Source organism: Blastococcus sp. SYSU D01042 (assembly GCF_054050515.1).
The window spans coordinates 279666-337336 of record NZ_JBJGZM010000001.1 but is presented as its reverse complement, the minus strand read 5'-3'; the positions used below and the strand labels follow the sequence as shown (position 1 = coordinate 337336).

Sequence of the window (57671 nt, the reverse complement as noted above, 5' to 3'; positions counted from 1 at the left end):
TGCGCCATCTCCCCGGCGTGCTCGACGTCGCGGTGCACGATCGCCGAGGCGCCCTCCGGCGGGAGCGGCCCCAGCCAGCCGTTGGCCGCCGCGAGCACCCGGTCGGCGGGCACCAGCGCCAGCGCACCACCCCCGGTGCCCTGGCCCAGCAGCACCGCGAGCGTCGGGGCCTGCAGCATCACCAGGTCCTGCAGGCAGCGGGCGATCTCGCCGGCCAGCCCGCCCTCCTCGGCCTCCCGGGACAGCGCCGCGCCGGGGGTGTCGATGAGCGTCACCAGCGGCAACCGGAGCTCCTGCGCGAGGTGCATGCCGCGGCGTGCCTCGCGCAGCGCGGCCGGGCCGAGCGGTGCCGCCGTCGACTGCCCGCGCCGGTCCTGGCCGAGGACGACGCACGGCGCGCCGCCGAAGCGGGCCAGGGCCAGCAGCAGGCCGGGGTCCTTCTCCCCGGCACCGGTGCCGGACAGCCCCACGACGTCGGTGGCCGCGGTGCGCAGCAGCCGCCGCACGCCCGGCCGGTCGGTCCGCCGCGACGCGGTCACCACGTCCCACGCGGTGCGGTGGTCCTCCGGGTCGTCGGCGTCGGTGCCGTCCTCCGGGCCGGGCCGGTCGGCGCGTGCGACGTCGACGTGCCACGTCTGCCGGGCGGCGAGCACCCGCAGCGCGCGGTCGGCGACCTCGGCGATCTCGTCGTGCGGGACGACGGCGTCGATCAGCCCGTGCTCGGCCATGTGCTCGGCGTTCTGCACGCCCTCGGGGAACGGCTCGCCGTACAGCGCCTCGAACACCCGCGGCCCGAGGAAGCCGATCGAGGCGCCCGGCTCGGCGATGGTCACGTGGCCGAGCGAGCCCCAGGAGGCCAGCACCCCGCCGAAGGTGGGGTTGCGCAGGTAGACGAGGTAGGGGAGCCCCGCCTGCTTGTGGCGGGCGATGGCCGCGGTGATGCCGATCATCTGCAGGAAGGCCACCGTCCCCTCCTGCATGCGGGTGCCACCGGAGACCGGCGCGGCCAGCAGCGGCAGCCCCTCGTCGGTCGCCCGCTCGACGGCGGAGATCAGCCGGTCGGCCGCGGCCACGCCGATGGAGCCCGCGAGGAAGCCGAACTCCCCGGCGACGACGGCGACGCGGCGGCCGCGCAGCAGCCCCTCCCCGGTGATGATCGACTCGTCCTGCCGGGTCCTCTCCGCCGCCGCGGTCAGCTCGCGGGCGTAGTCCTCGCCGACCTCGCGCGGCGGGACGGGGGAGTCCCACGAGCGCCACGAGCCCGGGTCGAGCACCAGGTCGCGCAGCGCGCGGGCGTCCAGCCGCGAGGGCCGGTGGGGGGCGGCTGTCACGGGTGCTCCGATCGAGGGGGCGGGGTGCGGGCGCCGCCGATGATCTCCCAGCCGCCCGACGGGGTGACGACCGCGGTGACCCGGTGGTCGTGCGGTTCGGCGGGCAGCGCGTCGAGCAGCTCGTCGTCGAACACCACCGCGACGAGGACGGCGTCCGGGCGGGCGTGCCGCAGCGCGCGGTCGTACCAGCCCCCGCCGCGCCCCAGCCGCACCCCGTCGCGCGACACCGCCAGCGCCGGGACGACGACCACCTCGGCCGCCGCCAGCGCCGCCGGGCCCAGGCGGGGGCCGGTCGGCTCGAGCAGCCCGTACCGGCCGGGGGTCAGCCTGCCCGCGTCCACCGCCCAGCCGAGCTCCCGCCCCTGCACCGGGACCACCGGCAGCAGCACGCGGGCGCCGCTGCTCCCGAGCGCCTCGCGCAGCCGGCCGTGCCCCGGCTCGACGTCGTCCGGGACGTGCCCGGCGACGGTGGCCGCCGCGGCGAGCCCGGCCGCCAGGGCATCGGCCACCGCCGCCGCGGCGGCCGCGCGCTGCGGAGCCGTGCGGGCCCGGCGGGCGGCCAGCAGGGGAGCGCGCAGCGCGGCCTTCGCCGCGACCGGATCGCCACCGGGAGCCATGCCGGGAGGCTAGCTAGGCTGCGCGCATGACCAGCCCGGGCACCCGACCTGCACGCAAGGCCGTCATCCCCGTGGCGGGGATGGGGACGCGCTTCCTGCCGGCCACCAAGGCCGTGCCCAAGGAGCTGCTGCCGGTCGTCGACCGCCCCGCGCTGCAGTACATCGTCGAGGAGGCCGCCCGCGCCGGGCTGCCCGAGGTGCTCATGGTCACCGGCCGCGGCAAGGGCGCGATCGAGGACTTCTTCGACAGCACCCCGGAGCTCGAGACCGCGCTGGAGAAGAAGGGCGATGCCGGCCGGCTGGACGCCGTCCGGGCCTCCACCGAGGTCGCGCAGGTGCACTTCGTCCGGCAGGGCGAGGCCAAGGGCCTGGGCCACGCGGTCCTCCAGGCCGCGGCCTTCGTCGGCGACGAGCCCTTCGCCGTCCTGCTCGGCGACGACCTCATCGACGCGCGCGACCACCTGCTCGAGCAGATGCTCGCCGTCCAGGCCGAGCACGGCGGCTCGGTCGTCGCGCTGCTCGACGTCGGCATGGAGAACATCGACAAGTACGGCGCGGTGGCCGTCGAGCCGGGGTCGCAGCCGGTCCTGGACGGCGACGAGGTCGTCACCGTCACCGGGCTCGTGGAGAAGCCCCCGGCCGACGAGGCACCCAGCAGCCTCGCGATCATCGGCCGCTACGTGCTTGCGCCCGAGGTCTTCGAGGTGCTGCGGGCGACCGAGCCGGGCCGGGGCGGGGAGATCCAGCTGACCGACGCGCTGGCCACCCTCGTCGCGCGCGGCGAGCCGGTGCACGGCGTCGTCTTCAGCGGCCGCCGGTACGACACCGGCGACAAGCTGGACTACCTCAAGGCGGTCATCCGGCTGGCCGTCGAGCGGGACGACCTGGGGCCCGCGCTGCGTCCCTGGCTGCACGAGTTCGTCAGCGAGCTGCCCGCCGAGGGCGCGTCGCCCGCCTGACCGGGCCCGGCAGAGGGCACCATCGGACGGCGGCGTACCGCGTCGGCCCCCGATCGGGGTCCGCGGGCTGCCCAGGCCGGTGCCGCCGAACGGCGGACGGCACGGCGGACGTGTGGTGGTGGTGGGGATGACCGGCAGGATCGACAGCGCGGACGGAACGGGCGGGGGGTACCGCGACACGCAGTTCGTCGACGGTCCGCCGTCCCCTCCGGCCGGAGGGGAGCTGCCCCCGCTGCCGACGCCGCGACCGGTCGTCGAGGGCCCGATCCCGCTCCCGCCGGCCGAGTCCGTGCCGCTGTCGGTGATCTGCACCGTCGAGCGGCACCTGGACGAGATCCTCGCCAGCGTGCCCCAGCCCGACCCGATCGAGCTGGCCGTGCTCGACGCCCAGGGCCTGCTCTGCGCCGAGGAGGTCGTCAGCCAGCGCGCGCTGCCGGCCTTCGACCAGGCGGCCCTGGACGGGTACGCCGTCCGCGCCGAGGACGTCGCCGGCGCACGGCTGTCCGCCCCGGTCCCGCTGGCGGTCGTGGGGGAGAGCGTCGCGGGTGCGAGCAGCCCGGCGTCCATCGGGCCGGGGCTGGCCTTCAAGGTGTCCGCCGGCGCGATGCTGCCGGTCGGTGCCGACGTCGTCGTCCCGGCGGTGTGGACCGACCAGGGCGCGGTGCGCGTCGAGGTGCTGGCCGGCCCGCCGGCCGGCGGCTACGTGCGCCGCACCGGGGACGACGTCGCCCCCGGCGACCCCGCCGTCCAGGTCGGCACCCCGATCGGCCCGGCCCAGATCAGCCTGCTGGCCGCCGTCGGCCGGGAGCGGGTGCTGGTCCGGCCGCGGCCGCGGATCGCCGTCCTCTGCGCCGGCAGTGAACTGGTCGACGTCGGTACGACGCCGGCGCCCGGCCAGGTCGTCGACGTCAACAGCTACGCGCTGGCCGCCGCCGCCCGGGACGCCGGCGCCGAGGCCTACCGCTCCGGCATCCTGCCGACCGACCGACGCCGGCTGACCGAGGTGCTCGAGAGCCAGCTGCTGCGCAGCGACCTCGTGCTCATCGCCGGCACCTTCGCCCCCGGCGGGTTCGACATGGTCCAGGAGGTGCTCGCCGAGCTGGGCGAGATGCAGTTCCGCCAGGTGACGATGCACCCCGGACCGGTGCAGGGGTTCGGCCGGCTGGGCCGCGACCGGGTGCCGGTCATCTGCATCCCCGGCGAGCCGGTCGCCGCGCTGGTGGCCTTCGAGGTGTTCGTCCGCCCGGCGATCCGGCTGATGCTGGGCAAGCGCCAGCTGTTCCGCCGCACGGTGCAGGCCGTCGCCGGGCAGGCGCTGGTCTCGCCGCTGGGCTACCGCCAGTACCTGCACGGCACGGTCATGCGCCACCCCGACGGCGGCTACGTCGTCGAACCGGTGGGTGACGGCACCGACGCGCTGCTGGCCCGGATGGCGCGGGCCAACTGCCTGATCGTCGTCGACGAGGACGTCACCGACGTGGCCGCGGGAGGCCTGGTCACCGTCATGCCCCTGCTGCTCGGGGGCTGAGCTGGACGCCGCGCTGCACCCCGGCTGGCCCGCCCGCCTGGGCTGGGGCCCGGTGGAGCTGCAGCCGCTGCGCCGCCGCGACGCCGGGGAGTGGAGCCGGCTGCGGTCGGCCAACGAGGACTGGCTGCGCCCCTGGGAGCCGACCTCCACCCAGCCGTGGGCGGTGCGGCACAGCCCGGCTGCCTACCGCGCGATGCGGCGGGCGCTGGCGCGGCGGGCGCGCACCGGCGTCACGGTGCCCTTCGGCATCCGGGTGGAAGGCCGGCTCGTCGGCCAGGTGACCGTGGACAACGTCGTGCGCGGCGCGCTCCGCTCGGGCTGGCTGGGGTACTGGATCGACCGCGAGGTGGCCGGCCGTGGCCTGGCGTCGCTGGCCGTCGCGCTGGTCTGCGACCACGCGTTCGGCCCCATGGGGCTGCACCGGCTGCAGGCCGACATCCGCCCGGAGAACACGCCCAGCCGCCGCCTCGTGCAGGGCCTGGGCTTTCGCCAGGAGGGCGAGCTGCGCCGCTACCTCGACATCGACGGCGCGTGGCGCGACCACCTGGCGTACGCCCTGCTCGCCGACGACCTGCCCGGCACCGTGCTGCAGCGCTGGCAGGGGCGCACCGGCCGGGACGCGGGGCGCTAGCACGGTCGCCGGCCGGTCACCGGCCGCCCCGTGTCGACACGCCGACCGCTCGTCACACCAGTCACACGACCGTTCAGCGACACGCCGCGCGCCTCCCTCGTCCGGGGGGCTGATCTGCATAACCTCGCCCTCGCGAGTGACTCATGTGACAGGTGGTGTTCGAAATGGGATCAGGCGTGCTGCTGGCTGCTCTGGTCGTGCTCTGGTTCGTCGTGCTGGTGCCCATGGTGGTGACCCGCGGCGACGCGCAGGACGACCGGACCGGGCGTGCGGACTCCGGTCGGACGCTGCAGCGGCGCCGGGCGGCCAACCCCGTCGTCCACGCCGAGACCGAGCGGGTGCAGATCGACCGCGAGGCGCTGCTGACCTCCGGTGAGCTGAAGGTGGACGTGCACGCGCTGCGCCGTCGCACCCTCGGTGGCCTGGTCGCGCTCGCCGTCGTCGCCCTCGTCGGCGCGGTGGCCTACAGCTCCTGGCTGTGGATCGCCCAGCTGGTCCTCGACCTCGCCGTCGTCGGGTACGTGCTGGTGCTGCGCAAGGTCGCCCGCCGCGAGCGGCTCGCCGCCCGTCGCGCCGCCCGTGCCGCGGCCCGCGCCGCCCTGCGCACCCCGGCCCGCCCGGCCGCCGCGCCGGCACCGCGCACCGCTCCCGAGGTGCACGAGACCGTCGCCGCCGAGGCGCTGCCGAAGCTGCCGCACCCGAGCGTCCCGCTCGCGCCGGTGGCGCAGTTCCGCGGCCGCGTCGTCGCCGCCCGCACGCCGGCTCCGGTCGGCTGGCAGAACAGCGCCGTCGTCGGGCTGGACGACGACGACATCGGCTTCGCCGACATCGACGAGTACCAGCCGCGCCGCGTCGCCGGCATGTAGTCCCTCGCCGTCCCGGCTCGCCGGGTGCCGCCCCCGGTGGTGGCGCCGGGCGGCCGGGACGGTACGCTGGCACCACGTCAGGGGCTGTGGCGCAGTCCGGTAGCGCACCTCGTTCGCATCGAGGGGGTCAGGGGTTCAACTCCCCTCAGCTCCACCCTGCACGTCACGAACGCCGTCGGGCCTCCGCCCGGCGGCGTTCGGCGTTCCCGGCCCCGTGCGTCAGAACCAGGACGGGAACCACATGCGCCGCACCCACTCCGCCTGGTCCAGCGGCGCGCCGGTGAGCACCGGCAGGAAGAAGACGAACGAAGCGGCGACGACGGCCACGTAGAGGCAGACCGCGGCCAGGCCGAGCGTGCGCCGGGGCCCGGGCCCGGGGGGCCCGAGGACGTCCTGGAGCAGCAGCGTCACCGCCAGCACGAGGAACGGCACGGTCGGCGCCAGGTAGAAGATGAACATCGTCCGGTCGGTGCTGAGCAGCCAGGTCGCCCAGCCGGCCGCGATCGCGGTGAGCGCCACCCCGGCGGCCGGGTCGCGGCGGGCCAGCCCGCGCCAGACGAGCCACACCATCGCCGGGATGAACAGGAACCACAGCGTCGGCGTGCCCACCATCAGGATGTAGCGGATGACCGGGTCGCCGTCGGCGTCGGTGAGGTCCTGCGGGTTCCACAGCAGGATCGGGCGGCCGTTGACCAGCCACGACCACGGGCCGGACTCCCAGGGGTGCGGCGTCGACAGGCCGCTGTGGAAGCGCAGCCACTCCGCGTGCTGGTGCCACAGCGAACGCAGCGCGTCCGGGACGAACGCGAACGCGGTGTCGGGGTTCTGCTGCGCCCACGCCTTGCCCTGCGAGGTCTCCCCGAGGAACCACCCGGTGAAGCTGGCCAGGTAGGCGAGCACCGGCACCGCGCCCAGCGCCCACACCGCGCCCGGCAGGCCGTAGCGGGCGGCGCGGCGGGTGGGCCGCGCGGCGCCGGCGTCCCGCCACGCCGCGCGCTCCCACAGCAGGGAGGCGACGGCGAAGAACGCCAGGAACCAGACGCCGCTCCACTTCACCGCGCAGGCGCAGCCGAAGAGGAACCCCGCGGCGATCCGCCAGCCGCGCGGGCCCAGCCGGAACCCGTCGGCCGCGCGGTCCCCGGCGTCGCGGATGCGGGCCCGCACGCGGTCGCGGTCGACCACCAGGCAGGCCACGGCGGAGACGACGAACACCTGCAGGAAGACGTCGAGCAGGCCGATCCGCGACAGCGAGAAGGAGAAGCCGTCCAGGGCCAGCAGCAGCCCGGCGACCAGGCCGAGCAGCGTCGAGCCGGTCAGCCGCCGCGCCAGCCGCACCAGGACGACGACGGCGATACTGCCGGCCACCGCGCTGGGGAACCGCCAGCCCAGCGCGTTGTCGCCGAACACCGCCTCCCCGGCGGCGATCAGCCACTTCCCGAGCGGCGGGTGGACGATGAAGGTGTAGCCGCGGTTGTACTCGTGGCCCCACCGCAGGAGCTCCGCGGCCTCGGGCGGGTAGTACGCCTCGTCGAACAGCAGCTGGCGCGGGTAGGTGATGCCCGCCAGCCGGCTGACCAGGGTGAGCACGCCGAGCACCGCGGTGAGCAGCCAGGACAGCCGCGCGTCGGCGGGCAGCGGCGGCGTCCGGTCGCGTCGCGGGCGGGGCAGCGACCGGCGGCGGGCGGGCGCCGCGGTCGGCGGGCCCGGCTCCCGCTCGTCCCGCTCGGGTGCCAGCACCGCCATGCGGCCAGCGTAGTGAGAGCGGCGGCGTGACAGGCTCGGTGCCGTGAGCGGACGGCTGGTGCTGGGTGGGGCGCCCCTGGGGCAGCCGGGTGACGTGGGCCCGCGGCTGCGGTCGGTGATGGAGACCGCCGACGTGCTGGCCGTCGAGGACACCCGGCGCCTGCACCGGCTGGCCGCGGACCTCGGCGTCACCTTCACCGGGCGGGTCGTCACGTTCCACGAGTCGGTGGAGCAGGCGCGGCTGCCCGGGCTGCTGGCGGCGCTGGCCGAGGGCGCCACCGTGCTGCTGCTCACCGACGCCGGCATGCCCTCGGTGTCCGACCCCGGCTACACGCTGGTGCGGGCCGCGATCGACGCGGGGATCGACGTGACGTCGGTGCCCGGCCCGTCGGCGGTGACGACGGCGCTGGCCGTGTCGGGGCTGCCGGTCGACCGGTTCTGCTTCGAGGGCTTCCTGCCGCGCAAGGCCGGCGAGCGGCGGTCGCGGTTCGCGGGGCTGGCCGGCGAGCCGCGGACGATGGTGTTCTTCGAGTCACCGCACCGGCTGGCCGACGCGCTGGCCGACGCGGCCGCCGCGCTGGGGGAGGACCGCCCCGCCGCCGTCTGCCGCGAGCTGACCAAGACCTACGAGGAGATCCGCCGCGGCCCGCTGGGCGAGCTGGCCACGTGGGCGGCCGAGGGCGTCAAGGGCGAGATCACGCTGGTCGTGGGCGGGGCCTCCGCGCGGGCGGTGTCGCTGACCCCTGCGGAGCTCGCCGCCGAGGTGGCCGCCGAGGAAGCCGCCGGCGCCACCCGCAAGGACGCGATCCGCGCCGTCGTCGAGCGGACCGGCACCCCGCGCCGCGTCGTCTACGACGCCGTCGTCGCCAGCAAGAGCCCCTGACCCCCGCCCTTTGCGCACCTTCCGACCTATCGAGCGCCTTCGAGACGTCGGGAAGTGCGCACGAGGCGGGGGTGCCTGTGGACGGGGCGCACGCGAGGGGGCGTGGACCGGCACGGTGCTCCGGTGCCCGTCCACCCGCACGTGCCCGCTCAGCTCCGCGGTCGACCGTTCCTGGGGTCGACCGCCGTGGCCGCGGGTCTGCTGACGGAGCGGCAGCTCCGGGGCAGTTCCTGGCGTCGCCTGCTCCAGGGCGTCTACGTGCACCGCGACGTGCCGGTCACCCACGCGCTCCGAGCGGAGGCGGCGACCGTCCTGCCGGGCGCGGTCGTCACCGGACGCAGCGCCGCCGTCCTGTGGGGTGTCGACCTGGCGGGCCCGGGGGACGACGTCGAGGTCACCCTGCCACCGGGCTCCCACATGGTGCGCGTGCTCGGGCTCTGCAGCCGCCGGGCTGCACTCCTCGCCGGCGACGTACGCCGCCGTCGGGGCCTGCTGGTCACGTCCCCTGCGGCCACCGCCCTGCGGGTCGCCGGCGTGCTCGGCCAGGACGCGGCGGTCGCGGCTGTCGACCAGCTGATCGCGGCCGGCGTGGTGGACCTGGACGATGTGCGGCGGCGCGCGGCTGTCGCGCGCGGTCCGGGCTCAGCTCGCGGACGACGGGTGGCGGCCCTCGCCGACGGGCTGGCCGAATCGCCCCCGGAGACCCGGGTCCGGCTGCTCATCGGCCGGAGCCCGCTGCCCGAACCCGTCGCCCAGTACCGGGTGCTGCACGCCGGGCGCTTCGTGGCGCGGGTGGACTTCGCCTGGCCGGAGCTCAAGGTCGCCCTGGAGTACGACGGGCTGTGGCATGCAAGGAACGGTCAGTTCGCCCGGGACCGGCGTCGGCTCAACGCCCTGCGGGAGGCCGGTTGGAGCGTCGTCTTCGTGACGGCGGCCGACCTGCGGGACCCGGCCGCCCTGGTCGCCCGGATAGCTCGTGCGCTCAACGGCATTGCGCGCTGATCGACGTCTCGGAGGGGGTTGAGGGGGCGGTGAGGGCGCAATGGCAGAGGTTCAGAGCCAGCCGTTGCGCTTGAAGCCGCGGTACAGCAGCACGCAGGCGCTCAGGATGACCAGCAGCACGACCGGGTAGCCGTAGCGCGTGCCCAGCTCGGGCATGTGCTGGAAGTTCATCCCGTAGATGCCGGCGATCGCGGTGGGGACGGCGATGATGCCGGCCCACGCCGAGATGCGGCGCATGTCCTCGTTGTCAGCCATCTGGGTCCGGGCCAGGGAGGCCTGCAGGATCGAGGTGAGCAGCTCGTCGAGGCCGGCTACCTGGTCGCGCACCCGGATGGCGTGGTCGAGCACGTCGCGGAAGTAGGACCGCATGGGCGCCGGGACGACGTCGATCTCCCGCTCGGCCAGCTTCTGCAGCGGCACCTCCAGGGGGGACACCGCCCTGCGCAGCGACATCAGCTCCCGCTTGAGCTGGTAGAGCCGGCCGACGTCGTCGGTGCGCTCGGGACTGAACACCGAGGCCTCGAGCTCGTCGACGTCGTCCTCCACGGCGCCGGCCACGTCGACGAAGGTGTCCACCACCAGGTCCGCGACGGAGTAGAGGACCGCGGCGGGCCCCAGGCACAGCAGCTCCCGCTGCTCCTCGAGCCGGTGCCGCAGGTCGCCCAGCTCCCCGTGGTGCCCGTGCCGCACCGTGATCACGTAGTGCGGCCCGAGGAAGACCATGACCTCGCCGGTGTCGACCACCTCGCTCGTCGCGGTGAGCTCCTCGTGCTCCACGTAGGTCGCGGTCTTGAGCACCATGAACAGCGCGTCGTCGTAGCGCTCCAGCTTGGGCCGCTGGTGGGCGTAGACGGCGTCCTCGACGGCCAGCGGGTGCAGGCCGTAGTGCTCGGCGAGCGCACCGAGCTCGTCCTCGGACGGCTCGTAGAGCCCGAGCCACACGAAGCCGCCGGCCTCGCGAGCGACCCGGAGCGCCTGCTCCGGCGGGACCGGCGCCTGGCGCCGGCCGTCCACGTACACCGCGCAGTCGACGACGACGTCCGCGCCCGGCGGGCGGGTGGGGGAGCGGGCCTCCCGCCCGGCGGGGCGCGGCCGCGGGTCCGGGCGGTCGGTCGGGGCGGCCCGGTCCGGCAGCGGCGGGGTCGGCGGGGTGGACGACGTGTCGGCGCTGCTCATCGGGCATCTCCTCGGGACCGGGCCTGAGCAGCGTAGGCACGCCGGTCCGACGCCGGCCGAGGACTCGATCCGCGACACCGGCTCACCCCGACGGGTGAGCCGCGGCCGGGAGCCCTCCAGCGCCGCCCCGCGCGCGACGAGCAGAGCGGGGACAGCACGGTCCGGGTCAGGGGGAACTCCAGTGGCGATCAGCGTCCACGACGTCCGCGGCACCACCGCGTGGCCCGGTCTCGTGCTGCCCGCGGCGCAGGGGACGGCGCGCAGTCGTCCGCCGGTCGCCGTCGTGCTCGCCGGCCTGCTGGCCGTCGTGGAGTCGATCGCCCTGCTGGCCGTCGCCCTGAACGGCCTGGACGGGTTGCTCACCGGCCCGTCGCGTCCCGCGGCCCCGGTCGCCGCGCTCGTGCTGCTCGGGCTGGCCGCCTGGATCGTCCTGGCCGCGGGGAGCGGCGCCATGGTCGTCGACGGCTCCAGCCGCGGGCTGCTGGTCGGCGTCGCGGTCGGCGAGCTCTTCCTGGTCGCGCTGCTCGGCCTGCTCGCGGTCGTCGACCCGATCGCCGCGCCCGCCGGGTCGTCGCTGCCCCTCCTCCTGCTCGTCGCCGTCGCGGTGCCCATCGGCAAGCTGCTGCTGGCCGGGTCCCCGTCGACCGAGGCCTGGCTGGTCGCCGGCCCCCGCCCGGTCGAGCCCCGCCCCGACCCGGCGACGACGCACCGCGCGCTGGCCACGGCCACGCTCGGCGTGATCGGCCTGGCGCTCGGCGCGGTCGCCCTCCTGGGCCCGGCCGACGAGCCGCTGCGCACCGGCGAGACCGCCTCCACCGCGGTCTACCAGCCCTGACGCGGCGTCCCGGGCAACCGGGTGGACGGGCCTCCGTACTGTTGACCCGTGAGTGATCGGCACATCCTGACCGCGCCCGCCTGGCCCTACGCCAACGGCCCGCGGCACCTCGGCCACGTCTCCGGCTTCGCCGTCCCCGCCGACGTCTTCAGCCGCTACCAGCGGATGGCGGGCAACAAGGTGCTGATGGTCAGCGGCACCGACGAGCACGGCACGCCGATCACCGTCGCGGCCGACGCGGAGGGTGTCTCCCCCCGCGAGATCGCCGATCGCAACAACCGGATCATCACCGGCGACCTGCAGTCGCTCGGCCTCAGCTACGACCTCTTCACGCGGACGACGACGGCCAACCACGCGGCGGTCAGCCAGGAGATCTTCCTGGGGCTGCTGAAGAACGGGTACGTCTTCCCGCAGACCACGCTGGGTGCGATCAGCCCGTCGACCGGGCGCACGCTGCCCGACCGCTACATCGAGGGCACCTGCCCGATCTGCGGCTACGACGGCGCGCGCGGCGACCAGTGCGACAACTGCGGCAACCAGCTCGACCCGACCGACCTGATCAACCCGGTCAGCAAGATCAACGGCGAGACGCCGAAGTTCGTCGAGAGCGAGCACTACTTCCTCGACCTGCCCGCCTTCACCCGTGCGCTCGGCGACTGGCTGGGCACGCGGAAGAACTGGCGCTCGAACGTCCTCAACTTCAGCGTCAACCTGCTCGAGGACCTCAAGCCGCGCAGCTACACCCGCGACATCGACTGGGGCGTCGCGGTGCCGCTGGAGGGCTGGCGGGACCGGCCCGACAAGCGCATCTACGTGTGGTTCGACGCCGTCGTCGGCTACCTGTCGGCGTCGATCGAGTGGGCCCGCCGCTCCGGTGACCCCGAGGCGTGGCGCTCGTGGTGGCAGTCGCCGGACTCCGAGGCCTACTACTTCATGGGCAAGGACAACATCGTCTTCCACTCCGAGATCTGGCCCGCCCAGCTGCTCGGCTACAACGGCGAGGGCGACAAGGGCGGCACCCCCGGCTCGCTGGGCCGGCTGAACCTGCCCACCGAGGTGGTCTCCAGCGAGTTCCTCACCATGGAGGGGCGCAAGTTCTCCTCCTCGCGGAACGTCGTGATCTACGTGCGCGACTTCCTGGCCCGGTACGACGCCGACGCGCTGCGCTACTTCATCGCCGTCGCCGGGCCGGAGAACCAGGACACCGACTTCACCTGGGAGCAGTTCCGCCGCCGCAACAACGAGGAGCTCGTCGCCGGCTGGGGCAACCTGGTCAACCGCTCGGTGTCGATGGCGGCCAAGAACGTCGGCGCCGTGCCGACGCCCGGTGAGCTGACCGACGCCGACCGGGCGCTGCTGGCCACCACCTCGGGTGCGTTCGGGGCGGTCGGCGAGCTCCTGGCGCGCAACCGGCAGAAGGCCGCGATCGGCGAGGCGATGCGGGTGGTGTCCGAGGCCAACAAGTACCTCTCGGACCAGGCGCCGTGGAAGCTCAAGGAGGACCCGGCCCGCCGGGACACCGTGCTGCACACCGCGCTGCAGGCGATCAAGGACTGCAACGCGCTGCTGACGCCGTTCCTCCCGCACTCCGCGCAGAAGGTGCACGAGCTGCTCGGGGGCGAGGGCGCCTGGTCGGTCGCGCCGGAGGTGCACGAGGTCACCGACCTCGACGACGGCTCGCCGTACCCGATCATCACCGGTCCGTACGACCGTGGGCAGGCGGTCTGGGGCTCGACGCCGCTGGCCGCCCCGGGGACGCCGCTGGCGGCGCCGACGCCGATCTTCACCAAGCTGGACGAGTCGATCGTCGCCGAGGAGCTGGCCCGGCTGGAGGAGAAGGCGCAGTGAGCCGCTCGGCCTCCGCCCGGGCGAACCGGCGGGGGGAGCCGCCGGCGTCCCCGGAGCCGCTGCCGGCCCCGGCGCTGGACAGCCACACCCACCTCGACATCGTCCTGGGGGAGCGGCCGGCCGACGACGAGCACGGCGAGTGGGCCTCCGACGCCGCCGTGGACGCCGAGATCGCCGCGGCCGCGGCGGTCAACGTGACCCGGCTGGTGCAGGTCGGCGTCGACGTCGCCTCGTCGCGCTGGTCGGCGGCGCTGGCCGCCCGGCACCCGTCGGTGCTGGCCGCGGTCGCGCTGCACCCCAACGAGGCCGGCGCCGGGAAGGCGACCGACGAGGCGCTGGCCGAGATCGACCGGCTGGCCTCGCTGCCCCGCGTGCGGGCCGTGGGGGAGACGGGGCTGGACCGCTTCCGGACCGGGCCCGACGGGTGGGCCGCGCAGGAGGAGTCGTTCCGGGCGCACATCCGGATCGCGGAGGAGCACGGCATCGCCCTGGTCATCCACGACCGGGACGCGCACGAGGAGATCCTGCGCGTGCTCGACGACGAGGGCGCTCCCGAGCACGTCGTCCTCCACTGCTTCTCGGGCGACGCGGTCTTCGCGAAGGCCTGCGTCGAGCGCGGCTTCGTCCTCTCCTTCGCCGGCACCCTGACCTTCGGCAACGCCGGCTACCTGCGCGAGGCCGCGGCGCTCACGCCGCTGGACCAGCTGCTGGTGGAGACCGACTCGCCGTTCCTGACCCCGGTGCCGCACCGCGGCCGCCCCAACGCCTCCCGCCTGGTGCCGCACACCGTCCGGGCGCTCGCGGAGGTCACCGGCACCGACCTGGCGGAGCTGTGCACCGCCCTCACGGCGAACGCCGAGCGCGTCTTCGGGAGCTGGGAGGACTAGGCGGCGGGCGCATCCACGCACGCCCCGCCTGCGGCGAGGCACACTGGCAGCGTGGGACGCCTCATCGCTGTGCTGCTGTTCATCGCCGTCCTGGTACCCGGTGTCCTGCTGGCCCGCGCGTGGGCCCGGGCAGCGGACCGGCGCGCGGTGGCGGGCGGTTCCGTCGCCTTCGCCGAGCCGACGCCGGAGGGGACGGCGACGCTGGCCGCCCAGGCGCAGCACGGCCGGCGCTGGCGGCGGCTGGGCTGGGTGCTCGGCATCGCCGGGATCGTGGGCTGCGTGCTCCTGTGGGGCGAGTCGTCGGTCTTCCTGTGGGTGCCGGCCCTGGCGCTCGGCCTGCTCGCCGGCGTGCTGCTCGCCGAGGTCACCCGGCCCCGGCCGCGCTGGGCGCCGGCCGAGCCCTACCGCCGGCCGCGCCAGGCCGAGCTGGTCTCGGGCTGGCTGATCTGGACCACCCGCCTGGTGGTGGTGGCCGAGCTCGCCGCGGCCGTCGCGTTGTGGTCGGCCGGCGAGGTGAGCGACGCCGTCGGCTGGACCGCGGTCGTCGTCCCCGCCGTCGCCTGGGTGGTGGCGGAGCTGGCGCTGCTGCGCGCCGTGCTGCGGCCGCTGCCGGCCGCGGGCGCCGACGTCCCGGTCGACGAGGCGCTGCGCACGTGGACCGCGCACCTCGTGGCGGCCGCCGCGAGCGTGCTGGCGCTGCTGCCGCTGGGCGCGCTCTCGCTCACCGCGGGCATCGAGCGGGGCGACCGGGTGACCGAGCACTTCGACCTGCTGCCGGTGGCCCTGGTGGCCGCTGGTTTCTCGGCCCTGGCAGCCGGCGTCGCGGTCGCGGTGTTCCTGCTGACCTGGCTGCGGCCGGTGCGCGCCGGCACGCCCGCCCTCGCCGGCTGAAGCGGCCGCGCTGCCCGTTAGGGCCCTGATCCACGCTGTGTCCTTGCTCACCGGGGTCTGCACGGGCTGAGCGGGGATCCACTCGCCGAGCTCGGCATGGCTGTCACGGACGGTGTCGGCGCGTCCACTTAGCGACATGGCGACCGTCTGGTTCACTCAACGCGCACCGTTGCACCACACACCGTGCTCGTTATCGTGTCGTGATCAGCCGGGGTGGAGGACGCGCCGGGCCGTCGGCCTGGCGCGTGCTGCAACGGGCCTGCCGTCCACCGCGGCGCGCCCGTTCCCTCCTGCCCGGGTTCCGTGACCCCTGGATGTGCCGTGCGCCGCTCGCTCCGTCTCAGCCTCTTCGCCCTGGTCCTGCTCGGACTCGTGGGCGGGACGCTCGCCTTCTTCGTCGCCCAGAAGTCCGTGACGCTCACCGTCGACGGGCAGGCCCAGCAGGTCGGCACCTACGCCGACACCGTGGCCGAGGTGCTGGACGAGGAGGGGCTGCAGCCGGCGGCCCACGACGTCCTGCTGCCGGCCGCCTCCGAGCCGCTGGCCGACGGCGACACGGTCGTGCTCACCCGCGCACGTCCCCTGCAGCTCAGCGTCGACGGCGTCGAGCAGGAGATCTACGTGACCGCCCTGTCGGTGGACGAGGCGCTCGAGCAGCTCGGCCTGCGCGGCGACGGGCTGGTCCTGTCCGCGAGCCGCAGCGAGCGGCTGCCGCTGGACGGCATGAGCCTCACGGTGATCACGCCCAAGGACGTCGTCCTCGTCGTCGACGGCCAGGAGCGGGTGGTCACCTCGACCGCGGCCACCGCCGCCGACCTGCTCGCCGAGCAGGGGATCGCGCTGAGCGGGACCGACCGCGCCAGCGTCGACCTCGCCCAGCCGCTGGCCGACCAGATGCGCGTGCAGGTGTTCCGCGTCGAGGTCAGCGAGGTCACCGAGATCGTCACCGTCCCGCACGAGCGCGTGGAGACGCCGAACCCCGAGGCGTTCGTCGGCGAGAAGACCGTCACCGTCAAGGGCGTCGACGGCCGGCAGACCGTCACCTACCGGGTCACCGTCACCGACGGCGTCGAGACCGCCCGCGAGGCGCTGGGCACCAGCGTCGACCAGGCACCGGTCACCGAGCAGGTCACCGTCGGCACCAAGGCCCGGCCGACCAACCGCCCCGCGGCCGACGGCCTGAACTGGGCCGCGCTCGCGGCCTGCGAGTCCGGCGGCCGCCCCAACGCGGTCAGCAGCACCGGGAAGTACCACGGGCTCTACCAGTTCTCGGTCGCCACGTGGCAGGCCGTCGGCGGCACCGGCCTGCCCTCCCAGGCCTCGGCCGACGAGCAGACCTACCGGGCCCAGCTGCTCTACAACCGCTCCGGTGCCGGCCAGTGGCCGCACTGCGGCAAGAACCTGTGAGCGGTCGCCGCTGAGCACCGTCCCCGAGCAGGGCGACGGGCTCCTCGGACCGGCCGCCATCCGCGAGCTGGCCGCGGAGCTCGCGCTGCGCCCGACCAAGTCGCTGGGCCAGAACTTCCTGCACGACGCGAACACCATCCGGCGGATCGTCCGCACCGCCGAGGTGCGGCCCGACGACGTCGTGCTGGAGGTCGGTCCCGGCCTGGGCTCGCTGACCCTCGGCCTGCTGCCCGCCGCGGCCGCGGTCACCGCCGTGGAGATCGACCCGCGGATGGCCGCCCGGCTGCCCCGGACGGTCGCCGAGCGCCGGCCCGATCTCGCCGACCGCCTGACCGTGGTCGAGGCCGACGCGCTGCGGGTCGCGGAGCTGCCCGGTCCGGCCCCGACGGCGCTGGTGGCGAACCTGCCATACAACGTCGCGGTGCCCGTGCTCCTGCACCTGCTCGAGCTGCTGCCGAGCCTCGACCGGGCGCTGATCCTGGTGCAGGCGGAGGTGGCGGAGCGGCTGGCGGCGGCACCCGGCGCCGCGGCGTACGGCGTGCCATCGGTCAAGGCCGCCTGGTACGGGGAGGTCCGCCGGGCGGGGAACGTCGGGCGCCGCGTGTTCTGGCCCGAGCCGAACGTCGACTCCGGCCTGGTCGCCCTCGTCCGCCGCCCACCGCCGGAGGGCGACCGGGCCGCGACCTTCGCCGTCGTCGACGCCGCGTTCGGCATGCGGCGCAAGAGCCTGCGCGCGGCCCTGGCGCGGTGGGCCGGCGGCCCCGCGGCGGCCGAGACCCGGTTGCGGGCGGCCGGCATCGACCCCGCCACCCGCGGCGAGCAGCTCTCGGTCACCGACTTCGCCCGGCTGGCGGCGACCGACCCGGTGCGGCCGTGACGGCGGGGGACGGCGTCAGCGCGAGCGCGCCGGCGAAGGTCAACGCGCACCTCGCGGTCGGGCCGCTGCGGCCCGACGGCTTCCACGAGCTGCGCACGGTCTACCTCGCCGTGTCGCTGCTCGACACGGTCACCGCGCGGCCCGGGGACGGGCTGAGCCTCACCGTGAGCGGCGAAGGGGCCGGGCCGGCCTCCGGCGCGGACGCGGTGCCCACCGACCGGCGCAACCTCGTCTGGCGCGCCGCCGAGCTGCTCGCCGAGCACGCGGGCGTCCCGGCGGACGCCCGGCTGGCCATCACCAAGTCCATCCCCGCCGCTGCGGGCCTGGCCGGGGGCAGCGCCGACGCGGCCGCCGCCCTGGTCGCCCTCGACGCGCTGTGGGGCACCCGGGCCGGCCGCGACGACCTGCTCGGCCTGGCCGCGCGGCTGGGCAGCGACGTCCCCTTCAGCCTGCTCGGCGGCGTCGCCCTGGGCACCGGGCGGGGCGAGCGGCTGGCCCCCGTGCCGGCCGCGCGCTCGTTCCACTGGGTGCTCGGCATCGCCGGTGCGGGCCTGTCCACGCCGGCGGTCTACGGCGAGCTGGACCGGCTCCGGGCCGACGGCCGGGTACCCGACGGTGCGCAGCTGCAGCCGGCCGAGCCGGTGCTCGCCGCCCTGCGCGGCGGATCACCGGAGGCGCTGGCCGCGGCGCTGGACAACGACCTGCAGGCGCCCGCGCTCGCGCTGCGGCCCGAGCTGCGCCGGGCGCTCGACGCGGCGACCGGCGCGGGAGCGCTGGGGGCCCTGGTGAGCGGTTCCGGGCCGACCGTCGCCGCGCTGGCGCGGGACGAGGACGCCGCGGTGCGGCTGGCGGCGTCCCTGGCCGGGGAGGGCGTGTTCCGCGCGCTGCGCGTGGTCACCGGCCCGGTACCGGGCGCCCGGCTGGTCTGACGGGTCAGTCCTCGCCGACCAGCCCCGGATGGGTGTCGAGGTGGGACAGGCCGTTGTAGGCCAGGTTCACCAGGTGCGCGGCCACCACCCGCTTGTCCGGGGTGCGGGTGTCCAGCCACCACTGCCCGACCAGCGCGACCATGCCGACCAGCGCCTGGCTGTACAGCTCGGCCAGCCGCGGGTCGTAGCCGCGGGCGTCGAAGTGGCCGCCCAGGATGTGCTCGACCTTGCGGGCCACCTCGCCGATGAGCGAGGAGTAGCCGCCCACGCCGCTGGTGACCGGTGCGTCCCGGGTGAGCACGAGGAAGCCGTCGGTGTCGGACTCGATGTACTCCAGCAGCACGAGCGCGGCGCGCTGCAGCAGGTCCCGGGGGTGGCCCGGGTCGGACAGCGCCGCGGTGAACCGGCCCAGCAGCAGCTGCATCTCGCGGTCGACGACGACGGCGTGGATGCCCTCCTTGCCGCCGAAGTGCTCGTAGACCACGGGCTTGCTCACCTGCGCGTGCGCCGCGATCTCCTCGATGGAGGTGGCGGTGAAGCCGCGCCGGCCGAACAGCTCGCGGGCGACGTCGAGCAGCTGCTGGCGGCGCTGCGCGCCGGTCATGCGCACGCGGGGCCGGGCGCCGCCCGGAGCGGGCGGCGCCTCGGGGTCGGTTCCGCTCAGGACGTGGCCGGGGCCTCGACGCGGCGCTTGGCGGCCAGCCGCACCGGGTCGGGCCACTTGACGTTCGAGGCCCAGCCCAGCTTCTCGAAGACCCAGATGACGCGGGCGCTGATGTCGATCTGACCGCGCAGCACGCCGTGCCGGGCGCAGGTCGGGTCGGCGTGGTGCAGGTTGTGCCAGGACTCGCCGCCGCTGAGGATCGCCAGCGGCCAGAAGTTGGTCGCCCGGTCGCGGGAGGCGAAGGGCCGGTTGCCGACGACGTGGCAGACCGAGTTGATCGACCAGGTCACGTGGTGCAGCAGGGCGGCGCGGACGAGGCCGGCCCAGAAGAACGCCGACCAGGCGCCGGCCCAGGTGCCCGTGATCAGGCCGCCGAGCACCGCCGGCATCGCCAGGCTGAGGAACGCCCAGACGACGAAGGTCTTCGAGATCAGGACCAGGCCGCGGTCCTTGAGCAGGTCGGGGGCGTAGCGCGCCTGGTTGGTCTTGCGGCGGTCGAACAGCCAGCCCAGGTGGGCGTGGAACATGCCCTTGAGCAGCGAGCGGAGGTCGGTGCCGTAGCGCCAGGGGGAGTGCGGGTCGCCCGCGCGGTCGGCGAAGGCGTGGTGCCGGCGGTGGTCGGCCACCCACTGGTTGACCGGGCCCTGGATCGCCATGGAACCGGCGACGGCCAGCCCGAGGCGCAGCGGGCGCCGGCTCTTGAACGAGGCGTGCGTGAAGTGCCGGTGGTAGCCCACGGTCACGCCCAGCAGCGAGAGGTAGTAGAAGCCGACGGCGAGGCCGACGTCGAGCCAGGACAGGCCCCAGCCCCACACCGCGGGGACGACGGCGGCCAGCGCGACGAAGGGCACGAGCACGATCACGTAGAGCGTGACGATCTCGAGCGTGCTCTTGCGCCGCCCGATCGCGTTGGCCGGCAACCCGTCGTAGGGCTCTGCGCGCGGCGGAGCCGTCGGCCGGGTGAGGGCGGGAGCGGACAAGGAAACTCCTGGCTGTTCGGATTCGGCCTCGGGCGCGGTCTCGGCCAGCGAGCCTCGGGCTGCGTTCGGAGAAAGCTACGACAGCGTAGGCGGATCCGCGAACCGGCCGGTGGCGGTCGCGGGCACGCCCGGCCGCTCCGCCGGTGCCCGCCCTCGGGGCCCCCGGCCGTAGGCTCGCCCCCGGGTGCCGGTCCACGCGGGTACCTGTGCGACGCCGGCCGCCGGCGCCGCGCGTGGGGGATGGGGTAATCGGCAGCCCGCCGGCCTTTGGAGCCGTGCAGTCTCGGTTCGAGTCCGAGTCCCCCAGCAGCAGCCGTCACCGTCGGAGGAGACCCGTGGCCCCGCAGGAACCGTCGTCGTCCCGTCCCGCAGGGGCTCCGCCCGTCGCCGCCGTGGTCGTCCTGGCTGCGGGCCAGGGGACGCGCATGCGCTCGTCGACCCCCAAGGTGCTGCACGCCCTCGGCGGGCGCAGCCTGCTGGGTCACGTGCTGGCCGCGGCCGCCCCGCTGGCGGCGGGCACCACCGTCGTCGTCGTCGGCTCCGGCCGGGAGCAGGTGGCCGCGCACCTCGCCGAGATCGCCCCCGGGGCGCTGGCGGTCGTGCAGGAGCAGCAGCTGGGCTCGGGTCACGCGGCCGAGGTCGCGCTGGCCGCGGTGCCCGACGTCGAGGGGGCGGTGCTGGTGCTCAACGGCGACTCGCCGCTGCTGACCACCGGCACGCTGGAGGCGCTCGTGCACGCCCACGACGCGGCGGGCAGCGTCTTCACCGTCCTGACCGCGGAGGTGGACGACCCGACCGGGCTCGGCCGCATCGTCCGCGGTGCCGACGGCGCCCCGCGGGCCATCGTCGAGGAGCGCGACGCCACCGACGAGCAGCGCGCCATCCGCGAGGTGAACGCGGGGGTGTACGTCGCGAACGCCGGCACGCTGCGCCGGGTGCTGGCCGGCATCGGGTCGGCCAACGCGCAGGGCGAGCAGTACCTGACCGACGCGCTCGCGCCGCTGGTCGAGGGCGGCGCCCCGACCGCCGCCGTCCGCGCCGGGGACCCCGACGACGTCCTCGGGTGCAACGACCGCCGGGAGCTGGCCGAGCGGCGGCGCACGCTGAACGACCGCGTGCTCGACGAGCTGATGCGCGCGGGCGTCACCGTCGTCGACCCGCAGACCACCTGGGTCGACGTCACCGTCGAGGTGGGGAACGACACGGTGCTCGAGCCCGGCACCCAGCTGCGGGGGGCGACGACGATCGCCTCCGGGGCGGTGGTGGGCCCCGACACGACGCTGGTCGACTGCACCGTCGCGAGCGGCGCCAGCGTGGTCCGGTCGCACTGCCTCGGGGCGGAGATCGGGCCGGAGGCCACCGTCGGCCCGTTCAGCTACCTGCGCCCGGGCACGCGGCTGGCACGCGGCACCAAGGTCGGCGCCTTCGTCGAGACGAAGAACGCCGAGGTGGGGGAGGGGTCGAAGGTCCCGCACCTGTCCTACGTGGGCGACGCGACCATCGGCCGCGGCGCCAACATCGGCGCCGCCACGGTCTTCGTCAACTACGACGGCGTGGCCAAGCACCGCACGACGATCGGCGACCACGTCCGCGTGGGGTCGGACACGATGCTCGTGGCACCGGTCACCATCGGCGACGGCGCCTACACCGCCGCGGGCTCGGTCATCACCCAGGACGTCCCCCCGGGGGCGATGGGCGTGGCGCGGGGGCCCCAGCGAAATGTGGCAGGCTGGGTGCGACGCCGCCGGCCGGGCAGCCCCGCCGCGGAGGCCGCCGAAGCCGCCGAGCGGCGGGCGGACGCCCCCGAGCACCCCGGGGCGCACCACGACGACGAGGGACAGCAGAGCCGATGAGCGCCATCCGGCAGACCACCAACAAGAGCCTCATGCTCTTCTCCGGCCGGGCCTACCCCGACCTCGCCGGCGAGATCGCCGGGCACCTCGGCGTCACCCCGACCCCGACGGCGTCCTACGAGTTCGCCAACGGCGAGCTGTTCGTGCGGTTCGAGGAGTCGGTGCGCGGCTGCGACGCCTTCGTCGTCCAGAGCCACACCGCGCCGATCAACACCTGGCTCATGGAGCAGCTGATCATGGTGGACGCGCTCAAGCGCGCGTCGGCCAAGCGGATCACCGTCGTCGCCCCGTTCTTCCCCTACGCCCGGCAGGACAAGAAGCACCGCGGCCGCGAGCCGATCTCGGCCCGCCTGGTCGCCGACCTGTTCAAGACCGCCGGGGCCGACCGGCTCATGACCGTCGACCTGCACACCGCGCAGATCCAGGGCTTCTTCGACGGCCCGGTCGACCACCTCTTCGCGCTCGACCTGCTCATCGAGCACGTCAAAGAGCGCTGGGGCGACCGCGACATCACCGTCGTCTCGCCCGACTCCGGCCGGGTGCGGGTCTCCGAGCGCTGGAGCGACAAGCTCGGCGGCACCCCGCTGGCCTTCATCCACAAGACCCGCGACCCGCTGGTCGCCAACGAGGTCGTCGCCAACCGCGTCGTCGGCGAGGTCGAGGGCCGCGTCTGCATCCTGGTCGACGACATGATCGACACCGGCGGCACGATCGTGAAGGCCGCCGAGACGCTCTTCGACGCCGGCGCGGCCGACGTCATCGTCGCCGCCACCCACGGCGTGCTGTCCGGCCCGGCCGTCGAGCGGCTGTCCAACAGCAAGGTCAGCGAGGTCATCATCACCAACACGCTGCCCATCGAGGACGAGCGCCGCTTCGACAAGCTCACCGTCCTGTCGATCGCCCCGCTGCTCGCCCGGGCGATCAAGGAGGTCTTCGAGGACGGCTCGGTGACGAGCCTCTTCGACGGCGCCTCGTGACATCGCGATCCTCCGGATCGCACCGCGGCCACGGGCCGTCCCCTGCTGCGACGAGCGCGTTCCCGTCCTGACTCGGGGGACCCTCCGGGCCCCCGCTCTTCAGGACCCGCTCCGCGGCGTTGCTCGCCCGTCCGCCCTCGGGGGACCCTCCGGGCCCCCGCTCGGGCGGACCCTCGGTTGCGTCGCGTAGTCTGGTTGCGTTGCCCGGCGAGGGAGCCTCCGCTCCGTGATCGACGTGCGTGTGCCTCCTGAGGTGTGCTGCGTCGGCGCCGGCCCGCAGACCGATCCACCTCCCGAGGAGCACATCACCGTGGCTGACTTCCGGCTCGAAGCCGAGACCCGCACCGAGTTCGGCAAGGGCAGCGCCCGCCGTACCCGTCGCGCCGGCCGCGTCCCCGCCGTCCTGTACGGGCACGGCCAGGACGTCGTCCACCTGTCGCTGCCGGCCCGCGAGTTCGCCGCGGCCCTGCGCAACGGCGGCACCAACGCCCTGCTGACCATCGTCCTGGACGGCAAGGAGCAGCTGGCCCTCACCAAGGCCGTGCAGCGCGACCCGCTGACCCGCCAGCACGAGCACGCCGACCTGCTGCTCGTCCGCCGCGGTGAGAAGACCACGGTCGACGTCCCGATCGTCGTCGTCGGCGAGCCTGCCCCCGACTCGATCCCGAACCACCAGCTCAACACCGTCTCGATCGAGGCCGACGCCACCAAGCTGCCGGAGAGCATCGAGGTGGACATCACCGGCCGCGAGGCCGGCCAGAACATCGCCGCCGGCGACCTCGTGCTGCCCTCGGGCGCCACGCTGATCACCGACGCCGAGGCCCTGGTCATCGGCTTCCTCGGTGCGCCCACCGCCGAGGCCCTCGAGGCCGAGCTCGCCGAGGCCGAGGCCGAGGCCGGCATCGAGCGCGAGGAGTCCGATGCCGACGGCGACGTCGTCCCGGAGCCGCAGGACGAGGGCAGCGGCGAGTCGATGGACTCGGCCGAGAAGTCCGCGGACAGCTGAGGCCTCCGCTGACCGACAGCACGACCCGCGGGGGCGCCGGCACTGCCGGCGCCCCCGCGGCGTCCGCACCCTCCGAGGGGCCGTTCCTCGTCGTGGGCCTGGGCAACCCCGGGCCCGGGTACGCCGGCAACCGGCACAACGTCGGCGCGATGGTGCTCGACCTGCTCGCCGACCGCGCCGGCATCCGGCTCTCGCCCGGCAAGGGTGCCCGGTCGCGCGCGGTCAGCGGCGAGGGGCGGCTGGCCGGCCGGCGGGTCGTCCTCGCCCGGCCGCTGACCTACATGAACGAGTCCGGCGGCCCCGTGCGCGGGCTGCTCGACTACCACAAGCTGCCCGCCACCGACCTCGTCGTCGTGCACGACGAGCTCGACATCGACTTCGCGGTCGTGCGGCTCAAGCGCGGCGGCGGCGAGGGCGGGCACAACGGGTTGCGCTCGATCACCCGCTCCACCGGCACCAAGGACTACCTGCGGACCCGCGTGGGCATCGGTCGCCCCCCGGGCCGCCAGGACCCGGCCGACTACGTGCTCAAGGACTTCTCCGCCACGGAGCGCAAGGAGCTCGACCTGCTCCTGGTCGAGGCCGCCGACGCCGTCGAGGTGCTGCTGGCCCGCGGCCTGGAGGCCGCCCAGAACGAGGTGCACGCCCGCAGCTAGCGGTGGCGCAGCGTGATCGGGGGACGCCCCGGCCCCCGGAAGGGTGAAGGCAGCCCGTTCGTGTTGACCCCGGCGGTGACGGACTGTGAGTGTTCTCCCGGCATCGAGGACTTCACCCGGGGGAGAACGTCCTGTTCGGTGGCCTACCGGCCGTACCCCTCGCGTGTCGACCCGATAACACCGCGTAACGGGGGAGCACACGTGTTGGTGGACAAGGAAGCGCTGGCCAGCGGCCTGGACCGGATCCCGGCCCCGCGCCGGGACACCTCACCGGCACCTGTGCGTGCGCTGGGCCGCAGGCCCTCGGCTCCCTGGGTGCGCCGCTACGCGCTCGGCCTCGCGGTGGTCGAGGCGCTCGCCGCGGCGGCCATCGGCGCGGGCGTCGTCCTCACCCGGCCGGAGGGGCTGCCGCCGGCGCCCTCGCTGTTCTGGGCCGCCGTGGCGCTCGTGCCCGCCTGGCCGCTGCTGCTGTGGGCCTGCGGTGCGCACGACGAGCGCGTCTTCGGCACCGGCAGCGACGAGTACCGCACCGTCGGCCGGGCCGGCCTCGTCGCGCTGGCCGTCGCCGGCTTCGTCTCCTACGCCGCCGATCTCGACCTCAGCCGCGCGCTGGTGGTCATCGGCGTCCCCGCCCTCACCGTCGCCACGCTGGCCTGGCGCTACGCCGCGCGCTGCAACCTCCGCCGGCTGCGCGCCCGCGGCCGCTGCACCAAGCGGGTCATCGTCGTCGGCCGTGGCGGCGCGGTCCTCGAGCTCGCCGACCGGCTGCGGCGCGAGCACTACGCCGGTCTGGACGTCGTCGGCTTCTGCGTGACCCCCGCCGACCGGTCCCGCGTGGCCGGCCTCGCCGACGTGCCGGTCGAGGGCCTGGACGACGTCGTCGCCATGGCCGCCCGCCTCGGCGCGGACACCATCGCCGTCACCTCCGCCAGCGAGACCGCCGCCCAGTACCTGCGCCAGCTCTCCTGGCGCCTCGAGGGCAGCGGCGTCGAGCTGCTGGTCGCCCCCGGGCTGATCGAGGTGGCCGGCCCCCGGCTGCACATCCGCCCGTTCGAGGGCCTGCCGCTGCTCTCGGTCGAGCAGCCCCGCTTCGAGGGCTGGCCGCGCATGGTCAAGGGCGCCGTCGACCGCTCCGCCGCCGCCGTGGCGCTGCTGGTCCTCGCCCCGGTGCTCCTGGGCATCGCGCTGGCCGTGCGCCTGACCAGCTCCGGACCGGTCCTCTTCCGGCAGGAGCGCATCGGCATCAACGGGCGGTCGTTCACCATGCTCAAGTTCCGCAGCATGGTCGTCGACGCCGACCAGCGGCTGGCCGAGATCCAGGCCGGCAACATCTCCGACGGGCTGCTGTTCAAGATGCGCGAGGACCCGCGGGTCACCCCCGTGGGCCGCTGGCTGCGCCGGTTCTCGCTGGACGAGCTGCCCCAGCTCCTCAACGTCCTCGGCGGCTCCATGGCGCTGGTGGGCCCGCGCCCGCCGCTGCCGGGCGAGGTGGCCCGCTACGACTCCTCGGTGAGCCGGCGGCTGCTGGTGAAGCCGGGCCTGACCGGCCTCTGGCAGGTCTCGGGCCGCAGCGACCTGCCGTGGGAGGAGGCGGTCCGTCTGGACCTCCGCTACGTCGAGAACTGGTCCCTGGCGCTGGACATGCTGATCCTCTGGAAGACCGCCAGGGCCGTCCTCAGCTCCTCCGGCGCGTACTGAACCACCCCCTCCGGGGGTCACCCCGAGGGGTCACGGCGTCCCCCGGACCGGGTTCAGCGCGCTCCCGCTCGCCGATCCTTGGTCCGCGACGCGTACGCACGCGCCGGAGCGGCCGGTCGGGTCGCTGACCAGCGAACGGACGGATTCCCGATGCACATCGCCATGCTGGGCACGCGAGGTGTCCCCGCCCGGTACGGCGGCTTCGAGACCGCCGTCGAGGAGGTCGGCCGGCGGCTGGCCGACCGCGGCCACCGCGTCGTCGTCTACTGCCGCACGTCGGCCGGGGACGGCACCCGTCCCGCCCGGCACCTCGGCATGGAGCTGGTCCACCTGCCCGCGGCGCGCAAGCGCTCGCTGGAGACGCTGAGCCACTCGGCGCTGTCCGTGGGCCACCTGCTCGGTCACCGGGCCGATGCCGCCTTCGTCTTCAACGCGGCCAACGCACCGCTGCTCCCGTTGCTGCGCGCCGCGCGCATCCCGGTCGCCACGCACGTGGACGGCCTCGAGTGGAAGCGCGCCAAGTGGGGCCCGCTGGGTCAGCGCTACTACCGCGCCGCCGAGGCCATGGCGGTGCGCTGGTCCGACGCCCTGATCGCCGACGCCGTCGGCATCGCCGACTACTACCGGCACGAGTTCGCCGCCCCGACCACGCTGCTCACCTACGGCGCCCCGCTCATCGAGCCCGGCACGGAACGGCTGGCCGAGCTCGGGCTGACCCCGGGCGGCTACCACCTCGTGGTGGCCCGCTTCGAGCCCGAGAACCACGTCGACGTCATCGTCGAGGGCTACACGCGCAGCGCGGCGACCAAGCCGCTCGTCGTGGTCGGTTCGGCGCCCTACTCCGACGCCTACACCGCGCGGGTGCACGCCGCGGCCGACGACCGCGTCCGGTTCCTGGGCGGCGTCTGGGACCAGGTCCAGCTCGACCAGCTGTACGCCAACGCCTACACCTACCTGCACGGCCACTCGGTCGGCGGGACCAACCCCTCGCTGCTGCGCGCCATCGGCGCCGGCGCCGCCGTGCTCGCCTACGACGTCGACTTCAACCGCGAGGTCGCGGCCGAGGCCGGCCGGTACTTCGTGGGTCCCGCGGACCTCGCCGCGCTGGTCGACGCCGCCGAGGCCGAGCCCCGCCGGGTCCGGGCCGCCGGCCGCCGTGCCCGCGAGCTGGCCGGCTCCTACGACTGGGACGCCGTCGCCCACGGCTACGAGGAGCTGGCGCGGGTGCTCGCCGGCCGGGGCTTCCCGCGCCACCGCCCCAGCGGGCGGCGCACTCCGGAGGACACAAGCCCGGCGAGGGACGTGGCGCCGCTGCCGGACAACGTCCGGCGGCTGCCCACCCAGGCCGAGCCGTCCCCGCACGAGCACCTCCCGGCGGCGCAGCAGTGAGCCGCGGGCCCGGGACCGACCGCGAACAGGAGCTCCGCACGGAGCGCGAAGGGGGAGACGCCGTGGGAGGCGAACTGGAGCCGGGAACCGGTCCGGGCACGGGAGGGGGCGCCGGGCGCCGACGCCTGCTGATCGCCGGGACGGCGCTGGCGCTTGCCGCGCTCGTGGCGCTGGTGCTGGTGCTCGGCACCCGCGGCGGCGGTGAGGACGGCGGCACCGAGGCCGCGGTCGAGCCCACGCAGACGGCCGCGCCCAGCGACGAGCCGACGATCGAGGGTCCCGCGATCCCGCCGCCCCCGGTCGCGAGCGGCCCCGCCGGGCAGTCCGTCGCCGCCGACGAGCGCCCGCCGAACCTGCCGGCCGTCGCGCTGGACGCTCCCGCCGCGACCGGCGACGGGGTCACGGGCTCGCTCGTCTCGATCACCGCCATCGACGGCTCCGGCGTGGGCCGGGGGAACGTCGCGGGTCCGGCGCTGCGGGTGACCGTGCGGCTGACGAACGGCACCGACGAGGCGGTGCCGCTCGAGGGGGTCGCCGTCGAGCTCACCCACGGCACCGACGCCGTGCCGGCGTCGCCGCTGGACGACCCCTCCGCGTCCCCCTTCGGCGGCACCCTCGACGCGGGCGCCACGGCGGAGGCCGTGTACGTCTTCAGCGTGCCGGCCGACGACCGCCGGGACGTGTCCGTCGCGGTCGGGTACCGGCCCGGTGCCCCCTTCATGGTGTTCCGGGGCCCCACCGCCTGACCCCCGTCCCGCACGACCGCACGACCGCAGGGCCCCCGGCGACCGCCGGGGGCCCTGCGGTCAGTTGGGCACCCGAACGGCGTCACCCAGGGTGATGAAGCGGGGGTCGCGGCTGCCGGTCCAGGGCGTTTGTCACCGCATCGGGGGATGCCCCGTCACCCTTCGTCACGCTTAGTGTTCGTCCGACTGGCCGGAGGACGGCCATGCGACCACGGGGGAAGACGTCATGTCAGCACGCGCAGTTGCCGTTCCGAGAACACTCATGGCCGGGTTGCTTGCAACCCTGCTCATGGCGGGAGTGCTCGGGGGGGCGTTCCCGGCCACGGCGCATGCCGACTGGGCGCCCCTGGACCCCACGGCCGCGGCGACGCCGACCACGGTGACCGCGGACTCGCTGCCGACGGTGCAGATCAACGGGGTCGCCTGGACCCAGGTCATCGTCGGCAACACGGTGTACGTGGGCGGCAACTTCACCAGCGCCCGTCCGGCCGGCGCTCCGAAGGGCACTGCGGAGACGCCCCGCAGCCACCTGCTGGCCTACGACATCCGCACCGGTCAGCTGATCACCTCCTTCGCGCCCACGCTCGACGGCCAGGTGCTCTCCCTCGCCGCGTCCCCCAACGGCTCCCGCCTCTTCGTCGGCGGCGACTTCGGCCGGGTGAACGGCGCGGTCCGGTCGCGGATCGCGGCGTTCGACACCGCCACCGGCCAGCTCGCGGCGGACTTCCGCCCTGCGGTGACCGGCCAGGTGTCGGCGATCGCCGCGACCAGCTCCGCCGTGTACTTCGGCGGCTCCGTGACCGCGGTCGGTTCGGTGGCGCGCACCCGGCTGGCCGCCGTCACCCCGACCGACGGCACCCTCCTGGCCTGGGCACCGCAGCCCGGCGGGACCAGCAACCTGATCACGTCGATGGTGCTCGCGGGCACCAACCAGGTCGTCGTCGCCGGCCGATTCGCCTCGCTGAACGGCTCGTCGGCCACCGGTGTGGGAGCGCTCGACGCCACCACCGGCGCGACCAAGCCGTTCGCCGTGAACTCGCTGCTCCGCAACCAGGGGCCGGACTCCGCGATCATGGGTCTGTCGACCGCGAACGGCGTCGTCTACGGCACCGGTTACGACTACGGCGGCCCGGGCAACCTCGAGGGCACCTTCGCCGCGCGCGCCGACGGCGGTGCGCCGGTGTGGTTCGCCGACTGCCGAGGCGACCACTACGGGGTCTACGCCACGAACGAGGTCGTCTACACCTCCTCGCACGCCCACGACTGCGCCAACATCGGTGCCTTCGGGGAGCAGAACCCTCGCTACCACGACTTCGCCCAGGCCGTGTCGGCCGCGCCGACCGGCACCGTCCAGCGCGTCAGCCCGTGGATCAACAACCGGTCGACCAACAACCAGCTCGTCGGCCAGCCGGCACCGTCCTTCCTCGCGTGGAACCCCGAGTTCGAGGGCGGCACCTTCACGAAGCAGTACCAGGCCGGCTGGTCGGTGGCCGGCAACGGTGACTACGTCGTCTACGGCGGCGAGTTCCCCACCGTGAACGGCGTCGGCCAGGAGGGCCTCACCCGGTTCGCGGTGCGGCCGCTGGCCCCGGGCAAGATCGGCCCGAAGAGCTTCGCGCCCTTCACCGTCGTCCCGACGATGCTCCCCGGTGGCGTGCGGGTGACCTGGCCGGCCGTGGCCGACCAGGACAACGAGAACCTCACCTACCGGGTCTACCGCGACACGAACACCTCGGCTCCGGTCTGCGAGGTCACCCGGCCCTCCCGCTGGTGGAACCTGCCGACCTACGGCTGCACGGACACCGGGGCCTCGGCCGGCGATCACCGCTGGCAGGTGACCATGGCCGACGCGTCGGGGAACCAGCTCGCCTCGGCCTGGGTCAACGGCACGGTGCCCGCCGCGAGCAGCGGTTCGCCGCGTCGCTACGCCCAGGCCGTCATGGCCGACGGCGCCACCAACCACTGGTACCTCGGCGAGCCCTCGGGCGGCATCGCCTACGACTACGCCGGCACCCGCGACCTGACGGTCGGCAGCGGCGTGACCCGCGGCACGGCCGGTGCGATCCAGGGTGACGCGAACCGCGCCGCGACGTTCAACGGCACGTCGAGCGGCAGCGCCTCCACCGGCACCCCGATCGCCGGGCCGCAGACCTTCAGCCTGGAGGCCTGGTTCAAGACCACGTCCCGCACGGGCGGCAAGATCATCGGCTTCGGCGAGCGCACCTCCGGGCTGAGCGACAACCACGACCGCCACGTGTACATGGACACCGCCGGGCGCCTGAACTTCGGCATCTACAACGGCGCCGCGACGGTGGTCTCCTCCACGGGCACCTACAACGACGGCACCTGGCACCACGTCGTCGCCACCATGAACTCCAGCGGTCTGGCGATGTACGTCGACGGCACCCAGGTCGGGTCCCGCACCGGGTCCTTCCGTGCCCAGCCGTTCAACGGGTACTGGCGGATCGGTGGTGACACCTCCTGGTCCGGAGGTGCGTGGTTCAACGGGGCCATCGACGAGGTCGCCGTGTACCCCGTGGCGCTGACCGCCCAGCAGGTGTCGAGCCACACCGCGCTCGGCCGCGGGCAGAACCTCGCGCCGGCGGCATCGTTCACCGCGCAGGTGGCCGACCTGACCGCCCGCGTCGACGGGACCGGCTCGACCGACCCCGAGAACGCCCCGCTGACCTACGCCTGGGACTTCGGTGACGGCACCACCGGCACCGGAGCCACCGCGTCGCGGACCTACACCGCGGCGGGCACCTACACCGTGCGGCTGACCGTCACCGACGCCGGCGGGCTGACCGCCACCACCACCCGGTCGGTGACCGTCACCGCGCCGCCCACCGGCGCCGGGTCCATCGCGGCCGACACCTTCGGTCGTGAGGTCGCCTCGGGCTGGGGCACCGCCGAGCGCGGTGGGGCGTGGACGACGTCGGGCTCGACGTCGGTCACCGCCGGCACCGGCCGCCTGGCGGCCGGTGCGGGGCAGAGCGCCTCGGCCAAGCTGGCCGGCATCAGCCGGACCGACGTCGCGGTGCAGGCGACCCTGACGCTGCCGGCGCTGACGACCGGTGGAGGCACGTACGTGAGCCTGGCCTCCCAGAACGTGGGGCTGACCGACTACCGGGCCAAGCTGCGCTTCCGCGCCGACGGCCAGGTCGAGGTCATGCTGATGCGCACGGTGAACGACGAGGACGTCATCCTCGGCGGCTACCTGCTGGCCGGCGGCTACAGCGCCGGCACGTCGCTGAACGTGCGGCTGGAGACCCGCGGCACCGCGCCGACGACCGTCCAGGTCAAGGTCTGGAAGGCCGGCACGACCGAGCCGGCGGCCTGGGACCTGTCCCGGACCGACAGCACCGCCGCCCTCCAGCGCCCGGGCGCCGTGGGCCTGGACGTCTACACCACCGGCAGCGCGACGGCGACCAGCACCGTCCGCGTCGACGACCTGCGGGTCGAGCCGGCCGGCACGGTCGTCGAGGTGCCCAACCAGGCGCCGGTGGCCGCGTTCACCGCGACCACGTCGCAGCTGACGGCCACGGTGGACGGCTCGGCCTCGACCGACGACGTCGGCGTCGCGGGTCACGCGTGGGACTTCGGTGACGGCGCCACCGCCACCGGCCCCACCGCGTCGCACACCTACACCGCGGCGGGCACCTACACCGTCCGTCTCACCGTCACCGACGCCGCCGGCCTGACCGGCACGACCACCCGGTCGGTGACCGTCACCGCGCCGGTGACCCCGCCCGCCGGGGCGCCCCTGGCGGCCGACACCTTCGGTCGCGAGGTGACCTCCGGCTGGGGCACCGCCGAGGTCGGCGGCGCGTGGACGACGTCGGGTTCGACGTCGGTCACCGCCGGCACCGGCCGCCTGGTGACGGGTGCGGGGCAGAGCGCCTCGGCCAAGCTGGCCGGGCTGAACCGGACCGACGTCTCGGTGCAGGCCACGCTGACCATGCCGGCGCTGACCACCGGCGGTGGTTCGTACGTCAGCGTGGGCAGCCGGAACGTGGGGCTGACCGACTACCGGGCCAAGCTGCGCTTCCGCGCCGACGGCCAGGTCGAGGTCATGCTGATGCGCACGGTGAACGACGAGGACGTCATCCTCGGCGGCTACCTGCTGGCCGGCGGCTACAGCGCCGGCACGTCGCTGAACGTGCGGCTGGAGACCCGCGGCACCGCGCCGACGACCGTCCAGGTCAAGGTCTGGAAGGCCGGCACGACCGAGCCGGCGGCCTGGGACCTGTCCCGGACCGACAGCACCGCCGCCCTGCAGCGGGCCGGTGGGGTCGTGGTGGACGTCTACACGTCCGGCAGCGCGACCGCGGCCAGCACCGTCCGCGTCGACGACCTGCGGGTCGACCCCGCCGGCACGGTGGCGCCCCAGCCCCAGCCCCAGCCCCAGCCCGAGCCGCAGCCCGAGCCCCAGCCCGAGCCGGGGACGGACCCGCAGCCGAACCAGGCGCCGGTGGCCGCGTTCACGACGGTCCCCTCGGGGCTGACCGTGGCCGTGGACGGCTCGACGTCGACCGACGACGCGGCGGTGACCGGCTACGCGTGGGACTTCGGTGACGGCACCACCGCCACCGGCGCCACCGCGTCGCGGACCTACACCGCGGCGGGCACCTACACCGTCCGGCTCACCGTCACCGACGCCGCCGGCCTGACCGGCACGACCACCCGGTCGGTGACCGTCACCGGGCCGACGACCCCGCCGGCGGACGCTCCGCTGGCTGCCGACGCCTTCGACCGCGAGGTCGTCGGTGGCTGGGGTACCGCGGACGTCGGCGGCCCGTGGGCCGTCGCGGGCGCCCTCGCCCACGCCGCCGTGACCGGTGGTGCCGGTCAGCTGACCGGTCCGGCCGGGCAGACCACCACGGCCACCCTGGCGCAGTTCTCCCAGCTGGACAGCGCCGTGCAGGTGGGGCTGAACCTGCCGCAGGTCCCGACGGGGGGCGGCGTCTACGTGAGCCTCGCCTCGCGGAGCGTCGGGACCACCGACTACACGGTCAAGCTGCGGTTCCGGGCCGACCGCCAGGTGGAGATCATGCTGATCCGCACCGTCGACGACCAGGACACCATCCTGGACGGCTACGTGCTCAAGGGCGGCTACCAGGTCGGGACGACGCTGAACGTCCGGTTCGACGTCAGCGGCACCACGGCGACGACCCTCCGGGTCAAGGCGTGGACCGCCGGGACCCCCGAACCGGCGGACTGGGCGCTGACCCGCACCGACGACACGGCGGTGCTGCAGCGGGCGGGCTCGTTCTCGGTGCAGCAGTACGTCTCGGCCAGCGCGACGGGGACCGTCCCGGTCCGCGTCGAGCAGCTGTGGATCGGCGCCTCGGGCACGGCGCCGGCTGCGCAGTGATCCGCACCGGCACGGATAGCGTGTCCCGGTGACCACCCAGCACCCCCGGACCGCCGCTCCCCGCGGCGCTCCGGGGGTGCTGGGCGTCGTGGTGGTCAACTACGGCTCCAGCGCCCTGCTGCGGCTCAACCTGGCGGGCACCGCTCCGCTGGGCCCCGACGTCCGCGTCGTCGTCGTGGACAACCACAGCACCGACGAGGAGCGGGCCGCGGTCACCGCGCTGGCCGCCGAGTGCGGATGGGAGCTGGTCGCGCTCCCGGACAACCGGGGGTTCGGCGCCGCCAGCAACGCCGGCTTCGCCCGGGCCCGGCAGCTGGGCTGCACCACCTTCTGCTGCCTCAACCCCGACGCCTCGGCCACCCCGGAGGTGCTCGACGAGCTGCGTCGGGCCAGCCTGGCCGACCCGCTCGCCGTCCTCGCCCCCCGGATCGTGGACTCCAGCGGCGCGACCGTCTTCGCCGGGTCGACGCTCGGCCTGCGGGACGGCCGCACCGGGGCGCCGCACAGCCCGGCGCGTTCCCGCGGCCCCGTCGAGGACTGGCTGACCGGGGCCTGCCTGGTCGTCTCGGCGGAGATGCTCGACCGCATCGGCGGGTACGACGAGGACTACTTCCTCTACTGGGAGGACGTCGACCTCAGCCACCGCGCGCTGGCCGCGGGCGGCACCCTCGTGGTCCGCTCCGACCTGGTCGCGGTGCACGACGAGGGCGGGACGCAGGAGGAGCGCACCGGCGACGCCAAGTCCGAGCTCTACTACCGGTACAACGCCCGCAACCGGCTGGTCTTCGCCGCCCGCAACCTGCCCCGCCGGCAGCTGCTGGGCTGGCTGGTGCGCACCCCCCGGGTCAGCTGGGAGATCCTGCTGCGCGGAGGTCGGCGGCAGCTCGTGCAGTCGCCGCGGCCGCTGCTCGCCGTGACGCGGGGCACCCTCCAGGGGGTGGGCATCGCGCTGCTCGCGCTCGTCCGGAGGCCTCACCCCCGCTCCTTCGGGTGAGGCGCACGGCGGTCCTCCGGTGCTGTGATGAGCGGGTGACCGCCACGACCGCGTCGCCCTCGATCCACGGGGGCCCCACCGAGGGCGGGGTCCGGATCACGGTCGCCGTGCCGACCTTCCGCCGCCCGGCGGACCTGGCCGACCTGCTGCCGCGCCTGCTCGAGCAGGCGGCCGAGGTGACGGCCGGGAGCCGGTACACCGCGGAGGTCCTCGTCGTCGACAACGACCCCGCGGGCAGCGCTGCCGCCGTCGCCTCCGGGGTACGAGGTGTGCGCTACGTGACCGAGACGCGCCCGGGCATCGCCGCGGTGCGCGACCGCGCGCTCGACGAGGCCGCGGAGTCCCGCCTCCTCGCCTTCATCGACGACGACGAGCGGCCGCGGGAGGGCTGGCTCGCAGCCCTCGTGCGCACCTGGGAGGACTCCGGCGCCGCGGCCGTCTCGGGTCGGGTCCTCGCCGAGTACACCGTGCCGGTCGACCCCTGGATCGAGGCCGGCCGGTTCTTCGTGCGCCGGCAGCTGCCCACCGGCACCCCGATCGACGTCGCGGCGACCGGGAACCTGCTCCTGGACCTCGCGCAGGTGCGCGCCGCCGGGACCCGCTTCCAGTCCTCGCTCGGGCTGGCCGGCGGCGAGGACACGCTGTTCAGCCGCTCCCTGGCGCGGGCGGGCGGACGGATGGTCTGGTGCGCGGAGTCCGCGGTGCACGACCGCGTGCCGGCCGAGCGGATGACCCGCCGCTGGGTCCTGACCCGTGCCTGGAGCCACGGCAACGCGACCGTGCTGACCGAGCTGCGGCTCACCCCCGGAGCCGCGGCGCGGCTCGCGGTGCGCGCCCGCGGTCTCGGCCGCGGCGTGCTCCGCCTCGGGGGTGGCGCGGCGCGCTGGGCGCTGGGCGTCGCCCTGCGCTCGCAGCGCCACCAGGCACGCGGCGCCCGTGCGCTGTTCCGAGGCGCCGGCATGCTCGCAGGCGCGCTGGGCGTGGTCTACGAGGAGTACGCCCGCGACGGGCGGCGCTGGCGGCTGGGTCGCGTGACGGCGTGATCGGCCCCCGCGCGGTGCTCACGGCTGCCCGCCGGGCGGCCGGCCCGGTCGCCGGGTCGATCGTGCGGGTGCGCACCACCGAGCCCCGGGTGGTCCTCACCTTCGACGACGGACCCGAGCCGGGCGGCACCGACCGCGTGCTCGCCGCGCTGGCCGACGCCGGGGCCACGGCGACCTTCTTCGTGCTGGTCGGCCGGGTGCGCCGCTACCGGTCGCTGTTCGACGAGATCGTGGCGGCCGGGCACGAGGTCGCGCTGCACGGCGTCGACCACCGCGCGCTCCCGGAACGTGCGACCGGCGAGGTGGCCGCGGCGATGCGGGCCGGCCGGGCCGAGCTGGAGGACGCCGCGGGCCGCACCGTCCGGTGGCACCGCCCGCCCTACGGCCGGCAGACGCCCCGCACCTGGCGGGCGGTCACCGGTGCAGGCCTGATGCCGGTGCTGTGGGGCCCGACCACGTGGGACTGGCGGGACGTGCCGCACGACGAGCGCCTGACCAAGGCCCGCGAGGGCGTGCACCCGGGTGCGATCGTGCTCGCGCACGACGGCTTCGCCGGCGCCGAGGACGGCGCCGCCGACGGGCCCGCACCGGTCCTGGACCGCGGCCGGCTGATCGCGGAGGTCCTCGCCGGCTACGCGGCCGACGGGTGGGGGGCCTGCTCGCTGGGCGAGGCGCTCGAGGTGGGCACCGCGGTCCGCGAGGCCCGCTTCCTCCGCTAGCGGGCGTGCGGGCCGTCCTCAGCCGCGCAGCGCCGTCCGAGCCCGCCGGTACGCGGCCAGGTGGGCGCGGCCGGCGCCGTCCCACTCGCGGCGCGAGAGGTCCGGCGCGGCGGCCGGCGGGCTCGTCCGCAGCCGGGCGACGGTCCCCTCGAGGTCCGCGGCGGTGAGCGGCGGCGTGAACGTGTGAACCCACCCCGGGCCCACCTCGGCGGCCAGGTCGCGGGTCGCCTCGTTGTCCGGCACGAGCACCGGCGTGCCCAGCGACAGCGCGGCCAGCGCGCCGCCGGAGTTGTGCATCTCCCGGTAGGGCAGGACGACGAGTTCGGCCTCGGTCACCTCGGCGACCAGCTCGGCATCGGTCAGGAACTGCAGCGACAGGCTGATCCGCGGGTCGGCGGCGGCCGCGCGCAGCTGGTCGGCGAGTTCCTCGGAGGTCGGCCGGCCGGCGATGCGCAGGGTCAGGTCGGGGTCGGAGGTCGCGGCGAAGGCCGCGACGAGGGACTCCACGCCCTTGTAGCGGCGGACCTGGCCGACGAAGGCGAGCCGGCCCGGACGGCGCTCCCGGCGCGGGTGCGGCGCGTACCAGTCCCGGTAGTGGCCGTGCAGGACCGTCTCGACCGGGGCGCCGGCGGCGAGCTCGGTCGTCCCGTTGATGCGGATGCGCAGCGACGTCACGCGCTCGGCCCAGCGCAGCAGCACGACCTCGCGGCGGGAGAGCCCCTCGGGCAGCTCCAGGTTGTGCACCGTCCGCACCAGCGGCACGCGGGTCAGCCGCAGGCGGACCAGGAACACCACGAACAGCGCCTGCCGGACCGGCTTCTTCACCGGCCCGGCACCGTCGACCAGGATCTCGGGCCAGTGCGCGTGGAACGCGTCGTAGCGGGCCGTGAGCGCCCGCCGCCACGAGAAGGTCAGCACCTGCGCGCCCGGCGTCCGGTCCAGGGCCTCGCGGAGCATCACGACGTAGGGGTTGGTCGTCTCCCGTGGCTCGGGGAAGGACTGCAGCACGGTGAACGGCCGCGGTGGCCCCGGCTGGGCGGTCATGGCGTCGGGTCCTTCCCCGTGGGGGCGGAGCGCCAGGCGGGCGGTCACCGGCGGGCCATGGAGCGGCCGAACGCCAGGACGCCGGCGAGGTCGTCGCGGATCGAGCGGGTGACGGCGGCCAGGAGGGCGACGGCGGTGAGCCCGGCCAGGCCCGCGAGCAGCAGCTGGACGACGACCGGCAGCGCACCGCCGGCCAGGCAGACCAGCCCGGCGGCAGCCCCCGCGGGTGCGGCGCAGGCCAGGATGCGGACCGCACCGCCGGCGAGGGTGCGGCCGGGGAACGGGGTGATGCGCGAGAGCCACCACAGCGACAGCGGCCACTCGAGGAAGGCGGCCACGGCGTAGCCGGCGGCCACGCCGACGACCCCCCACGAGCTGCCCGCCAGCACGCAGACCAGCCGCAGCAGCGCGGTGGCGACGGTGAAGCGGAGCAGCTGGGCGCCCAGGCCGCGGGTCAGGTAGGTCCACAGCCCGACGAAGGCCAGCGTCTGGGACGCCGCCGCCACGGCCAGCAGCGCCAGCAGCGGGGTGACCTCCGACCACCGCGGTCCCAGGAACAGCTGCACCACCGGTCCCGCGGCGCCGGCCACCATCCCCAGCGCCACCACGATCGGGTACCCGAGGGCCAGCTGACCCCGCCGCAGGTACTCGTCGAAACGCTCGCGGTCGTCCTGCAGCCGGGCCAGCACCGGGAGGGCGACGGTGGTGGCGGGGGAGCGGAGCTGGTTGAGCGGGGTCATCAGCAGCTGGAAGCCGCGGTTGTAGAGGCCGAGCGCCGCGGCGTCCAGGCGGAGGCCGATGGTCACCGTGTCGACGTTGTTGCCCGCGTAGTTGATCAGCTGCGTGCCGACCAGGTTCAGGCCGAGCGTGAGGAACGGGCGCACCCCCGGGGTGCGGCGCGGCCGGCCGGGCACCCAGCCGGCCGGGAGCGCGACCAGCACGAGCACGACCGCCGCCTGGACCAGCTGCTGGGCGACCAGGGCCCAGTACCCGGCTCCCGTCGCGGCCAGGACGACCGCCGAGACAGCTCCGGCGGCCTGCGCGACGACGTCCGCGGTGACGAGGGCCCGGAAGCGCATGTCCCGGGTCAGGGTCACGCGGAACTGGGTGGCCGCACCGTTGAGCAGGAAGGTCGCGGCCAGGGCGCAGGCGATCCCGGTCAGCTCGGGGCGGTCGAACAGCGCCGCCAGCAGCCCTGAGGACGCCACCACGAGCACGCACAGCACCGCACCGATGCCCGTGTTGATCCAGAACAGCGCGTCCCGGAGCGGCGTCGGCAGCTCGGGGGCCCGGATCGCGGCGGTGCTCAGCCCGAAGTCCCGCACGATCTCGCCGATGCCCACGACGACGAGCACGATGGCCAGCAGGCCGTAGTCGGACGGGAGGAGCAGCCGGGCCAGCAGCACGATCGAGCCGAACTGCAGGACGATGCGCAGGGCCTGGCCGATCAGGGTGATCCCGGCGGCGCGGGCGGCCTGCGGCTGGTCCGTGCGCGGCTCGTCCGCAGCCGGGGAGGGCAGTTCGGTGGCGGTCACGCGACCCCCACCGGGAGGGCCGCGGGCGGCCGGGGAACCGCCGCCCCGCGGCCGGGCCGGGCCGGGCGGGCGACGCCGGAGCCGAGCGTCACCACCGCGAGCAGCAGCACGGCGGTGGCGTTCCACTCCAGCAGGTCGAAGGACAGGAGCATGCCGAGCAGCACCAGGGCGGCGGGCCGGACCTGGGGGTCCCCCCGCAGCAGGCCGAGCAGGAGCGCGGCGCACAGCGCCGCCAGGCCGACGAGGCCGGCGACGGCGAAGGTGGCCACGAGCTGGTTGTCCACGGCGAAGAAGCCGTCCAGCTGCAGCAACCCGGCGTCGAACAGGTCGTCCAGGGAGCCGGTCCCGCTCCCGAGGAACGTCTGCGCGAAGGGCCGGTCGAGCAGCCGGCCGGCGGCGTCGAGGGCGGCCAGGCGGTGGGTCAGCGAGCCGGTGCCCTCCAGGCTGCTGTAGATCGCCAGCGTGGCGTCCTGCAGCCGGAGCGCGAGGATCCCGGTGAGCAGCACGGTCGCGATCCGGGCGGCCGTACCGATCCGCAGCGCGCCCGGCGTCAGGACGGCGACGAGCGTCGCGGCGCAGAGGACGACGGCGGCGCTGCGGCTGCCCGACAGGGCCAGGCCGTAGCAGGCGGCCGCACCGGCGAGGGCCCGCACGAGCACCGGCCAGCGGGTGGCCCGGGTGAGGCAGAGGGCGGCCGCGACCGCCATGAGCGTCCCGAAGGGGATCGGGTGGGCCGTCGTGCCGGTCGAGCGGCCGCCGAGGGCGGGGACCAGCTCGTTGGCGTCGTAGGCCGGGGCAGGTCCGCCGAGGTAGCCCCACGGCGACGGCAGCCCGGTCGCGCTGGTCACCATCGCGACGGCCAGCTCGACCAGTGCCAGGAGGACCAGCCCGCGGGCCAGCAGCCGGACGTCGTCGGGCCCGCAGGCGACGGCCAGCAGCGTGCAGCCCACGAGCAGCGCGGCGGTGGCCGCACCCGGCACCAGCTCGGGGAGGGTGCCGTGGTGCACGCTGGAGACGGTCGCGCACAGGAGGACGACGGTCACGAGCGTGACGGGGGTGGTCCAGCGGACGGTCCGCTGGTTCCGCCACAGCGCCGCCAGCACCAGGGCGAGCAGGACGGCGAGCACGGCCCAGGTGAGCTTCGGCGGGGCCACGAGCGCGGGGACCGCGGCCCACGCCGCGACGACCACGGCGAGGACGGCACCCGGCCGGGTCGCCAGGGGAGCGGGCGAGGAGGCCGGACCGCTGCGGCGGCTCGTCTCGGTCCCCGGGCTGGTCACGCGCCCAGTCTGCGGGCGGACGGCGCGGTTCCCCGCGTACCGGCAGCGCGCTGCCACCCGGAAGGGGCAGGCCGGCCGGGCACCTCGGGGGGCACGGCCGGTCATCCCTTCGGGTCAGCCTTCCCCCCGCACCGGTCCCGGGACGTCGCGGTCTCGGTAGCTTCCCCGGGAAGGCATCCGTCGGCCACCCGACCGGTGCCCCGGGGCGACGCGCCCGGCCAGATCGATCGGGATGGACGCAACGGGGGAGAACCGATGGACCTGCACGAATTCCTGCAGCTGCTCCGCCGGCGCTGGCGGTGGACCGCCGCCGTCGCCCTGGCGGGACTGCTGGTGGCCGGCGTCGGCTCCCTGCTGACGCCCGCGTCCTACCAGGGGAGCAGCAGCATCTTCTTCTCGCTGCGGTTCGGTGACAGCGCCGACGACCTGGCCCAGGGGTCCGCGTACGCCCAGAGCCAGGTGGCCTCCTACGCCATGCTGGCGGGCACGCCGGCCGTGCTCGAACCGGTCATCGCGAAGCTCGACCTGGACACCACGCCGCGGGCCCTTGCCTCACGGGTCAGCGCGGAGGTCGTGTCCGGGACCGTCGTCCTCCAGGTGCGCGTCAGCGACTCGTCGTCAGAGCGCGCCGCCGAGCTGACGAACGCCGTCACCGAGCAGCTGGTCACCACGGTCGCCGCCCTGGCGCCGCAGACCGATGAGGGGCAGCCGACGGTCGAGGGGGTCACCGTGGCGCCGGCGACGCCGCCGTCGTCGCCCAGCGCTCCGCGCACCACGCTGAACCTGGCGGTCGGTCTGCTCGCCGGCCTGGTCCTCGGGATCGGCGCGGCGGTCCTCCGGGACCTCACCGACACCCGCGTGGGCACCGCCGAGGACCTGGCCCGGGTGACCGACCTCCCGCTGCTGGCGACGCTGGACACCCCGCCCGCGGCGAACGGGGGCCGCGACCTCGTCGTCGTCAACGCCCCGCGCAGCCCTGCCGCCGAGGCATTCCGGTCGCTGCGCACCGCCGTGCAGTTCACTGCCCGGCCGGGCGAGCCGCTCACGCTGCTCGTCACCTCCTCGCACGCCGCCGAGGGCAAGTCGACCGTGGCGGCGAACATGGCCGCGACCCTGGCCGAGGCCGGCCTGCGCGTGGCGCTCGTGGACGCCGACCTGCGCCGCCCGTCGCAGGCCGACGTCTTCGGCCTCGAGGGTGCGGCCGGGCTCACCACGGTGCTCATCGGGCAGGCCGGGCTCACCGACGTCCTGCAGGACTGGGGCCGCTCCGGCCTGCACGTGCTGACCGCCGGCTCGCTGCCGCCCAACCCGAGCGAGCTGCTGTCCTCGCCGGCGATGGCCGACGTGCTGGCCCGGCTGGCGGCGACGCACGACGTCGTGCTCGTCGACGGGGCTCCGCTCCTGCCGGTGACCGACTCCGCCGTCCTCGCCCGGCTCGTCTCGGGGACCGTGCTCGTCACCGACGCGAGCCGCACCCGCCGTCCCGCGCTGCTCCGCAGCCTCGAGATCCTGGAGCGCGTCGGCGCGCGGACGGCGGGCGTCGTGCTCACCCACGTCCGCACGCGTGCCGTCGGCAGCTACGGCTACGAGGCGGCGCCGGGCGGGCCGAAGCGGTCCGAGCGGCCGGAGGTCGCGGCCGCCCGCAGCCTGCTGACGGTGCCCGCGTCCCGGCCCGCCGGCAGGCCCGAGCCCTCCGGACGCCGGTGACCGGAGTCCCCGCACCCTCCGACGGGGACGGGACCCCGACCGGGGTCTCCGTCCTCGTCGTGTGCACGGCCAACATCTGCCGCTCCCCCGTGGGGGAGCGGCTGCTGGCGTCCCGGCTGGGCGGCTCGGGCGTGACCGTGAGCAGCGCCGGCACGCTGGCCCTGGTCGGCCGGCCCGTCGACCCGCCGATGGCCGGTCTGCTTGCGGATGCCGGGGTCCCGGCGCAGCCCTTCGCCGCCCGGCAGGTGCGGGCGGACCTGCTCCGGGACGCCGGGCTCGTGCTGACCATGACCCGGGAGCACCGCGCCGCCGTCGTCGCCGCGGCACCCGCGACCGTGCGCCGGACGTTCCTGCTGACCGAGGCGGCCGCCATCGCGGAGGCCGTCGCGGACGCGGGGTGGCCGGCCGAGGTGGCCGAGGGACCGGCGGCCCGGCTGGCCGCGCTGCCGTCGCTGGCGGGTCCGCACCGGGTGCCCGGCGGCTCCGGGGCCGACGTGCCCGACCCGTACCGGCGCCCCGCCGAGGACTACCTGGCGTGCTTCGCGCTCATCGAGGCCGCCGTCGACCGGCTGGTGCGCGCGGTCAGCTGACCGCCGGGGAGGACGGCGTCGGCCAGGGCCGCTGTGAACGCCGCCATGGAGAAGCGCGCCTCCGCGTCCGCCCGGCCGGCCTGACCGAGCGAGGCGGCCAGCTGGGGATCCCGCAGCAGCCGGATCACCGCGTCGGCCAGCGCCCGCGGGTCGTCGGCGTCCACGAGCAGGCCGGTCTCGCCGTCCCGGACGACCTCGCGGAGCCCGCCGGTGCGGGCGGCCACGACCGGCCGGCCGAGCAGGAGGGCCTCCACGGCGACGAGCCCGAAGGACTCGACCCGCGAGGGGACCAGGACGACGGCGGCGCCGGCGACGTGGGGCGCCGGGTCCGCGAAGCCGGTGAACGTGGTCACCTGGTCGACCCGTTCGCGGACGGCCAGCTCGCGCAGGTCGGACTCGACGGCCTCGTAGCCGGGGTAGCAGTCGCCGACGAGGGTCAGCGACACGTCGTGGCCCGCGGCGCGGACCAGGGCGGTCGCCCGGATCGCGGTGTCCTGGCCCTTGATGGTCGACAGCCGGCCGACCACGACGAGATCGCGGGAGCCCGTGGCCGCGGCCGTGGCGGGGGCGTCGGGGGGCCGCACCCCGTTGTGCACCACGCGGGTGCGCTGGGCGACGCGGGCGCCGGGGGCGTGCGCGACCCACTCCTGCGTGGTCGCGCTGTTGGCGACGACGACGTCGGCGGCCAGCAGGGGGGAGAGCAGGAGCGTGCGGGCCGGGCGCGGCATGGGCATGCTCTCGTGCACGTGGCAGACGACGCGGACCCGGGCGAGCCGCCCGGCCAGGAGCCACTCGGGCGCGGTCACCGTGCTGACGTAGAGCACGGCGGTGCCCTGAGCGCGCAGCCAGGCCGACAGGGTCCGCACCGAGCGCAGGAAGCGCCAGCCGAACACCGCGGCCTTGCGGGGGTCCTTGAGCTCCACCTTGCGCAGCACCGGGAAGTCCATGACCAGGACCTCGTGACCCCGGGACCGCACCGCCTCGACCAGCGGTCCGGACGTGGACAGGACGGCCAGCACGTCGGGACCGAGCGCGGCGAGGGCCTCCAGGAACATCCGGTCGCTGCCGTACAGGTCGGCGTGCGGGTGCACCGCCACGACGCGGCCGGTGCGCGGCTCTCCCACGGGAACTCCAGGTGTCGGTGGCTCGAGGTGGTCGCGCGGACGCTAGCCGCGGGGACCGGGCCGCCACCACGTCCGGTGACCCCTTCGGGGTGGTCCCGGCCCGCCCGCGGCAGCCGTCCCGGCCCGATGGGGTGAGGTCCTCCGCCGAGGAGGGCCGGGTGGGGGCGCGCTGCCCCCACACTCGGCGGGCCGGTCCGCGCAGCGGGCCCGACGAGACCACCGGAGGTCCCCCGTGCTGCAGGACCACGTGGCGGAGGCGGACGTGCCCGCTCCCGCCGCCGCCCCGACGCGCCCGCCCGTCCGGCCGGCGCCGGGGGAGACGGTCGCCGACACCGTCCGCCGCCTGGCCGGCGCCCAGAAGGGGGCGCAGGGCGCCCCGGCCTACGGACGGTTCGTCAACCGGCCGCTGGGCCGGCTGCTCGCGGCCGTCGCGTTCCACCGCGGCATGACCCCGGACGGCGTCACCGCCTGCAGCGCCGTCCTGACGTTCTCCGCGCTCGCCGCGGTCGCCCTGGCGCCGCACACCGGGTGGGTCGGCGTGCTCGTCGCGCTCGGGCTCGTGCTCGGCTACGCCCTCGACTCGGCCGACGGGCAGCTCGCCCGCCTCCGGGGTGGCGGCTCGCCCGCCGGGGAGTGGCTCGACCACATGGTGGACGCCGCGAAGATCGCCTGCCTGCACCTGGCCGTGGCCATCGGCCTGCACCGGCAGGGCGACCTGGACGCGGCCTGGCTGCTGATCCCGCTGGGCTACCTGGTCGTGGACGTCGTCTACTTCTCCGCCATGCTCCTGAACGAGGCGCTGCGGAGCCGGCACGGTGCCGCCACCCGGGCCGCCCCGGGCGCCGGTGGGGCGAGCGTGCTGCGCTCGCTGGTGCTGCTCCCGACCGACTACGGCGTGCAGTGCCTGGTCTTCCTGCTCCTCGGCTGGACCGCCGCGTTCGTGGGCGCCTACGCGCTGCTCGCCGCGTGCACCGCGGGCTTCCTCCTGTTGGCGCTGCCCCGGTGGCGCGCGGAGATGGCCCGCCTCACCGACCGCCCCGAGGCCGTGCCGGCGCCCACCACCATCGGGTGAACCGGCCGCCGCGTTGGTGACGCAGGGTCATGAAGCCTGGTCGACTGGGCGTTCAGCATCGATACGGGGGAACGTGAGATGACGCTGATCGGCTATGCACCGGGTGCCTACGACCTGTTCCACGTCGGGCACCTCAACATCCTCAGGCACGCGTCCCAGCACTGCGACCGACTGATCGCGGGCGTCGTCTCCGACGAGATGCTGCTGCAGTCCAAGGGCCGGCTGCCGGTCGTCCCGCTCGCCGAGCGCATGGAGATCGTGCGCAGCCTGCGGTTCGTCGACGACGTGCACGCCGAGGTGGTCCCGGACAAGATCGACACGTGGCGCGAGGTGCGCTTCGACGTCATCTTCAAGGGCGACGACTGGCGGGGCACGCCCAAGGGGGATCGGCTGGAGCGAGACTTCGCGGCCGTCGGCGTCGAGGTCCGCTACTTCCCGTACACGATGCACACCTCCAGCACCGTGCTGCGCCGGGCACTGGACCTGCTGGACGCCGGCCCGCCGGCGTCCGTGCCGGCCGCCCGCCGCGGCGGGTCCCGGTGACCGCTGCCGCCACGAGCGGGCCGCGCACCCCGGCGTCCGACCGGGACCGGCTGCGGATGCCGCCCGTGCTCATGTACCACTCGATCAGCCCGACCGAGGGTCCGGACCCCCACCGGATCCGGGTGCACCCCGAGCGGCTGGACCGGCACCTGCGGCTGCTGCGCCGCCTGGGCCTGCGCGGGGTCTCCCTCGCCGAGCTGGTCCGGGCCACCGACCGCGGCGGGGCCGCCGGTCTCGTCGGGCTGACCTTCGACGACGGCTACACCGACTTCCTCGACCACGCCGTCCCGGTGCTGCGCCGCCACGGCATGACCGGCACGGTCTACGTCGTGGCCGGCCGCCTCGACGGGCAGAACGCGTGGGACGAGGGTCCCCGGCTGGACCTGGTCGGCGCCGACGGCGTGCGCGCGATCGCCGCGGCCGGTCACGAGGTCGGCAGCCACACGCTCCACCACGCGCACCTGCGCGGCGCGGAGCCGGCCGTGCTCGCCGAGGAGGTCACCCGCAGCCGGGAGGTGCTGCAGGACGTCCTGCAGGCCGACGTGCCGGGGTTCGCCTACCCGTGGGGCGAGTTCGACGCCGCAGCGGCCGACGCGGTGCGGGCGGCCGGGTACGACCACGCCTGCGTCACCGGCGACTACCTGCCCGGCGACCGGTTCACCCTCCCGCGGTTCTACGTCGCCCCGGGCGACGGCGCGGCGCAGCTCGTGGCCAAGCTGGCCCGGCACGCGTGGCGGATGCGCGGCGTCGGCTGAGGTCCGCTCGCGGAGGGCGGCTGTCGGTGGTGCCGTCTAACCTGGGAACCGGCCCCGCGCCGCACTCGGCGGCAGCGGCGCGGCCCCGCATCCCAGGAGTGAGAACAGCGTGACCCTTCGCGGCGTGCTCGACGTCGTCCTCAGCGATCCCGGTATGGCTCGCGTCGTGGCGGCCGCGGGGAACGCCGAGCTCGCCGTCACCGCTCCGCCGCCGGTGCAGCCGCTGGTGGCCGCCGCCCTCGCCGCCGCGCGACCGGGGGCCGGCGTGCCGGTGCTGCTGGTGACGGCGGGGGAGCGGGACGCCGACGTCGCCGCCGAGCTGCTGCGCTGCTTCCTGCCCGGGCGCCGCGTGGCCACCTTCCCGGCCTGGGAGACGCTGCCGCACGAACGGCTGAGCCCCCGCGCGGACACCGTCGGCCGCCGCCTGGCCGTGCTCCGCGACCTGACCCACCCCGGCGAGAACGGCGCGATCGACGTGCTGGTCGCACCGGTGCGCAGCGTGCTGCAGCCGCTGGCGCCGGGCCTCGGCGACCTCGTGCCCGTGGAGCTGAAGCCCGGGGACGGCGCCGACCTCGACGACGTCGCGCGCGCGCTGGCCGACGCCGCCTACACCCGCGTCGAGCTGGTGGAGAAGCGGGGCGAGTTCGCCGTCCGCGGCGGCCTGCTCGACGTCTTCCCGCCCACCGAGCCGCACCCCGTCCGCGTCGAGTTCTGGGGCGACGAGGTCGACGAGCTGCGCTACTTCTCCGCCGCCGACCAGCGCTCGCTGGACGAGCGCCCCGAGCGGCTGTGGGCGCCGCCGTGCCGCGAGCTGCTGCTCACCGAGGAGGTCCGGGCCCGTGCCGCCGCCCTGGCGGTGGAGCACCCCGGCCTGCTCGAGGTGCTGGGCAAGGTCGCCGAGGGCATCGCCGTCGAGGGCATGGAGTCCCTCACCCCCGCCCTCATCGGCGACGAGGCGATGCAGCTGCTCACCGACCTCCTGCCCGCCGGCACCCACGTGCTGGTCGCCGACCCCGAGCGGGTCCGCAGCCGCTCGGCGGACCTGGTGCGCACCGCCGAGGAGTTCCTCGCCGCGTCGTGGGCCACCGCCGCGGAGGCCGGCGAGGCCCCGCTGGACCTGGGGGCGTCGTCCTTCCGCGACCTCGCCGACGTCGAGGCCGCCGCCCGCGGGCGCGGGCTGCCGTGGTGGACGACGGGGTCGTTCACCGTCACAGCAGATGACACGGCGGATGACGGCGTGATCAACCTCGACGCCACGACCGTCGACCGGTTCGCCGGCGACGTGCCGAAGGCCATCGAGACGATGCGCGGCTGGCACCGGGAGGGCTGGCGCGTGGTCGTCACCTTCGCCGGTCCCGGCCCCGCGCAGCGCGCCGCCGACCAGTTCGCCGAGGCCGAGCTGGGCGCCGCGCTCGTGCCGGGCGTCGACGCCGCCCCCGAGCCGCGGCTGACCACGGTCACCCAGGGCAACCTGGAGACCGGGTTCGCGTTCCCGGGCATCGGCCTGGCGCTGCTCACCGAGCACGACCTGACCGGTCAGCGCGGCACCTCGATGCGCGACGCGGTGAAGATGCCGGCCCGCCGGCGCAACGCCGTCGACCTGGTGCAGCTGCAGCCCGGTGACCTCGTCGTCCACGAGCAGCACGGCATCGGCCGCTACATCGAGATGATCAGCCGCACCGTCAACGGCGGGCAGCGCGACTACCTGATCGTCGAGTACGCCGCCTCCCGCCGGAACCAGCCGCCGGACCGGCTGTTCGTGCCCACCGACTCCCTCGACCAGCTCACCCGGTACGTGGGCGGCGAGGCGCCGGCGCTGTCCAAGCTGGGCGGCGCGGACTGGAAGAGCACCAAGGCCAAGGCGCGCAAGGCGGTCAAGCAGATCGCCGGCGAACTGATCCGGCTGTACTCGGCGCGCATGGCGACCCAGGGCCACTCGTTCGGCCCGGACACCGTCTGGCAGCGCGAGCTCGAGGACGCGTTCCCGTTCCAGGAGACGCCCGACCAGCTCGCGGCCATCGACGAGGTCAAGGCCGACATGCAGAACCCGGTGCCGATGGACCGGATCATCTGCGGCGACGTCGGCTACGGGAAGACCGAGATCGCGGTGCGCGCGGCGTTCAAGGCGGTGCAGGACGGCAAGCAGGTCGCCGTCCTGGTGCCGACGACGCTGCTGGCCAACCAGCACTTCAAGACGTTCTCCGAGCGGGTCGCGCAGTTCCCCGTGACGGTGAAGGTGCTCTCCCGGTTCCAGTCGGAGAAGGAGACCACCGAGATCCTGCGCCAGCTGGCCGCCGGCGACATCGACATCCTCGTCGGCACCCACCGGCTGCTGCAGCCCACGACCCGGTGGAAGGACCTCGGCCTGGTCATCGTCGACGAGGAGCAGCGCTTCGGCGTCGAGCACAAGGAGTACCTGAAGACGATGCGGACGGCGGTCGACGTGCTGTCCATGTCGGCCACCCCGATCCCGCGCACGCTGGAGATGAGCCTGACCGGCATCCGGGAGATGTCGACGATCCTCACCCCGCCCGAGGAGCGGCATCCCGTGCTCACCTACGTGGGCGCGTGGGCGGACAAGCAGATGGCCGCCGCCATCCGCCGCGAGCTGCTCCGCGACGGCCAGGTGTTCGTGATCCACAACCGCGTGCAGTCCATCGACAAGGCCGCGGCCAAGATCCGCGCCCTGGTGCCGGAGGCGCGGGTCGCCGTCGGTCACGGGCAGATGAAGGAGCACGAGCTCGAGCGGATCATGGTCGGCTTCTGGGAGAAGGAGTACGACGTCCTGGTCGCCACCACGATCGTCGAGTCCGGCCTGGACATCCCCAACGCCAACACCCTGATCGTCGACCGCGCCGACACCTTCGGCCTCTCCCAGCTGCACCAGATCCGCGGCCGGGTGGGCCGAGGACGTGAGCGCGCCTACGCCTACTTCACCTACGACCCCACCCGAACGCTCACCGAGACCTCGGTCGACCGGCTGACCACCATCGCCAACAACACCGACCTCGGGGCCGGCATGGCGGTGGCGATGAAGGACCTGGAGATCCGCGGCTCGGGCAACCTGCTCGGCGGCGAGCAGTCCGGCCACATCGCCGGCGTCGGCTTCGACCTCTACGTCCGGCTCGTCGGTGAGGCGGTCGCGGACTACCGCGCCCAGGTCACCGGCGAGGAGGCCCCGGCCGAGCCGGTCGAGGTGCGCGTCGACCTGCCCATCGACGCCCACCTGCCGCACGACTACGTGCCCGGTGAGCGGCTGCGGATGGAGGCCTACCGCAAGGTCGCCTCGATCGCCGACGACGACCAGGCGCAGGCCGTGCTCGACGAGCTCACCGACCGGTACGGCGCCCCGCCCGCCCCGGTGCTCAACCTGCTCGCGGTCGCCCGCTTCCGGGTCGCGATGCGCGCGCTGGGCATCACCGAGGTGTCGCTGCAGGGCCGTGCGGTCCGGATCAGCCCGGTGGTGCTGCCGGAGTCCAAGCAGCTGCGGCTGGCCCGCCTGGCCGAGGGCGCCTCCTACAAGGCGGCGGTGGAGACGATCGTGCTCAAGCTGCCGGTTGGCCCCGACCGGCGGACGCCGGTGCGCGACATCGCGCTGCTGGAGAACCTGCGCGCGACGCTGACCGCCGTCCTGGACCACCCCGTCGCCGCTGTCGCGTCCTGAACCGCCGAAGTGGCCACTTCGGCGGCGGTGAGCGCGGGCGGCGCGGCCGGTGTGGCAACCTGCGGTCGTGCTGATGCCCCGCGCTCCCCGGGCGGCCGCCGCCGGGCTGCTGCTCGCCCTCGCCCTGCCCACCCTGGCGGCGTGCCGGACCTCCCCGGACGTCGCCGCCTACGTGGGTGACGCCCGCGTGACCGTCGCCGAGCTGGAGCAGGGGGTCGAGCAGCGGCGCACCGAGGAGGGCATCGAGGAGGTCGCCGCCGCCGGCGAGGCCGACTACACCCGCCGGGTGCTCGGGTTCCTCGTGGAGCGCGAGGTCTACGCCGAGGTCGCCGAGCGGTACGACCTCTCCGTGGACGATGCCGCGGTCCGCGCCCGCATCGACCAGCTGATGGGCGACGACGACCCCGACGAGGTCTACCGCCAGCTCGCCGCGCAGGGCGTGAGCCGGACCGACGTCACCGAGACCATCCGCCAGCAGCTGCTCCGGGAGGAGCTCGCCGCGGCCGAGGGCGCCGGCGACCTCTCCGACGACGCGCTGCAGGAGGTCTACACGGAGATCCGCGAGGACTACGCGCAGGTGGAGTTCGGCTACATCACCGTCCCGGACGAGGCGACGGGGGAGGCGGTCGTCGACGAGCTCACCGCGGCGCCGGAGGCCTATGCCACGGTCGCGGCCCGGTACCCGGGCGAGTCCACGCTGCCCGAACTGGCCCGGCGCGCGGCCGAGGAGCTGCCGCCGGTGCTCAGCGAGCAGCTGACCGCCGCCGAGCCGGGCACCGGGTTCGTCGTCCCCGTCGAGGGCGTGGGCACCGTGGTCGGCTTCGTCGCCGGCGAGGCCTACCCGACCTTCGAGGAGCTGCGCGAGCAGGTCGAGGTCGCGGCCGCCGAGCGGCTGGCCGTCGCGGGCGCCGAGGTCGTCGACGAGGTGCGCGGGGACCTCGACGTCACCGTCAACCCCCGCTACGGCGTGCTGGACGAGGAGGGGCGGCTGGTCCGCGGCGAGGGCGGCGTGGTCAGGATCCTCGCCGAGGAGCCCGAGGTGCAGCCGGCCGGGGCCGGGGGCTGAGCCGGTGCCCGTCGCGCTCGTCGTCGTCGTCAGCCCCCGGCTGCCCGGCCTGCTGGGGCCCACCGGCTGGCAGGCGCTGGCCGACCGGCCGGTGCTCGCCCTGCCCGGCGCCGCCGGGACCGCCGAGGCCCTGCGGGCCGCGGGCTGGCACGTGGAGGACGTCGCCGACGCCGCGGCGGCGGAAGCCCGCCCGGACGGCGTCGTGCTGCTGAGCGACGACGCCGCGGCCGCGCCCGGAGCGGAGGTGGTCGACGGAGCCCCGGAGCCGCCCGGCGCCCGGCTGCTCGACGTCGTCCGGGTCATGGACACCCTGCGCGCGCCCGGTGGCTGCCCCTGGGACGCCGAGCAGACGCACGCCTCGCTGCGCGGCTACCTGCTCGAGGAGGCGCACGAGGCCTACGACGCCATCGTCGACGACGACGCGGTCGCCATGCGCGAGGAGCTCGGCGACGTGCTGCTGCAGGTCGTCTTCCACGCCCGGGTGGCCGCGGAGGCCGCAGCGGAGCGCCGCTTCGACGTCGACGACGTCGCCGGGGACCTGGTCGAGAAGCTGGTGCGGCGGCACCCGCACGTGTTCGGGGACGCCGGGCCCCGGGACGTCGAGCAGGTCGAGGCCGGCTGGGACGAGATCAAGCAGCAGGAGAAGCAGCGCCGCTCGCCGACCGAGGGCGTCTCCCGCTCGCAGCCCGCGGCCTCGTGGGGCGCGGCGCTGGTCCGCCGCGCCGGGCGGGCCGGCCTGCCGACGCCGGGGGCGGCCGACCTGCCCGACCGCAGCCCCGAGGAGCTGGGCGAGCGGCTGCTCGGCGTCGTGGCGGCGGCGCAGGCACGCGGCTGGGACGTCGAGGACGCGCTCCGCGAGGCGGTGCGGCGCTACGCCGGCGAGCTGGACGCCGCCGCCCGAGCCGGATCGGTGGACCAGCCCGGCTGACCCGCCGGGCGCCTTCTCCGCCCGCCCGCTCGTCCACAGGGCGGTGCATCCTTTCTGGTCGGCGCCTCGTCGGCCGAGTACCATCGAACACGCGTTCGAACGATTCGACGAGGGGTCCGGCGGCCCGTCCCCGTTCGAAGGAGCCGTGGCGGCAGCAGGGGATCGACCACCTCGAACGCGCCGCAGCGCCGTCCCGTGTGATCGCGCGGCTGTCGGCGGTGGTCGCGGCGTCGCTGGCCGAGTTCGCCCGGTGCCGCCCGTCGGCCGCGACCCGGTCTGCGCGCCCTGCCGTGCTGTCGGAGGTGAGCGAGTGGGCGGTCGACGAGGTGGCGCCCACGTCGTCCATCACCGCGAGGGCGGCCGGGACGCAGCTGGCGGACGCGCTGACGCTGGTCGAGCGGCTCCCCGCCACGCACGCCCTGATGGCCGAGGGTGCGCTGAGCCCGGCGCACGCCCGGCAGATGGTGCACGTGGTCGGCCCGGTCAGGGACGACGCGGTGCGTGCGGACATCGAGGCGCACGTGCTGCGCCTGCTCGGCCGCAAGACGCCTCCTCAACTCGGTGACTGCGCCTGGTGCGTCGTCCTGCGCAAGGACGCCGACGCCGCCGCCCGGAAGCTGGTGGCGGCGGTCCGGGAGCGCGGTGTGCGGCTGCACGACCGCCGCGACGGCACGGCCACGATCGCGATCGACCTCCCGCTGCCTGTTGCTGCGGCGATCCACCGGGCGCTGGAGAGGTACGCGGAGGCGGCCCGGGTCGACGGTGACGAGCGGACCGAGCAGCAGCGGATGGCCGACTGCGTCGAGGGCCTGGTGCTGCGGCCAGGGGAGGACGGTGCCCCGGCGGTCACGCTCGCGCTCACCCTCGTGGCGAGCCTGGAGACGATGCTCGGCGGCGCGGAGCCCGGGCAGGTCGAGGGACTGCTGGTGTCGGCCGAGGTGGTGCGGGAGCTCGGGTACGCCTTCGGTCTGGTGCCCCGGCGGCGCCGGACCTCGCGGACCTGCCCGACCCGGAGCCCGTGCCAGAGCCGGACCCCGGGCCCGCGCCGGGCCCCACGGATCCGGAAGTCGAGGCCGTGCCCCAGCCGCGAGCCGGTGGCACGCAGGCGACCGACGCCGTGGCCCCCGATGCCGTGCACGACCGGTCCGATGACGCTGGCGGACCTCAGCCGACGCCCGTCGCGAAGCGCACGCTCGGTGAGTGGTCGTCCCTCGCCCGGGCGCGGGACGAGACAGCGGCCCGGGAGGCGCTGGCCGGTGCGACGGGGGCGATTCTCGACGGGACGTGGTGCGACGGTGAGCACCGCGCCCTGCTGGACGTGGGTGCGCTGGTGGGGGTCCACGACCTCGACGGGACCGGGCTGGCGCACCGTCCACGCATCGCGGTCGTGGACAAGCTGCGGGGCAGCCTCGTCGCGCTGACCGACGCCGCAGGGATACGCCGCGGTGCGGCGCTCGGGCCGCCCACCGGAGCCGCCGGCTACACGCCGGGAGCCGAACTCGACCGCTCCGTCCGGCTGCGGGACCGGCGGTGCCGCTTCCCGGGGTGCCGCGCACGCGCGCGGACGGGCGACCTGGACCACCGGCGGGAGTGGCCCGACGGTGGGACCACGCACGACAACCTGGTCTGCCTGTGCAGGCACCACCACCGTCTCGAGCACCAGGCGCCGGGCTGGCGGTTCGACGAGGGTGACGACGGCGACCTGGCGATCACCATGCCCAGCGGCGAGGGGCTGATCAGTCCTCCGCCGAGATTCGGCACCGACCTCGACATCCCGCCCGACTGACCGCCTCAGATGTGCGAGCCGCCGCGCCCGGTGAGGTCGGGCGGAGGTGTCCCATGGCGGCCCCACCATGGACATCGACGACTCGGCGGCGAGGGCGGCTCCTGAAACCGGAACCCTTGCTGCGGCCCCGTTGATCCTCGGAGGCAAGTGCGGCACCGTTCGCTTCGGTCGGCTGCTCGGGTCGGCCGCCGATGGTGGCTGCTGGGCTGGATGCGGTGGGGGAGTTGCGTGCGCGCTGGGGCTGCTCGTAGAGGCGCAGCGGTCATGACTGCGCTGGCGGTTGCAGCAGTCAGCACCACTGCCGTCCTGCTGCTGGGCGGCTGCGGAGGCCCAGGAGATGGGCCAGGCGGCGCGCCACGGGCCTGCCCGGCCGTTGACCACGGCCGGACCCTCGTGGTGCGGCTGGCCGAGGACTGGCCCCCCACGGACGGGCGGACTGTCGTCGCGCGGTGCTCGTCGCCCTGTGGCCAGGCGCAGCAGGACCGTGACGATCCGGCTCGGGAGGTGCGCGGTGCACTGACCGGCTCCTCGGCTGCGCTCTCGATGATGGACATGCCGGACTCCATGGTGGTGACCGTGCTCAGTCCCGAGGGCCAGGTGGCCGAGGTGGAGCAGGCACTCACCTGGGAGCGCGTAGGCGGCACTGAGGAGTGCGGCGGTCCGATGGAAGCCGTCGTGGTCGTCCCCGCCCCCTGACCCCTTCGGAACCGGACGAGGCGTGCAGCATCGGCACGTGGCGCCGGCATCCGGCAGGCATGGGCTTCCCGTCACCCCTCGGGCGGTCAGCGGAGTGCATGACGTGACTTCGCCTGCAAGGCAGCCCGGCATCTGTCCCTGAAGCCGCCTTCCGGAACGGCTCCGTGCACTCGTGCACGCGTTGAGCGTCGAGCACCACCCGGAAACATCCGGACCGGCGGGCCCGAGGGGACGGCCGCCGCAGCGAGGCGCGCGTGACGGGAGTGAGCGGCTGGTTAGGCTGCCCCCCGTGCCGAGCATCGAAGCCGTAGGCGCGCGGGAGATCCTCGACTCGCGCGGAAACCCCACCGTCGAGGTCGAGGTCGCCCTCGACGACGGGACGATCGCCCGCGCGGCGGTGCCCAGCGGCGCCTCCACCGGCGCCTTCGAGGCGGTGGAGCTGCGCGACGGCGGTGACCGCTACGGCGGCAAGGGCGTCACCAAGGCCGTCGACGGCGTCCTCGACGTCATCGGCCCGGAGCTGGTCGGCTACGAGGCCAGCGAGCAGCGGCTGATCGACCAGCAGCTCATCGACCTGGACGGCACCCCGGACAAGTCCCGGCTGGGCGCCAACGCGATCCTCGGCGTCAGCCTCGCCGTCGCGCGCGCGGCCGCCGACTCCGCCGGCCTGCCGCTGTTCCGCTACGTCGGCGGCCCCTCGGCGCACGTGCTGCCCGTCCCGATGATGAACATCCTCAACGGTGGCGCGCACGCCGACAGCAACGTCGACGTGCAGGAGTTCATGATCGCCCCGATCGGCGCGGCGACCTTCGCCGAGGCGCTGGCCATGGGCACCGAGACCTACCACGCGCTCAAGGCCGTCCTCAAGAAGGAGGGCCTGTCCACGGGGCTCGGCGACGAGGGCGGCTTCGCGCCGAACCTGTCGAGCAACCGCGCCGCGCTGGACCTCATCGCCCGCGCGGTCGAGCAGGCCGGCTACTCCGTCGGCGAGGACGTCGTCTTCGCCCTCGACGTCGCCGCGACCGAGTTCCACTCGGGCGGCTCCTACGCCTTCGAGGGCAAGCAGCTCTCGGCGGCCGAGATGGCCGAGTACTACACCGGCCTGGTCGACGCCTACCCGATCGTCTCGATCGAGGACCCGCTCGACGAGGAGGACTGGGACGGCTGGATCGCGCTCACCGGCGCCCTGGGCGACCGCGTGCAGCTGGTCGGCGACGACCTGTTCGTCACCAACCCCGCCCGCCTGGCCGACGGCATCGCGCGCGGTGCGGCGAACGCGCTGCTGGTGAAGGTGAACCAGATCGGCACGCTGACCGAGACCCTCGACGCGGTCAACCTGGCCCACCGCAGCGGCTACCGCAGCATGATGAGCCACCGCTCGGGCGAGACCGAGGACACCACGATCGCCGACCTCGCCGTCGCCACCGACTGCGGGCAGATCAAGACCGGTGCCCCGGCCCGGAGCGAGCGGGTGGCGAAGTACAACCAGCTCCTGCGCATCGAGGAGGAGCTCGACGACGCCGCGCGCTACGCCGGCGCCGCAGCCTTCCCGCGCCTGGCCCGGGGCTGACCGGCCGCAGATGAGCAGCGTCCGCGGCCGCCGCGGCGGGACCCCGCCGCCGGGGTCCCGCAGCACCGGTCGCGCGCCACGGGTCCACACGACCCGCCCCGTGCGCACCGGGCTGCGGACCGGGACGCCGCACCCGACGCGGCGCCCGGGGGAGCGCCGGCTCGCCCGCCGCCCGGCCCGCAGCGGCGCCGCGCCGGCGACCCGCCGCCGCCCGCTGTTCACCGGGCGGGCGGTGCTGCTCTTCGCGCTGGTGCTGCTGCTCGCCCTCACCCTGGCCGGGCCGCTGCGCCAGTACCTGGCCGGTCAGCAGGAGCTGGTGGAGCTCACCGCCGAGGGCCGGGAGCTCGACCGCCGCGCCGCCGAGCTGGAGGCGCAGCTGGAGCGCCAGCAGGATCCGGACTGGACCCGGCAGCAGGCCCGGGAGCGGCTCACCTACGTGCTGCCCGGTGACCGGCTGGTGGTCGTCGTCGACGGCGAGGCGGTCGAGGGCGACGCCGGCACGCTGGAGGAGGCGACCGCCCCTGATGAGCCGCAGCAGTGGTTCACCGGTCTGATGGAGTCCGTCGCCCGGGCCGACGGCGACCTGCCCGAGGAGCCCGAGGAGTGACCGAGCCGATCAGCCCGGCCGACCGCGACGTCGTGGAGCGGCAGCTGGGCCGGCCGCCGCGCGCGGTGGCCGGTGTCGCGCACCGCTGCCCGTGCGGGCAGCCCGACGTCGTCGAGACCGCGCCGCGGCTCGAGGACGGAACCCCGTTCCCCACGCTGTACTACCTGACCTGCCCCCGGGCGAACGCTGCGGCGAGCCGGCTCGAGTCCGCCGGCCGGATGCGCGAGTGGCAGGACGAGCTCGGGACCGATCCGGAGCTGGCTGCGGCCTACTCGGCCGCGCACGAGGCCTACCTCGCCGAGCGGGACGCCAAGGACGTGCTGCCGACACGCATGACCGCCGGTGGGATGCCCGACCGGGTCAAGTGCCTGCACGCGCTGGCCGGTCACGCGCTCGCCGTCGGGCCCGGTGTGAACCCGATCGGCGACCGCGCGGTCGCCGAGATGGGGGAGTGGTGGGCCAAGGGCCCCTGCGCGCGGCCCGAGGGCCCTGCGGAGGGGACCGCGTGACGCGGGTCGCCGCCATCGACTGCGGGACCAACTCCATCCGGCTGCTCGTCGCCGACGTGCCGGCCACCGGCGGCGCGACCGACCTGGTGCGCCGGATGGAGGTCGTGCGGCTGGGCCAGGGCGTCGACGCGACCGGGCGGCTGGCCCCCGAGGCCATCGAGCGCACCCGGAAGGTGCTGGCCGAGTACGCAGGCACGGCGCGCGAGCTGGGGGCGCAGGACGTCCGCATGGTCGCCACCAGCGCCACCCGCGACGCCGCCAACCGCGCCGACTTCGAGCAGATGGTGCTCACCACCCTGGGCCGGCTGCCCGATGTCGTGCCCGGCAGCGAGGAGGCGGAGCTCTCCTTCCTGGGCGCCACGGCGTCGCTGGAGACGGCCGCGGCGGCGCACGGCACCGCGGCGCCCCGGGCCCCGTTCCTGGTCGTGGACATCGGCGGCGGGTCGACGGAGTTCGTGCTCGGGGACGCCGCCGGCCCACGCGCGGCGCGGTCGGTCGACATCGGCTGCGTGCGGCTCACCGAGCGCCGGCTGGCGGGCGACCCGCCGAGCGACGCCGAGGTGCGGGCCACCGTCGCCGACATCCGGGCGGCGCTGGCGCTGGTCGCCGAGGAGGTGCCGGTGCGCGAGGCGGTGAGCCTGGTCGGGCTGGCCGGCTCGGTCACCACGGTCGCCGCGCTGGCGCTG

The 57671-nt window shown here is 75.4% G+C and carries 49 protein-coding genes and 2 tRNA genes (2 of these 51 cut by a window edge); 41 read left to right on the top strand and 10 right to left on the bottom strand.

Annotation, left to right across the window (positions count from 1 at the left end):
* Both ACI79H_RS01670 and ACI79H_RS01665 read right to left on the bottom strand, forming a co-directional pair.
* On the bottom strand, positions 1–1331 hold the 5' portion of the coding sequence (locus ACI79H_RS01670; RefSeq protein ID WP_456552635.1) for a carboxyl transferase domain-containing protein. 208 nt of this gene lie to the left of the window's left edge; only the first 1331 of its 1539 coding nucleotides appear in the window; the start codon lies at positions 1329–1331; its stop codon lies beyond the left edge, outside the window.
* The gene (locus ACI79H_RS01665) at positions 1328–1948 is read right to left on the bottom strand and encodes a 5-formyltetrahydrofolate cyclo-ligase (protein ID WP_456552634.1); all 621 of its coding nucleotides are present in this window, start codon (positions 1946–1948) and stop codon (positions 1328–1330) included. Before ACI79H_RS01665 ends, ACI79H_RS01670 begins: the two co-directional genes overlap by 4 nt.
* 26 nt (positions 1949–1974) lie before the next feature.
* Between ACI79H_RS01665 and ACI79H_RS01660 the strand changes: the two genes are divergently transcribed.
* From ACI79H_RS01660 to ACI79H_RS01640, 5 genes are all read left to right on the top strand, one after another.
* Positions 1975–2907, top strand: a complete 933-nt coding sequence (locus tag ACI79H_RS01660; RefSeq protein ID WP_456552633.1) for a UTP--glucose-1-phosphate uridylyltransferase — start codon at positions 1975–1977, stop codon at positions 2905–2907.
* Positions 2908–3034: 127 nt separating this feature from the next.
* On the top strand, positions 3035–4435 hold the full coding sequence (glp, locus tag ACI79H_RS01655) for a molybdotransferase-like divisome protein Glp (RefSeq protein WP_456552632.1): 1401 nt from the start codon (positions 3035–3037) through the stop codon (positions 4433–4435).
* A gap of 52 nt (positions 4436–4487) precedes the next feature.
* Complete coding sequence (locus ACI79H_RS01650; protein WP_456552631.1) at positions 4488–5066, top strand: GNAT family N-acetyltransferase; 579 nt, start codon at positions 4488–4490, stop codon at positions 5064–5066.
* A 176-nt stretch (positions 5067–5242) separates the two neighbouring features.
* Entirely contained in the window at positions 5243–5932 is a 690-nt protein-coding gene (locus ACI79H_RS01645) for a hypothetical protein (RefSeq protein ID WP_456552630.1), read from the top strand.
* A gap of 80 nt (positions 5933–6012) precedes the next feature.
* Positions 6013–6086: transfer RNA gene (locus ACI79H_RS01640), tRNA-Ala, on the top strand.
* 65 nt (positions 6087–6151) lie between these two features.
* Here the strand turns inward: ACI79H_RS01640 and ACI79H_RS01635 are convergent.
* Positions 6152–7675 carry a dolichyl-phosphate-mannose--protein mannosyltransferase gene (locus ACI79H_RS01635; protein ID WP_456552629.1) on the bottom strand — a complete coding sequence of 508 codons (1524 nt, stop codon included), beginning with the start codon at positions 7673–7675 and terminating at the stop codon, positions 6152–6154.
* Positions 7676–7718: 43 nt separating this feature from the next.
* On the opposite strand from ACI79H_RS01635, the gene rsmI reads away from it, so the two are divergent.
* The gene (gene rsmI, locus ACI79H_RS01630) at positions 7719–8558 is read left to right on the top strand and encodes a 16S rRNA (cytidine(1402)-2'-O)-methyltransferase (RefSeq protein WP_456552628.1); all 840 of its coding nucleotides are present in this window, start codon (positions 7719–7721) and stop codon (positions 8556–8558) included.
* Between the two features lie 123 nt (positions 8559–8681).
* A complete protein-coding gene (locus ACI79H_RS01625) occupies positions 8682–9560 on the top strand; it encodes an endonuclease domain-containing protein (protein ID WP_456552627.1) in 879 nt (292 codons plus the stop codon).
* A 51-nt stretch (positions 9561–9611) separates the two neighbouring features.
* Here the strand turns inward: ACI79H_RS01625 and ACI79H_RS01620 are convergent, their stop codons facing one another.
* On the bottom strand, positions 9612–10736 hold the full coding sequence (locus ACI79H_RS01620; RefSeq protein WP_456552626.1) for a magnesium and cobalt transport protein CorA: 1125 nt from the start codon (positions 10734–10736) through the stop codon (positions 9612–9614).
* A 181-nt stretch (positions 10737–10917) separates the two neighbouring features.
* On the opposite strand from ACI79H_RS01620, the gene ACI79H_RS01615 reads away from it, so the two are divergent.
* From ACI79H_RS01615 to ACI79H_RS01585, 7 genes are all read left to right on the top strand, one after another.
* Positions 10918–11571, top strand: a complete 654-nt coding sequence (locus ACI79H_RS01615) for a hypothetical protein (RefSeq protein ID WP_456552625.1) — start codon at positions 10918–10920, stop codon at positions 11569–11571.
* Positions 11572–11619: 48 nt separating this feature from the next.
* Positions 11620–13419, top strand: a complete 1800-nt coding sequence (metG, locus tag ACI79H_RS01610) for a methionine--tRNA ligase (RefSeq protein WP_456552624.1) — start codon at positions 11620–11622, stop codon at positions 13417–13419.
* Complete coding sequence (locus ACI79H_RS01605) at positions 13416–14306, top strand: TatD family hydrolase (RefSeq protein ID WP_456552623.1); 891 nt, start codon at positions 13416–13418, stop codon at positions 14304–14306. Before metG ends, ACI79H_RS01605 begins: the two co-directional genes overlap by 4 nt.
* 51 nt (positions 14307–14357) lie before the next feature.
* Positions 14358–15197 (top strand): hypothetical protein, encoded by an 840-nt coding sequence (locus ACI79H_RS01600; protein WP_456552622.1) that lies wholly within the window; start codon positions 14358–14360, stop codon positions 15195–15197.
* A gap of 321 nt (positions 15198–15518) precedes the next feature.
* Entirely contained in the window at positions 15519–16604 is a 1086-nt protein-coding gene (locus ACI79H_RS01595) for a ubiquitin-like domain-containing protein (RefSeq protein WP_456552621.1), read from the top strand.
* The gene (gene rsmA, locus ACI79H_RS01590) at positions 16567–17481 is read left to right on the top strand and encodes a 16S rRNA (adenine(1518)-N(6)/adenine(1519)-N(6))-dimethyltransferase RsmA (RefSeq protein ID WP_456552620.1); all 915 of its coding nucleotides are present in this window, start codon (positions 16567–16569) and stop codon (positions 17479–17481) included. The genes ACI79H_RS01595 and rsmA overlap by 38 nt, the downstream gene beginning before the upstream one ends.
* Positions 17478–18410, top strand: a complete 933-nt coding sequence (locus ACI79H_RS01585; RefSeq protein ID WP_456552619.1) for a 4-(cytidine 5'-diphospho)-2-C-methyl-D-erythritol kinase — start codon at positions 17478–17480, stop codon at positions 18408–18410. Before rsmA ends, ACI79H_RS01585 begins: the two co-directional genes overlap by 4 nt.
* Before the next feature lie 4 nt (positions 18411–18414).
* Here the strand turns inward: ACI79H_RS01585 and ACI79H_RS01580 are convergent, their stop codons facing one another.
* Together ACI79H_RS01580 and ACI79H_RS01575 are read right to left on the bottom strand one after the other, a co-directional pair.
* Entirely contained in the window at positions 18415–19014 is a 600-nt protein-coding gene (locus ACI79H_RS01580; protein WP_456552618.1) for a TetR/AcrR family transcriptional regulator, read from the bottom strand.
* Positions 19015–19070: 56 nt separating this feature from the next.
* A complete protein-coding gene (locus ACI79H_RS01575) occupies positions 19071–20054 on the bottom strand; it encodes an acyl-CoA desaturase (RefSeq protein WP_456552617.1) in 984 nt (327 codons plus the stop codon).
* Positions 20055–20288: 234 nt separating this feature from the next.
* On the opposite strand from ACI79H_RS01575, the gene ACI79H_RS01570 reads away from it, so the two are divergent.
* From ACI79H_RS01570 to ACI79H_RS01515, 12 genes are all read left to right on the top strand, one after another.
* Positions 20289–20361: transfer RNA gene (locus ACI79H_RS01570), tRNA-Gln, on the top strand.
* A 28-nt stretch (positions 20362–20389) separates the two neighbouring features.
* Positions 20390–21907: a bifunctional UDP-N-acetylglucosamine diphosphorylase/glucosamine-1-phosphate N-acetyltransferase GlmU gene (gene glmU / locus ACI79H_RS01565; protein WP_456552616.1), complete on the top strand. Its 1518-nt coding sequence runs from the start codon at positions 20390–20392 to the stop codon at positions 21905–21907.
* Entirely contained in the window at positions 21904–22884 is a 981-nt protein-coding gene (locus ACI79H_RS01560) for a ribose-phosphate diphosphokinase (RefSeq protein ID WP_456552615.1), read from the top strand. Before glmU ends, ACI79H_RS01560 begins: the two co-directional genes overlap by 4 nt.
* A gap of 310 nt (positions 22885–23194) precedes the next feature.
* On the top strand, positions 23195–23890 hold the full coding sequence (locus ACI79H_RS01555; RefSeq protein ID WP_456552614.1) for a 50S ribosomal protein L25/general stress protein Ctc: 696 nt from the start codon (positions 23195–23197) through the stop codon (positions 23888–23890).
* A gap of 92 nt (positions 23891–23982) precedes the next feature.
* On the top strand, positions 23983–24546 hold the full coding sequence (gene pth / locus ACI79H_RS01550) for an aminoacyl-tRNA hydrolase (protein ID WP_456552613.1): 564 nt from the start codon (positions 23983–23985) through the stop codon (positions 24544–24546).
* Between the two features lie 201 nt (positions 24547–24747).
* Positions 24748–26244, top strand: a complete 1497-nt coding sequence (locus ACI79H_RS01545) for a sugar transferase (RefSeq protein WP_456552612.1) — start codon at positions 24748–24750, stop codon at positions 26242–26244.
* A 150-nt stretch (positions 26245–26394) separates the two neighbouring features.
* The gene (locus tag ACI79H_RS01540) at positions 26395–27633 is read left to right on the top strand and encodes a DUF1972 domain-containing protein (protein ID WP_456552611.1); all 1239 of its coding nucleotides are present in this window, start codon (positions 26395–26397) and stop codon (positions 27631–27633) included.
* Between the two features lie 62 nt (positions 27634–27695).
* The gene (locus ACI79H_RS01535) at positions 27696–28379 is read left to right on the top strand and encodes a hypothetical protein (RefSeq protein WP_456552610.1); all 684 of its coding nucleotides are present in this window, start codon (positions 27696–27698) and stop codon (positions 28377–28379) included.
* Positions 28380–28641: 262 nt separating this feature from the next.
* Positions 28642–33753, top strand: coding sequence for a PKD domain-containing protein (locus ACI79H_RS01530; protein ID WP_456552609.1), 5112 nt, complete (start codon positions 28642–28644; stop codon positions 33751–33753).
* Between the two features lie 28 nt (positions 33754–33781).
* The gene (locus tag ACI79H_RS01525; protein WP_456552608.1) at positions 33782–34747 is read left to right on the top strand and encodes a glycosyltransferase family 2 protein; all 966 of its coding nucleotides are present in this window, start codon (positions 33782–33784) and stop codon (positions 34745–34747) included.
* 35 nt (positions 34748–34782) lie between these two features.
* The gene (locus ACI79H_RS01520; RefSeq protein ID WP_456552607.1) at positions 34783–35790 is read left to right on the top strand and encodes a glycosyltransferase family 2 protein; all 1008 of its coding nucleotides are present in this window, start codon (positions 34783–34785) and stop codon (positions 35788–35790) included.
* Positions 35787–36509 carry a polysaccharide deacetylase family protein gene (locus tag ACI79H_RS01515; protein ID WP_456552606.1) on the top strand — a complete coding sequence of 241 codons (723 nt, stop codon included), beginning with the start codon at positions 35787–35789 and terminating at the stop codon, positions 36507–36509. Before ACI79H_RS01520 ends, ACI79H_RS01515 begins: the two co-directional genes overlap by 4 nt.
* Positions 36510–36527: 18 nt before the next feature.
* Here the strand turns inward: ACI79H_RS01515 and ACI79H_RS01510 are convergent, their stop codons facing one another.
* Genes ACI79H_RS01510 through ACI79H_RS01500 form a run of 3 tightly spaced genes read right to left on the bottom strand, consistent with a single transcriptional unit; the run spans position 36528 to position 40368 of the window.
* Positions 36528–37553 (bottom strand): glycosyltransferase, encoded by a 1026-nt coding sequence (locus ACI79H_RS01510; protein WP_456552605.1) that lies wholly within the window; start codon positions 37551–37553, stop codon positions 36528–36530.
* A gap of 44 nt (positions 37554–37597) precedes the next feature.
* On the bottom strand, positions 37598–39088 hold the full coding sequence (locus tag ACI79H_RS01505) for a lipopolysaccharide biosynthesis protein (protein WP_456552604.1): 1491 nt from the start codon (positions 39086–39088) through the stop codon (positions 37598–37600).
* Positions 39085–40368, bottom strand: a complete 1284-nt coding sequence (locus tag ACI79H_RS01500; RefSeq protein WP_456552603.1) for a hypothetical protein — start codon at positions 40366–40368, stop codon at positions 39085–39087. Before ACI79H_RS01500 ends, ACI79H_RS01505 begins: the two co-directional genes overlap by 4 nt.
* A gap of 255 nt (positions 40369–40623) precedes the next feature.
* Between ACI79H_RS01500 and ACI79H_RS01495 the strand changes: the two genes are divergently transcribed.
* The gene (locus tag ACI79H_RS01495; protein ID WP_456552602.1) at positions 40624–42075 is read left to right on the top strand and encodes a polysaccharide biosynthesis tyrosine autokinase; all 1452 of its coding nucleotides are present in this window, start codon (positions 40624–40626) and stop codon (positions 42073–42075) included.
* Positions 42072–42665 (top strand): arsenate reductase/protein-tyrosine-phosphatase family protein, encoded by a 594-nt coding sequence (locus ACI79H_RS01490; protein WP_456552601.1) that lies wholly within the window; start codon positions 42072–42074, stop codon positions 42663–42665. Before ACI79H_RS01495 ends, ACI79H_RS01490 begins: the two co-directional genes overlap by 4 nt.
* On the opposite strand, the gene ACI79H_RS01485 is transcribed toward ACI79H_RS01490, so the two are convergent.
* Entirely contained in the window at positions 42602–43789 is a 1188-nt protein-coding gene (locus tag ACI79H_RS01485; RefSeq protein ID WP_456552600.1) for a glycosyltransferase family 4 protein, read from the bottom strand. The two genes, ACI79H_RS01490 and ACI79H_RS01485, sit on opposite strands and share 64 nt — an antisense overlap.
* A 232-nt stretch (positions 43790–44021) precedes the next feature.
* Between ACI79H_RS01485 and ACI79H_RS01480 the strand changes: the two genes are divergently transcribed.
* The 13 genes from ACI79H_RS01480 to ACI79H_RS01420 all read left to right on the top strand — a co-directional run.
* Entirely contained in the window at positions 44022–44861 is an 840-nt protein-coding gene (locus ACI79H_RS01480) for a CDP-alcohol phosphatidyltransferase family protein (RefSeq protein ID WP_456552599.1), read from the top strand.
* A gap of 78 nt (positions 44862–44939) precedes the next feature.
* A complete protein-coding gene (locus ACI79H_RS01475) occupies positions 44940–45404 on the top strand; it encodes an adenylyltransferase/cytidyltransferase family protein (RefSeq protein WP_456552598.1) in 465 nt (154 codons plus the stop codon).
* The gene (locus ACI79H_RS01470; protein WP_456552597.1) at positions 45401–46159 is read left to right on the top strand and encodes a polysaccharide deacetylase family protein; all 759 of its coding nucleotides are present in this window, start codon (positions 45401–45403) and stop codon (positions 46157–46159) included. The genes ACI79H_RS01475 and ACI79H_RS01470 overlap by 4 nt, the downstream gene beginning before the upstream one ends.
* 109 nt (positions 46160–46268) lie before the next feature.
* On the top strand, positions 46269–49823 hold the full coding sequence (gene mfd, locus ACI79H_RS01465; RefSeq protein ID WP_456552596.1) for a transcription-repair coupling factor: 3555 nt from the start codon (positions 46269–46271) through the stop codon (positions 49821–49823).
* A gap of 73 nt (positions 49824–49896) precedes the next feature.
* Positions 49897–50889 (top strand): SurA N-terminal domain-containing protein, encoded by a 993-nt coding sequence (locus ACI79H_RS01460; protein ID WP_456552595.1) that lies wholly within the window; start codon positions 49897–49899, stop codon positions 50887–50889.
* A 4-nt stretch (positions 50890–50893) separates the two neighbouring features.
* Positions 50894–51817, top strand: coding sequence for a MazG family protein (locus tag ACI79H_RS01455; RefSeq protein WP_456552594.1), 924 nt, complete (start codon positions 50894–50896; stop codon positions 51815–51817).
* A 197-nt stretch (positions 51818–52014) separates the two neighbouring features.
* Positions 52015–53238 (top strand): DUF222 domain-containing protein, encoded by a 1224-nt coding sequence (locus tag ACI79H_RS01450; protein WP_456552593.1) that lies wholly within the window; start codon positions 52015–52017, stop codon positions 53236–53238.
* Positions 53205–53603 carry an HNH endonuclease signature motif containing protein gene (locus ACI79H_RS01445; RefSeq protein ID WP_456552592.1) on the top strand — a complete coding sequence of 133 codons (399 nt, stop codon included), beginning with the start codon at positions 53205–53207 and terminating at the stop codon, positions 53601–53603. Before ACI79H_RS01450 ends, ACI79H_RS01445 begins: the two co-directional genes overlap by 34 nt.
* 264 nt (positions 53604–53867) lie before the next feature.
* On the top strand, positions 53868–54299 hold the full coding sequence (locus tag ACI79H_RS01440) for a hypothetical protein (RefSeq protein WP_456552591.1): 432 nt from the start codon (positions 53868–53870) through the stop codon (positions 54297–54299).
* Between the two features lie 289 nt (positions 54300–54588).
* Positions 54589–55869, top strand: a complete 1281-nt coding sequence (gene eno, locus ACI79H_RS01435; RefSeq protein WP_456552590.1) for a phosphopyruvate hydratase — start codon at positions 54589–54591, stop codon at positions 55867–55869.
* Positions 55870–55969: 100 nt separating this feature from the next.
* Positions 55970–56476 carry an FtsB family cell division protein gene (locus ACI79H_RS01430; RefSeq protein ID WP_456552589.1) on the top strand — a complete coding sequence of 169 codons (507 nt, stop codon included), beginning with the start codon at positions 55970–55972 and terminating at the stop codon, positions 56474–56476.
* Positions 56473–56985, top strand: a complete 513-nt coding sequence (locus ACI79H_RS01425) for a DUF501 domain-containing protein (RefSeq protein WP_456552588.1) — start codon at positions 56473–56475, stop codon at positions 56983–56985. Before ACI79H_RS01430 ends, ACI79H_RS01425 begins: the two co-directional genes overlap by 4 nt.
* A protein-coding gene (locus ACI79H_RS01420) for a Ppx/GppA phosphatase family protein (protein ID WP_456552587.1) crosses the window boundary here: on the top strand, positions 56982–57671 show its 5' portion. It continues 261 nt past the right edge of the window; 690 of the gene's 951 nt are visible here — the first part of the coding sequence; its start codon is at positions 56982–56984; its stop codon lies beyond the right edge, outside the window. The genes ACI79H_RS01425 and ACI79H_RS01420 overlap by 4 nt, the downstream gene beginning before the upstream one ends.

What these genes read in the sequence shown, in the direction of transcription:
- ACI79H_RS01665 (WP_456552634.1), bottom strand. Translation starts at nt 1,948, where the DNA reads ATGGCTCCCGGTGGCGATCCGGTCGCGGCGAAGGCCGCGCTGCGCGCT.
- ACI79H_RS01660 (WP_456552633.1), top strand. Translation starts at nt 1,975, where the DNA reads ATGACCAGCCCGGGCACCCGACCTGCACGCAAGGCCGTCATCCCCGTG.
- glp (WP_456552632.1), top strand. Translation starts at nt 3,035, where the DNA reads ATGACCGGCAGGATCGACAGCGCGGACGGAACGGGCGGGGGGTACCGC.
- ACI79H_RS01635 (WP_456552629.1), bottom strand. Translation starts at nt 7,675, where the DNA reads ATGGCGGTGCTGGCACCCGAGCGGGACGAGCGGGAGCCGGGCCCGCCG.
- ACI79H_RS01620 (WP_456552626.1), bottom strand. Translation starts at nt 10,736, where the DNA reads ATGAGCAGCGCCGACACGTCGTCCACCCCGCCGACCCCGCCGCTGCCG.
- ACI79H_RS01580 (WP_456552618.1), bottom strand. Translation starts at nt 19,014, where the DNA reads ATGACCGGCGCGCAGCGCCGCCAGCAGCTGCTCGACGTCGCCCGCGAG.
- ACI79H_RS01560 (WP_456552615.1), top strand. Translation starts at nt 21,904, where the DNA reads ATGAGCGCCATCCGGCAGACCACCAACAAGAGCCTCATGCTCTTCTCC.
- ACI79H_RS01540 (WP_456552611.1), top strand. Translation starts at nt 26,395, where the DNA reads ATGCACATCGCCATGCTGGGCACGCGAGGTGTCCCCGCCCGGTACGGC.
- ACI79H_RS01530 (WP_456552609.1), top strand. Translation starts at nt 28,642, where the DNA reads ATGGCCGGGTTGCTTGCAACCCTGCTCATGGCGGGAGTGCTCGGGGGG.
- ACI79H_RS01510 (WP_456552605.1), bottom strand. Translation starts at nt 37,553, where the DNA reads ATGACCGCCCAGCCGGGGCCACCGCGGCCGTTCACCGTGCTGCAGTCC.
- ACI79H_RS01495 (WP_456552602.1), top strand. Translation starts at nt 40,624, where the DNA reads ATGGACCTGCACGAATTCCTGCAGCTGCTCCGCCGGCGCTGGCGGTGG.
- ACI79H_RS01475 (WP_456552598.1), top strand. Translation starts at nt 44,940, where the DNA reads ATGACGCTGATCGGCTATGCACCGGGTGCCTACGACCTGTTCCACGTC.
- ACI79H_RS01460 (WP_456552595.1), top strand. Translation starts at nt 49,897, where the DNA reads ATGCCCCGCGCTCCCCGGGCGGCCGCCGCCGGGCTGCTGCTCGCCCTC.
- ACI79H_RS01440 (WP_456552591.1), top strand. Translation starts at nt 53,868, where the DNA reads ATGACTGCGCTGGCGGTTGCAGCAGTCAGCACCACTGCCGTCCTGCTG.